The sequence below is a fragment of the Pseudomonas sp. UBA3149 genome (assembly GCF_002364655.1).
GTDB lineage: Bacteria > Pseudomonadota > Gammaproteobacteria > Pseudomonadales > Pseudomonadaceae > Chryseomonas > Chryseomonas luteola.
This window is the reverse complement of sequence record NZ_DEYV01000010.1, coordinates 631,697-687,942: the sequence shown is the minus strand read 5'-3', so window position 1 is coordinate 687,942 and position 56,246 is coordinate 631,697. Positions and strand designations below refer to the sequence as shown.

Annotated in this window: 62 protein-coding genes (1 of these 62 cut by a window edge); 38 read left to right on the top strand and 24 right to left on the bottom strand. The window is 51.9% G+C overall.

Features of this window, described 5'->3' with window-relative positions; genetic code table 11:
• Together B3729_RS09290 and B3729_RS09285 are read right to left on the bottom strand one after the other, a co-directional pair.
• On the bottom strand, positions 1–699 hold the 5' portion of the coding sequence (locus B3729_RS09290; protein ID WP_286787682.1) for a GGDEF domain-containing protein. It extends 255 nt beyond the left edge of the window; 699 of the gene's 954 nt are visible here — the first part of the coding sequence; it begins with the start codon at positions 697–699; the stop codon falls past the left edge of the window.
• 3 nt (positions 700–702) lie between these two features.
• Positions 703–1,665 (bottom strand): response regulator, encoded by a 963-nt coding sequence (locus B3729_RS09285; RefSeq protein WP_150347103.1) that lies wholly within the window; start codon positions 1,663–1,665, stop codon positions 703–705.
• 173 nt (positions 1,666–1,838) lie between these two features.
• Between B3729_RS09285 and metH the strand changes: the two genes are divergently transcribed.
• Both metH and B3729_RS09275 read left to right on the top strand, forming a co-directional pair.
• On the top strand, positions 1,839–5,549 hold the full coding sequence (gene metH, locus B3729_RS09280; RefSeq protein WP_286787681.1) for a methionine synthase: 3,711 nt from the start codon (positions 1,839–1,841) through the stop codon (positions 5,547–5,549).
• Positions 5,550–5,619: 70 nt separating this feature from the next.
• Positions 5,620–5,943 (top strand): DUF5629 family protein, encoded by a 324-nt coding sequence (locus B3729_RS09275; RefSeq protein ID WP_286787680.1) that lies wholly within the window; start codon positions 5,620–5,622, stop codon positions 5,941–5,943.
• Positions 5,944–5,952: 9 nt separating this feature from the next.
• Here B3729_RS09275 and B3729_RS24635 read toward each other — a convergent pair whose 3' ends face one another.
• Positions 5,953–6,447: a tyrosine-type recombinase/integrase gene (locus B3729_RS24635; protein ID WP_349677899.1), complete on the bottom strand. Its 495-nt coding sequence runs from the start codon at positions 6,445–6,447 to the stop codon at positions 5,953–5,955.
• A gap of 12 nt (positions 6,448–6,459) precedes the next feature.
• The gene (locus tag B3729_RS24630) at positions 6,460–6,813 is read right to left on the bottom strand and encodes a phage integrase N-terminal SAM-like domain-containing protein (protein ID WP_349677898.1); all 354 of its coding nucleotides are present in this window, start codon (positions 6,811–6,813) and stop codon (positions 6,460–6,462) included.
• 263 nt (positions 6,814–7,076) lie between these two features.
• On the opposite strand from B3729_RS24630, the gene B3729_RS09265 reads away from it, so the two are divergent.
• The 10 genes from B3729_RS09265 (at position 7,077) to B3729_RS09220 (ending at position 14,805) form a co-directional block, all read left to right on the top strand.
• Positions 7,077–7,742 (top strand): hypothetical protein, encoded by a 666-nt coding sequence (locus tag B3729_RS09265; protein WP_286787679.1) that lies wholly within the window; start codon positions 7,077–7,079, stop codon positions 7,740–7,742.
• Between the two features lie 22 nt (positions 7,743–7,764).
• Positions 7,765–8,232: a hypothetical protein gene (locus B3729_RS09260; RefSeq protein ID WP_286787678.1), complete on the top strand. Its 468-nt coding sequence runs from the start codon at positions 7,765–7,767 to the stop codon at positions 8,230–8,232.
• 438 nt (positions 8,233–8,670) lie between these two features.
• Positions 8,671–9,372 carry a BrnT family toxin gene (locus tag B3729_RS09255; RefSeq protein WP_286787677.1) on the top strand — a complete coding sequence of 234 codons (702 nt, stop codon included), beginning with the start codon at positions 8,671–8,673 and terminating at the stop codon, positions 9,370–9,372.
• Between the two features lie 90 nt (positions 9,373–9,462).
• Positions 9,463–10,122: a DUF4145 domain-containing protein gene (locus B3729_RS09250; protein ID WP_286787676.1), complete on the top strand. Its 660-nt coding sequence runs from the start codon at positions 9,463–9,465 to the stop codon at positions 10,120–10,122.
• 83 nt (positions 10,123–10,205) lie between these two features.
• Positions 10,206–10,631 carry a hypothetical protein gene (locus B3729_RS09245; RefSeq protein WP_286787675.1) on the top strand — a complete coding sequence of 142 codons (426 nt, stop codon included), beginning with the start codon at positions 10,206–10,208 and terminating at the stop codon, positions 10,629–10,631.
• The gene (locus B3729_RS09240) at positions 10,628–11,059 is read left to right on the top strand and encodes a hypothetical protein (RefSeq protein ID WP_286787674.1); all 432 of its coding nucleotides are present in this window, start codon (positions 10,628–10,630) and stop codon (positions 11,057–11,059) included. Before B3729_RS09245 ends, B3729_RS09240 begins: the two co-directional genes overlap by 4 nt.
• Before the next feature lie 110 nt (positions 11,060–11,169).
• Positions 11,170–11,808, top strand: coding sequence for a hypothetical protein (locus B3729_RS09235; protein ID WP_286787673.1), 639 nt, complete (start codon positions 11,170–11,172; stop codon positions 11,806–11,808).
• On the top strand, positions 11,798–12,505 hold the full coding sequence (locus tag B3729_RS09230; RefSeq protein ID WP_286787672.1) for a class I SAM-dependent methyltransferase: 708 nt from the start codon (positions 11,798–11,800) through the stop codon (positions 12,503–12,505). The genes B3729_RS09235 and B3729_RS09230 overlap by 11 nt, the downstream gene beginning before the upstream one ends.
• A 1,238-nt stretch (positions 12,506–13,743) precedes the next feature.
• Positions 13,744–14,280, top strand: a complete 537-nt coding sequence (locus B3729_RS09225) for a hypothetical protein (protein WP_286787671.1) — start codon at positions 13,744–13,746, stop codon at positions 14,278–14,280.
• Positions 14,281–14,352: 72 nt separating this feature from the next.
• Complete coding sequence (locus B3729_RS09220; protein WP_286787670.1) at positions 14,353–14,805, top strand: hypothetical protein; 453 nt, start codon at positions 14,353–14,355, stop codon at positions 14,803–14,805.
• A gap of 668 nt (positions 14,806–15,473) precedes the next feature.
• On the opposite strand, the gene B3729_RS09215 is transcribed toward B3729_RS09220, so the two are convergent.
• A complete protein-coding gene (locus tag B3729_RS09215) occupies positions 15,474–16,217 on the bottom strand; it encodes a class I SAM-dependent DNA methyltransferase (protein ID WP_286787706.1) in 744 nt (247 codons plus the stop codon).
• Positions 16,218–16,545: 328 nt separating this feature from the next.
• On the opposite strand from B3729_RS09215, the gene B3729_RS09210 reads away from it, so the two are divergent.
• The 11 genes from B3729_RS09210 to B3729_RS09160 all read left to right on the top strand — a co-directional run bounded on the left by B3729_RS09210 (position 16,546) and on the right by B3729_RS09160 (position 25,173).
• Positions 16,546–16,971, top strand: a complete 426-nt coding sequence (locus tag B3729_RS09210; RefSeq protein WP_074824014.1) for a hypothetical protein — start codon at positions 16,546–16,548, stop codon at positions 16,969–16,971.
• A 57-nt stretch (positions 16,972–17,028) separates the two neighbouring features.
• Positions 17,029–17,499: an NUDIX hydrolase gene (locus tag B3729_RS09205; protein ID WP_150347096.1), complete on the top strand. Its 471-nt coding sequence runs from the start codon at positions 17,029–17,031 to the stop codon at positions 17,497–17,499.
• Between the two features lie 216 nt (positions 17,500–17,715).
• Positions 17,716–19,134, top strand: coding sequence for a glycoside hydrolase family 28 protein (locus B3729_RS09200; RefSeq protein WP_244322602.1), 1,419 nt, complete (start codon positions 17,716–17,718; stop codon positions 19,132–19,134).
• A gap of 90 nt (positions 19,135–19,224) precedes the next feature.
• Positions 19,225–19,941 carry an rRNA pseudouridine synthase gene (locus B3729_RS09195; protein WP_286787669.1) on the top strand — a complete coding sequence of 239 codons (717 nt, stop codon included), beginning with the start codon at positions 19,225–19,227 and terminating at the stop codon, positions 19,939–19,941.
• A 46-nt stretch (positions 19,942–19,987) separates the two neighbouring features.
• Complete coding sequence (locus B3729_RS09190) at positions 19,988–20,449, top strand: DUF1456 family protein (protein WP_150347094.1); 462 nt, start codon at positions 19,988–19,990, stop codon at positions 20,447–20,449.
• A 48-nt stretch (positions 20,450–20,497) separates the two neighbouring features.
• Positions 20,498–21,538, top strand: coding sequence for an RNA methyltransferase (locus B3729_RS09185; RefSeq protein WP_286787668.1), 1,041 nt, complete (start codon positions 20,498–20,500; stop codon positions 21,536–21,538).
• Positions 21,539–21,641: 103 nt separating this feature from the next.
• Positions 21,642–21,866 carry a hypothetical protein gene (locus tag B3729_RS09180; RefSeq protein ID WP_010794847.1) on the top strand — a complete coding sequence of 75 codons (225 nt, stop codon included), beginning with the start codon at positions 21,642–21,644 and terminating at the stop codon, positions 21,864–21,866.
• Entirely contained in the window at positions 21,845–22,294 is a 450-nt protein-coding gene (locus B3729_RS09175) for a hypothetical protein (RefSeq protein ID WP_349677897.1), read from the top strand. The genes B3729_RS09180 and B3729_RS09175 overlap by 22 nt, the downstream gene beginning before the upstream one ends.
• Before the next feature lie 127 nt (positions 22,295–22,421).
• Entirely contained in the window at positions 22,422–22,826 is a 405-nt protein-coding gene (locus B3729_RS09170; protein ID WP_010794849.1) for a hypothetical protein, read from the top strand.
• Positions 22,827–23,030: 204 nt separating this feature from the next.
• A complete protein-coding gene (locus tag B3729_RS09165; RefSeq protein WP_286787667.1) occupies positions 23,031–24,689 on the top strand; it encodes a nitrite/sulfite reductase in 1,659 nt (552 codons plus the stop codon).
• A complete protein-coding gene (locus tag B3729_RS09160) occupies positions 24,673–25,173 on the top strand; it encodes a DUF934 domain-containing protein (protein ID WP_010794851.1) in 501 nt (166 codons plus the stop codon). Before B3729_RS09165 ends, B3729_RS09160 begins: the two co-directional genes overlap by 17 nt.
• Positions 25,174–25,219: 46 nt before the next feature.
• Here the strand turns inward: B3729_RS09160 and B3729_RS09155 are convergent, their stop codons facing one another.
• Together B3729_RS09155 and sohB are read right to left on the bottom strand one after the other, a co-directional pair.
• Positions 25,220–26,212 carry a YhdH/YhfP family quinone oxidoreductase gene (locus B3729_RS09155; RefSeq protein WP_197872229.1) on the bottom strand — a complete coding sequence of 331 codons (993 nt, stop codon included), beginning with the start codon at positions 26,210–26,212 and terminating at the stop codon, positions 25,220–25,222.
• Positions 26,213–26,250: 38 nt separating this feature from the next.
• A complete protein-coding gene (gene sohB / locus B3729_RS09150; RefSeq protein ID WP_286787666.1) occupies positions 26,251–27,276 on the bottom strand; it encodes a protease SohB in 1,026 nt (341 codons plus the stop codon).
• A 243-nt stretch (positions 27,277–27,519) separates the two neighbouring features.
• Between sohB and B3729_RS09145 the strand changes: the two genes are divergently transcribed.
• The 3 genes from B3729_RS09145 to B3729_RS09135 all read left to right on the top strand — a co-directional run bounded on the left by B3729_RS09145 (position 27,520) and on the right by B3729_RS09135 (position 29,508).
• A complete protein-coding gene (locus B3729_RS09145; RefSeq protein ID WP_074823987.1) occupies positions 27,520–27,831 on the top strand; it encodes an SCP2 sterol-binding domain-containing protein in 312 nt (103 codons plus the stop codon).
• A 50-nt stretch (positions 27,832–27,881) separates the two neighbouring features.
• Positions 27,882–28,646 (top strand): SDR family oxidoreductase, encoded by a 765-nt coding sequence (locus B3729_RS09140; RefSeq protein WP_286787665.1) that lies wholly within the window; start codon positions 27,882–27,884, stop codon positions 28,644–28,646.
• 82 nt (positions 28,647–28,728) lie between these two features.
• The gene (locus B3729_RS09135; RefSeq protein ID WP_010794856.1) at positions 28,729–29,508 is read left to right on the top strand and encodes a TSUP family transporter; all 780 of its coding nucleotides are present in this window, start codon (positions 28,729–28,731) and stop codon (positions 29,506–29,508) included.
• Here the strand turns inward: B3729_RS09135 and nudC are convergent.
• The 6 genes from nudC to B3729_RS09105 form a co-directional block, all read right to left on the bottom strand.
• Positions 29,476–30,306 (bottom strand): NAD(+) diphosphatase, encoded by an 831-nt coding sequence (gene nudC, locus B3729_RS09130; RefSeq protein ID WP_239382847.1) that lies wholly within the window; start codon positions 30,304–30,306, stop codon positions 29,476–29,478. The two genes, B3729_RS09135 and nudC, sit on opposite strands and share 33 nt — an antisense overlap.
• Complete coding sequence (locus B3729_RS09125) at positions 30,303–31,991, bottom strand: ferrous iron transporter B (RefSeq protein WP_286787664.1); 1,689 nt, start codon at positions 31,989–31,991, stop codon at positions 30,303–30,305. Before B3729_RS09125 ends, nudC begins: the two co-directional genes overlap by 4 nt.
• Positions 31,992–32,027: 36 nt before the next feature.
• Positions 32,028–32,840 (bottom strand): crotonase/enoyl-CoA hydratase family protein, encoded by an 813-nt coding sequence (locus B3729_RS09120; RefSeq protein ID WP_074824395.1) that lies wholly within the window; start codon positions 32,838–32,840, stop codon positions 32,028–32,030.
• 280 nt (positions 32,841–33,120) lie between these two features.
• Complete coding sequence (dnaQ, locus tag B3729_RS09115; protein WP_286787663.1) at positions 33,121–33,864, bottom strand: DNA polymerase III subunit epsilon; 744 nt, start codon at positions 33,862–33,864, stop codon at positions 33,121–33,123.
• 13 nt (positions 33,865–33,877) lie between these two features.
• The gene (gene rnhA / locus B3729_RS09110; protein ID WP_010794861.1) at positions 33,878–34,330 is read right to left on the bottom strand and encodes a ribonuclease HI; all 453 of its coding nucleotides are present in this window, start codon (positions 34,328–34,330) and stop codon (positions 33,878–33,880) included.
• On the bottom strand, positions 34,323–35,090 hold the full coding sequence (locus B3729_RS09105) for a methyltransferase domain-containing protein (RefSeq protein ID WP_010794862.1): 768 nt from the start codon (positions 35,088–35,090) through the stop codon (positions 34,323–34,325). The genes rnhA and B3729_RS09105 overlap by 8 nt, the downstream gene beginning before the upstream one ends.
• A gap of 270 nt (positions 35,091–35,360) precedes the next feature.
• Between B3729_RS09105 and gloB the strand changes: the two genes are divergently transcribed.
• From gloB to fabI, 7 genes are all read left to right on the top strand, one after another.
• A complete protein-coding gene (gloB, locus tag B3729_RS09100) occupies positions 35,361–36,137 on the top strand; it encodes a hydroxyacylglutathione hydrolase (protein ID WP_286787662.1) in 777 nt (258 codons plus the stop codon).
• 74 nt (positions 36,138–36,211) lie between these two features.
• On the top strand, positions 36,212–37,795 hold the full coding sequence (locus B3729_RS09095; RefSeq protein ID WP_150347080.1) for a LysM peptidoglycan-binding domain-containing protein: 1,584 nt from the start codon (positions 36,212–36,214) through the stop codon (positions 37,793–37,795).
• Positions 37,796–37,950: 155 nt separating this feature from the next.
• Positions 37,951–39,780, top strand: a complete 1,830-nt coding sequence (locus B3729_RS09090) for an extracellular solute-binding protein (RefSeq protein WP_286787661.1) — start codon at positions 37,951–37,953, stop codon at positions 39,778–39,780.
• Positions 39,780–40,862, top strand: coding sequence for a microcin C ABC transporter permease YejB (locus B3729_RS09085; protein ID WP_286787660.1), 1,083 nt, complete (start codon positions 39,780–39,782; stop codon positions 40,860–40,862). Before B3729_RS09090 ends, B3729_RS09085 begins: the two co-directional genes overlap by 1 nt.
• Positions 40,862–41,884 (top strand): ABC transporter permease, encoded by a 1,023-nt coding sequence (locus B3729_RS09080; RefSeq protein ID WP_010794867.1) that lies wholly within the window; start codon positions 40,862–40,864, stop codon positions 41,882–41,884. Before B3729_RS09085 ends, B3729_RS09080 begins: the two co-directional genes overlap by 1 nt.
• On the top strand, positions 41,862–43,511 hold the full coding sequence (locus tag B3729_RS09075; protein WP_286787658.1) for an ABC transporter ATP-binding protein: 1,650 nt from the start codon (positions 41,862–41,864) through the stop codon (positions 43,509–43,511). Before B3729_RS09080 ends, B3729_RS09075 begins: the two co-directional genes overlap by 23 nt.
• Positions 43,512–43,529: 18 nt before the next feature.
• A complete protein-coding gene (gene fabI / locus B3729_RS09070) occupies positions 43,530–44,324 on the top strand; it encodes an enoyl-ACP reductase FabI (RefSeq protein ID WP_010794869.1) in 795 nt (264 codons plus the stop codon).
• A 43-nt stretch (positions 44,325–44,367) separates the two neighbouring features.
• On the opposite strand, the gene B3729_RS09065 is transcribed toward fabI, so the two are convergent.
• From B3729_RS09065 to pcsA, 5 genes are all read right to left on the bottom strand, one after another.
• Positions 44,368–45,198, bottom strand: a complete 831-nt coding sequence (locus tag B3729_RS09065; RefSeq protein ID WP_286787657.1) for a formate/nitrite transporter family protein — start codon at positions 45,196–45,198, stop codon at positions 44,368–44,370.
• Positions 45,199–45,211: 13 nt separating this feature from the next.
• On the bottom strand, positions 45,212–45,457 hold the full coding sequence (locus B3729_RS09060; RefSeq protein ID WP_010794871.1) for a hypothetical protein: 246 nt from the start codon (positions 45,455–45,457) through the stop codon (positions 45,212–45,214).
• 191 nt (positions 45,458–45,648) lie between these two features.
• Positions 45,649–46,023: a response regulator gene (locus B3729_RS09055; protein ID WP_010794872.1), complete on the bottom strand. Its 375-nt coding sequence runs from the start codon at positions 46,021–46,023 to the stop codon at positions 45,649–45,651.
• Between the two features lie 92 nt (positions 46,024–46,115).
• A complete protein-coding gene (locus B3729_RS09050) occupies positions 46,116–46,322 on the bottom strand; it encodes a hypothetical protein (RefSeq protein ID WP_010794873.1) in 207 nt (68 codons plus the stop codon).
• A 191-nt stretch (positions 46,323–46,513) separates the two neighbouring features.
• The gene (pcsA, locus tag B3729_RS09045) at positions 46,514–47,221 is read right to left on the bottom strand and encodes a phosphatidylcholine synthase (RefSeq protein WP_010794874.1); all 708 of its coding nucleotides are present in this window, start codon (positions 47,219–47,221) and stop codon (positions 46,514–46,516) included.
• Between the two features lie 371 nt (positions 47,222–47,592).
• Between pcsA and dusA the strand changes: the two genes are divergently transcribed.
• Together dusA and tal are read left to right on the top strand one after the other, a co-directional pair.
• Positions 47,593–48,603, top strand: coding sequence for a tRNA dihydrouridine(20/20a) synthase DusA (gene dusA / locus B3729_RS09040; protein ID WP_074823949.1), 1,011 nt, complete (start codon positions 47,593–47,595; stop codon positions 48,601–48,603).
• A gap of 45 nt (positions 48,604–48,648) precedes the next feature.
• Positions 48,649–49,572: a transaldolase gene (gene tal / locus B3729_RS09035; RefSeq protein ID WP_010794876.1), complete on the top strand. Its 924-nt coding sequence runs from the start codon at positions 48,649–48,651 to the stop codon at positions 49,570–49,572.
• Positions 49,573–49,584: 12 nt separating this feature from the next.
• Here tal and rssC read toward each other — a convergent pair whose 3' ends face one another.
• Positions 49,585–50,067, bottom strand: coding sequence for an anti-sigma factor antagonist RssC (gene rssC, locus B3729_RS09030; RefSeq protein ID WP_074823947.1), 483 nt, complete (start codon positions 50,065–50,067; stop codon positions 49,585–49,587).
• A complete protein-coding gene (rssB, locus tag B3729_RS09025) occupies positions 50,064–51,248 on the bottom strand; it encodes a two-component system response regulator RssB (protein WP_010794878.1) in 1,185 nt (394 codons plus the stop codon). The genes rssC and rssB overlap by 4 nt, the downstream gene beginning before the upstream one ends.
• 224 nt (positions 51,249–51,472) lie before the next feature.
• Between rssB and B3729_RS09020 the strand changes: the two genes are divergently transcribed.
• A complete protein-coding gene (locus tag B3729_RS09020) occupies positions 51,473–51,772 on the top strand; it encodes a PilZ domain-containing protein (RefSeq protein ID WP_074823944.1) in 300 nt (99 codons plus the stop codon).
• Positions 51,773–51,828: 56 nt separating this feature from the next.
• Here B3729_RS09020 and B3729_RS09015 read toward each other — a convergent pair whose 3' ends face one another.
• Positions 51,829–52,476 carry an MlaA family lipoprotein gene (locus B3729_RS09015; protein ID WP_150348599.1) on the bottom strand — a complete coding sequence of 216 codons (648 nt, stop codon included), beginning with the start codon at positions 52,474–52,476 and terminating at the stop codon, positions 51,829–51,831.
• Positions 52,477–52,691: 215 nt separating this feature from the next.
• On the opposite strand from B3729_RS09015, the gene B3729_RS09010 reads away from it, so the two are divergent.
• Positions 52,692–52,958, top strand: coding sequence for a DUF4404 family protein (locus B3729_RS09010; protein WP_010794881.1), 267 nt, complete (start codon positions 52,692–52,694; stop codon positions 52,956–52,958).
• 2 nt (positions 52,959–52,960) lie between these two features.
• Here B3729_RS09010 and queF read toward each other — a convergent pair whose 3' ends face one another.
• From queF to B3729_RS08995, 3 genes are all read right to left on the bottom strand, one after another.
• A complete protein-coding gene (gene queF / locus B3729_RS09005) occupies positions 52,961–53,794 on the bottom strand; it encodes an NADPH-dependent 7-cyano-7-deazaguanine reductase QueF (protein ID WP_286787655.1) in 834 nt (277 codons plus the stop codon).
• A gap of 65 nt (positions 53,795–53,859) precedes the next feature.
• Positions 53,860–54,639, bottom strand: a complete 780-nt coding sequence (locus tag B3729_RS09000) for an ABC transporter permease (protein WP_286787654.1) — start codon at positions 54,637–54,639, stop codon at positions 53,860–53,862.
• On the bottom strand, positions 54,636–55,568 hold the full coding sequence (locus tag B3729_RS08995) for an ABC transporter ATP-binding protein (RefSeq protein WP_122042219.1): 933 nt from the start codon (positions 55,566–55,568) through the stop codon (positions 54,636–54,638). Before B3729_RS08995 ends, B3729_RS09000 begins: the two co-directional genes overlap by 4 nt.
• 163 nt (positions 55,569–55,731) lie before the next feature.
• On the opposite strand from B3729_RS08995, the gene B3729_RS08990 reads away from it, so the two are divergent.
• Positions 55,732–56,142 (top strand): PA2817 family protein, encoded by a 411-nt coding sequence (locus B3729_RS08990; protein WP_010794885.1) that lies wholly within the window; start codon positions 55,732–55,734, stop codon positions 56,140–56,142.
• Positions 56,143–56,246 lie beyond the last annotated feature (104 nt).

Here is a 56,246-nt window from a genome sequence, read left to right as displayed (position 1 = left end):
ACCGCCATAGCGCCCCGCCCTGTCGGTTGCCCGAATATGGCCGTTAATCAGATTAGCCAGAGCCTGGATAACCTTGTCGCCTCCCGGATGACCGTAGGTGTCGTTGATCTTCTTGAAATGATCGATATCAAGAATCACCAGCCCGACATTGCAGCGGTAGCGCAAATGACGCGCGAATTCATGCTTCAGGCATTCATCCCAGAAGCCACGATTGAACAGTCCGGTCAGCCGGTCGGTTCGTGACAACTGCTCCAGCTGACCATTGACCGACTGCAGCTGACGCGTGTTGGTCGCAACCCGTGTCACATCATAGATAATGATACCGATGTAACCCACTCCGCCTCGCGTGTCACGCAGCGGCAGAATAGTGACATTCTGGTACATGTAATCTTCCAGCCCTGTAATAGGCTGATAGTTCTTGAACTTGACCAGATAAGGCCGCTGCTCCCAGATGGTGAACATCGGCGTGCCCAGCATGGCCACACCTTCGACCTTGTAACGGAACCAGTCCTCGTCCATTTCAGGGAAAAGCGAGAATAGTAGCTTGCCCTGCGCATCACTCGGGACGATTCCCGAATGGTTTTCCATGAAACTGTTCCAGACTTCCACTTCATACTTGCGATTGATCACCAGCACACCAACATCGATGTGCTGCACGATATCCAGCATCCAGTGAAGATCGTCGAGTTCGATCGCCATGTATCAATCCATCATGTAATTGATTTTGTTAGTAAGCCGCTTGACCGAGTCTTCGGTAAACAGCAGCAGCAAATCAAAATGTATGTCATGCCCTTCGAGGCTATAGCTCACCTCGACAGCCAGGGTCTTCTTCCAGCGCTGGCGATTGACCTGAATCAGATTCTCAAGCGCCGTATGTTGCCCCAGAATCATCGGGTGCCCCTGCGAGAAGCGCACATCGATCTGCTCCGACAAACCGCTCAAGCACGCCCCAATCAGGATACTGGCCAAGTCGAGCAGCATCTCCATCTGATCATTGTTTTGCGTGCTGCCACTGCGGAGCAGCGTTACCATGTCCTTGACTTCCGAATCATGGAAAATCAACAAGGCCTCGCCCGCAATGCCGTTACCGATAAACCCCTGGCAGACCGCTGTGACACGGCTGCCACGCTGCACATCGGCCAGCGCCATATGCAGCTCGCCTACCTCAAGGATGTTGACGTTGGGAATCGGAAGCTGCACGAACACATTGAGCACCTTGGCCAGCAACGCTGCCGCGCGACCAATGGACACGTTGACCACTTCACGGAAGGCATCACGAAAGCTGACATCAGGATCAGGACGATCCTCCATGACGGCTTCTTTGTTGGGTGCAGATCCAAGCAAGCCATGCTGCAGCAGCAGTGCCTTGAGCTGCTCAGCATCGGCTGGCTTTTTCAGAAACGCCAGTGCACCCAACTCCAGCACGCGTCGTATGGCCTCTTCCTGAACGTCGCCAGAAACCACGATCACGTTGCACTTGATGTTTTCAGCCCGCATCGCTTCCAGCGTCTGATAACCGTCCATGACGGGCATGGTCAGGTCTAATAACATGACCTGGACCTTGCCCTGACGCAGCACGTTAAGCGCCTCACTCCCGTTGGTCGCCTGTGTTATGTCCACAGACCACTCGGGAGGTAAGGCACGAATCAGCTGCTTTCGTGCCATGGCAGAATCATCACAAACCAGTAGCGGGGTCGCAGTCACAATCGATACTCGTTAAAAATGGAAGCGTTGTTACTTGAAGATAGCTCATATATCAGATGACCAAAGCAGTCTTCGTGCCATCTGACAGCTTTGCTATCATCCCTTTTTTGTCGCTGTAATCTGGATACCTGCCCATGATCGATCGCGCCGCACGCTTCTCCGCCCTGCAAACCGCACTCAAGGAGCGCATCCTTATTCTGGACGGCGGTATGGGTACAATGATCCAGAGCTACAGACTGGAAGAGGCCGATTACCGGGGCGAACGCTTCGCTGACTGGCCTAGCGATGTCAAAGGCAACAACGACCTCCTGCTTCTGACTCGCCCTGATGTCATTCAGGCGATCGAAAAAGCCTATCTGGATGCAGGCGCCGATATCCTCGAGACCAATACATTCAACGCTACGCGCGTTTCCCAAGCCGACTACGGTATGGAAGCGCTGGTGTATGAGCTGAACGTGGAAGGTGCACGGCTGGCGCGTCAAGTTGCTGACACAAAGACAGCCGAAACGCCAGATAAACCACGGTTTGTTGCAGGCGTCCTTGGTCCAACCAGCCGCACCTGCTCCATCTCGCCAGACGTGAACAATCCCGGCTACCGGAATGTGACATTCGATGAGCTGGTGGAAAATTACACTGAGGCCACGCGCGGTCTGATCGAAGGTGGCGCGGATCTGATTCTGATCGAAACGATCTTCGACACCTTGAACGCCAAGGCAGCGATCTTTGCAGTACAGGCCGTATTCGAGGAAGTCGGCTTTGAATTGCCGATCATGATCTCCGGTACGATCACCGATGCCTCCGGTCGCACCTTGTCCGGCCAGACCACTGAGGCCTTCTGGAACTCGGTCCGCCATGCCAAGCCTATCTCGGTCGGCCTCAACTGCGCGCTAGGCGCGAAAGAACTCCGCCCCTATCTAGAAGAGCTGGCCGCCAAAGCTGAAACCCACGTTTCAGCCCACCCGAACGCTGGCTTGCCTAACGCCTTTGGCGAGTACGACGAAACGCCTGCACAAATGGCTGAGGTGGTTGAAGAGTTCGCGGCCAGTGGCTTTTTGAATATCGTAGGCGGTTGCTGCGGCACCACGCCCGGCCATATCCAGGCGATTGCCGAGGCGGTAGCCAAATACCCACCGCGCGCCCTACCAGAGATCCCGCGTGCTTGCCGCCTGTCCGGCCTTGAGCCATTCACCATTGATCGCACGTCCCTCTTCGTAAACGTAGGCGAGCGAACCAACATCACCGGGTCTGCCAAGTTTGCCCGTCTGATTCGCGAAGAGAACTATGCCGAGGCACTGGACGTAGCCCGCCAACAGGTAGAGGCCGGCGCCCAGGTCATCGATATCAACATGGACGAAGGCATGTTGGACTCGAAAGCGGCCATGGTCACTTTCCTGAACCTGATTGCTTCCGAGCCGGACATCTCCCGTGTGCCGATCATGATTGACTCCTCCAAGTGGGATGTCATCGAGGCCGGTCTTAAGTGCATCCAGGGCAAGGGCATCGTCAACTCCATCTCCATGAAGGAAGGGGTCGACGCATTCATCCACCACGCCAAGCTTTGCAAGCGCTACGGTGCGGCGGTGGTCGTCATGGCCTTCGATGAAGCGGGCCAGGCCGATACCGAAGCGCGCAAGAATGAAATCTGCGCCCGTTCCTATGACATTCTGGTCAATCAGGTAGGCTTCCCGCCGGAAGACATCATTTTCGACCCGAACATCTTTGCGGTCGCAACCGGCATCGAAGAGCACAACAACTACGCGGTGGATTTCATCAACGCGTGTGCCTTCATCCGGGACAACCTGCCCTACGCCCTCTCCTCCGGCGGCGTCTCCAACGTGTCTTTCTCGTTCCGCGGCAACAACCCGGTGCGTGAGGCCATCCACTCTGTCTTCCTGTATTACGCCATCAAGAACGGCCTGACGATGGGTATCGTCAACGCCGGTCAGCTGGAAATCTATGATGAGATTCCCAAGGAACTGCGTGATCGGGTCGAAGACGTTGTGCTTAACCGCACCCCCAATGGCACCGAAGCGCTAGTGGCCATTGCCGACAAGTACAAGGGTGACGGCTCCGTCAAGGAAGTCGAAACAGAAGAATGGCGCAGCTACCCAGTAGACAAGCGTCTTGAGCATGCACTGGTCAAAGGCATCACGACCTTTATCGTTGAAGATACTGAAGAAGCCCGCCAGCAATGTACCCGCCCTATCGAGGTTATCGAAGGCCCGTTGATGTCCGGCATGAACGTCGTTGGTGACCTGTTCGGCTCCGGCAAAATGTTCCTGCCTCAGGTAGTCAAGTCCGCTCGCGTGATGAAGCAGGCTGTGGCTCATTTGATCCCCTTCATCGAAGCGGAAAAAGGTGACAAGCCCGAGGCCAAGGGCAAGATCCTCATGGCGACAGTAAAAGGCGACGTTCACGACATTGGCAAGAACATCGTAGGTGTGGTGCTGGGCTGTAACGGCTACGACATTGTTGACCTGGGCGTGATGGTGCCGGCAGAAAAAATCTTGCAAACCGCCATCGAGCAGAAGTGCGACATCATTGGTCTCTCTGGCCTGATTACGCCATCGCTGGACGAGATGGTCCATGTCGCCAAAGAGATGCAGCGCCAGGGCTTCAAACTGCCACTCATGATTGGCGGTGCCACGACCTCCAAGGCGCACACGGCCGTCAAGATCGAGCCGCAGTACAGCAACGACGCGGTGATCTATGTAACCGACGCCTCCCGTGCCGTAGGTGTCGCCACCCAACTGCTCTCCAAGGAACTCAAGGCGGGCTTCGTCGAGAAAACCCGTACCGACTATGCTGAAGTCCGTGAGCGCACGGCCAACCGCAGCGCACGCATTGAGCGCCTGAGTTATGAGAAGGCCGTCGCCAACAAGCCACAGTTTAACTGGCTGGGCTATCAGGCACCCAAGCCCAGCTTTACCGGGGTCAAGGTGCTGGATGATATCGACCTGTCCGTACTGGCCGAGTACATCGACTGGACACCTTTCTTTATATCCTGGGACTTGGCAGGTAAATACCCCCGCATCCTGACCGACGAAGTAGTGGGCGAAGCCGCCACTGCCCTGTTCAACGACGCCCAGGCAATGCTGAAAAAGCTGATCGACGAAAAGCTCATCAAGGCGCGTGCCGTGTTCGGCTTCTGGCCGGCCAATCAGATACGTAATGATGACCTAGAGGTCTACAGCGACTCCGGTGAAACTCTGGCAACGCTGCATCACCTGCGCCAGCAGACCATCAAGCCGGACGGCAAGCCCAACTTCTCCCTAGCCGACTTCGTGGCGCCCAAGGAAAGCGGAGTAACCGACTACATGGGCGGTTTTATTACTACTGCCGGTATCGGTGCTGAGGAGCTGGCAAAGAGCTACGAAGCCAAGGGTGACGATTACAACGCCATCATGGTCAAGGCGCTGGCCGACCGTTTGGCCGAAGCCTGTGCCGAGTGGCTCCATGAGCGTGTGCGTAAGGAACATTGGGGTTACGCCAGTGACGAGCAACTCTCCAACGAGGAACTCATCAAGGAACGCTACAAAGGCATCCGCCCTGCTCCCGGCTACCCGGCTTGCCCGGACCACACCGAAAAAGCCACGCTCTTCGCCCTGCTCGACCCGGAGGCGCAGTTCAACCAGGCGGGCCGCAGCGGTGTATTCCTGACCGAACACTACGCCATGTTCCCCGCCGCAGCTGTGAGCGGCTGGTACTTCGCCCATCCGGAAGCGCAATACTTTGCCGTTGGCAAGATCGACAAGGATCAGGTGGAAAGCTACACGCAGCGTAAAGGCCAGGATCTCGCCGTCACCGAACGTTGGCTAGCCCCCAACCTGGGCTACGATAATTAACTAACCTGTAGGGTGGGTTACGCCGCTGGCTGGCCCACCTCTTCCCTCTCCAGATTCTACGTACCTGCCCATGACCACCGAAACGCCCTACCTGCTCGACCAACTCGAACTCGCCGACATGCTCGAAATCGACGGGCTCCATGCGGCCAACTTTACCCTGAACGATGATCTTCTCGACCAAGCCGATGCTGCCGCCGAAGCGGACGAGTCCTTTGAAAGCGAAGAGATCGTCCTGACCATCGAGGCACTGGACGGACGTGAACGCAAGCGCTGGCAGTTCAGCTACAACAGCGTAATGGAGGCCGAGCACGATGCGGCAACAAACAGCTGGCTGATCGAGGACCATCGTCTCGTCTGTTTTGAAGCCATTGGTGCCGACTCCGAAGACGAATAAAAAAGCCGCTTAAACCCGATCCAATGGACTCAAGACGGCCAGCCCACCGCGATTAAGCACGTGGGTATAAATCATGGTGGTTTTTACATCGGCGTGGCCCAGCAGCTCCTGCACTGTCCGAATATCCTGGCCACTCTCCAGCAGATGTGTGGCAAAGCTGTGGCGCAACGTATGGGGCGTAGCCAGCTTAACAATGCCTGCCACCTGAACAGCGCGTTTGAAGCCACGCTGAAGCCTCTGCTCATTGAAGTGATGACGCCTGACGGCACCACTGCGGGGATCAACCGATAAGCCAGAAGCTGGAAACACGTATTGCCAGCCCCACTCCCAGGGTGCTCTAGGGTATTTGCGCGTCAGGGCATCAGGCAGATACACATCACCGCGTCCTTGTGCCACCTCATGCTGATGAAGATGTTTCACATGAGAAAGTTGCGCCTTGAGCGGCTCAATCAAGCGCATGGGTAACACCGTAACCCTGTCCTTCTGGCCTTTTCCGTCACGAATATGGATTTCTCTTCAGCCAAAATCGATATCCTTAACGCGCAGCCTGACAGCCTCCATCAACCGCATCCCTGTGCCATACAGCAAGCTTGAGATAAGCCACGGCTCGTCCTTCAGATTCGCCAGAATCTTCTGCACTTCCTCTATGGATAACACCACAGGTAAACGACTTGGCTTTTTAGCGCGCACAACTTCACCCAGCCAGGGCAAGTCCTGCCGTAATACTTCTTTATAAAGAAACAGAAGCGCAGCCAGCGCCTGATTCTGGGTCGACGCAGCCACGTCTTTATTGACAGCCAGATGAGATAAAAACAACTCGACCTCCGGTGCTCCCATTTCGACCGGATGTCGATAATCATGAAAACGAATGGATCACTTGACCCACTCGCAATAGACGCGCTCCGTTCGGATCGATTAATGTTTGAGCCTGATTTGCTCTCGCACTTGATCCAGCAGTCGTGGCTTCCTTTCCATAACGTATAACTCCTTTATACCGTCAGTGCTCCTCGGAAACGCCCACCCTAGACAGGAAGAATGAAGATGACAAGGAAGGTTATCCGTCAAACGCCTCCAGCGTGTTATCTGTCACATGACGTCTAATAATAGTTATGCGGCGTGTCAGCAGAGGACGTATGCCACTAACACCGGTTCAAGTTAATGATCTAAGCGCCGCAATTGGTGCCTATGCTTTCCCATCTACATACTACGATTTTGTGGCGGGCTCTCCTGTTCACGCGGCAAACATGGCTGCAGTAGAAGCGGCAATCCAAACCATGCTGCTGTCGGAAAATCCTACAATCGCCAAGCAAGGTCTGGCGAACGTGCTCTATTGGGGTTACGCCCAGATTGGATTTGGTTCAACACGAGTTAACCGATTTTTGAATAACGTTACTCTGGCCCAAATTGCCCAATATCAAGCGCTGGTTGCAGCGCATGGCCTGCCAAGCCTTAGGCAACTAAAGGCAGTCGGAATGCCGGAGTACTCAGGAATTTCATTTCTTTCCAAAGTTCTTATGTTTCTAGATCCCACAAACTACTGCGTTCTAGATTTGCAGTTGGCTGGAATGCGGAACGCCCTAGGTGCTCGCTCACTTCATGGTCTTGTTGTACATGGAACAACAATCGGTGCAACGCACCACAATCAGTCGATTTACGACGCATGGCGTGCGGAGTGTGCGGCAATAAGCAATGTGTACTTTGGTGGTGTCTACCGAACGGTAGACGTCGAGCGCGGCTTCTTTCAGCTTGTCCAGGCAGGTAATCTGCCTGCTGCCCAGGCAATTTATGCCGCCGCATAATAATAGTTAGAGAGCCCTGCCAATGAAGAGTCGCCTGACAACCGAAGCTCTTATAATTTTCTTGTTCGGAGGAACACCTCTGATAGCAAGCTACTTGCTAGGCGGAGCTAAAAGCCTCGAAGCAATGATAAAGGCTTTGATAACCAATAATAATTTCCTCATGTATTACTTAATATCTTTGTTCGTGGCTTTTCTTCTTGTTGGCAGTCTGAACTGGCTAACTTGGAAACCAACTGATTCGGCCAGAGAAGCATGGAAAATCATCACAGCAGTTCTCCACGAAGCAGGCTCTGGGGTGCTAAGCATCATAAGAATTGCAGCCGGCGTACTTCTTACCTTCCCCTTAATCTGGCTAATCGCCGAGCCTGAATATTTTAAAATAGAGAAAGTCGCACACCTCATACTTTACGGAATAATTGCATACGTTGAATGCGTAATAATTTCTGGCTGGCATAAAGACATGCAGCGCAGAGCAAGGGTAAATCTCTAACAACGCGCTCAAATCGCTCACTTCGTTCGCTGGGACGGGCTAAAGCCCGCCCCTTAACCAAACGTTATATGCTGGAGCCACATGGACGTATTATTCAGCCTTATACTCCGCTTCCTAGGCTACATAGTAAGCGAGCTACTACTCGGAACCTTCTTCTACGCTATAGGCTGGCCTTTTGTAAAAGCCGCCACACTTGGGAAATACCCCAAACACGAGTGGATGAGCGGATCAAAGAATGAGGCTTATGTATGCTGCGTAGGAATTCTGATTTTCTCTATTTCGCTAATGTCCGCCTTAGGCCAGTTCAAGGTATAACAATGCGCTCAACTGTCGCTCATTTCGTTCGCTGGACTCGCAAAAGCTACGCTTTTGCTCGCCCGTTAGCTTAATCGTTAGGCAAGGCGCGTAGTACACGAAAATCACAAGGAGGGCACTGATTTGAACGAATACAGAGTCTCATCAGAAATAGAGCATATTTTTAAAAATATGCCCGAAACCGAGCTAAGCCTAAAACTGAAAGTTCTAAATCTACCCCAAGAACGGGAAGGAATTCTTAAAGAAATATTAATCGGGAAGAAAAGGCTAGATATAGCCGACGAGATTGACATAAAAATCTATGCTTTAAAAGCGTTATTTCCCGACTCACAAGACTCACTTAAGCTTAAGGAGACAATCTTTTCGAATTCCGGACTTTGCCAATATGACCCCGCAAAGAATGGCCAAAACATAATAAAACATGGAGTTTCCTTTCGGGAAATCGTGAGCTATTCAACCCAATTCGGAACGCTAATGGTTCCGTGCCCAGAAACAAACAATGAGCGTAGAATCATAATATTTTCTGACCTTTCTATAGATAACAGAAAATATCATTTAAGTCTTCCTCTGGAGACATCAGAAACACGATCTAAATTTTACACATTAACAGTCGCCCAACAAATTCCTGCCGGTTTCAGATTCATCTCATCAAGAATCATTAGCAGGAAAAGGTTTGCGAAAACCATGAAAAACGCCTTTAAAAATATATACATTGACAACCCTGAACAAAGACAGGACTTTATTAATCATTGCATTGAAATATTAAGGCACCATTTGTTCGAAAAAACCACAACCAGAAATAAGAGTGACTTTCAAAAAGCCTAACAATTGGTCCAAACCGTTCGCTTCGCTGACTGGGACGGGCTAAAGCCCGCCCCTTAACCAAACGTTAGGCTCGCAAAGGGAAATTGAAGAATGACGAAGCTTTTTGAAAAAAGGTTCTCCGAGCTAGAGTCGCAAGTCATTTCAATTGAGGCAACAAAGCAGCGTAGGCATAGCGAATACTCTGGAAGTTACGACCATATTGACGACAATCTGATTTTGAACTGGCAGGTTAAAGTAAAAAATCTGTTATCGAATCTCTGTGGAGAAGACTCCCAGCACTTCACCGCCTTTATAGAGGCAGGAAAAGCCAGTTCCTTCACTAGCAACTTCACCATATTGCAGCAAATGAAAGCTGTTTTTATGGCCGCCAAAGAAGACTTTGAAGGCGGCTACTTAAACTCAGTGAGAAATCTGGTTCAGGCAGAGGTATTTGATAATGAGCTAGACCAAGCAAAAGAACTTTTAAGTTCGGGGTATGCGGCGGCAGCTGCAGTTATTGCTGGAGTAGTTCTAGAGACATCACTCAGAAATTTATGTAGCGACAACGGAATACCTTTCGGCAAGCTCGACAAAATGAACGCAGACCTTACAAAACAAGGCATATACAACAGCCTTATTCAAAAACGAATAACTGCCTTAGCAGGTATTCGCAATAGTGCAGCACACGGAAAAACAGATGAATTCAACAAGGACGATGTGAACTCAATGATCAATGAAATTGAAAGATTTGTTGGATCAACATTAGCGTGAGCAAGCCTAACAACTGGTTCAAGCCGTTCGTTTCGCTCACTGGGACGGGCTAAAGCCCGCCCCTTAACCTAACGTTAGCATTTATGACACATATATCGAAATACCATGGAACATCCAAGCAGACTGCAAGTGAGTTACAAAATGGAATGATTGACCATACGAAAGGCGGTGGCGAGCTTGGGCAAGGTTTTTATCTCGGTGATCAACTATGGGTCGCAAAGTCTTGGGCGCACAATCGCCATGCAATGAACTCAGCAGTCCTCAGGGTTGATATTCCAGATCCAAAATTTAACGCTCTTTCCCTAGAGTTGCTCTCTCGTACGGAGGCACTGGCACTCCGAAAGGAGATAAAGCAGATGAATGCGACAAAAACGTATTTACATGGATTTGACGTTGTTTGGTCGCCAATCGTTGGTACGACAAGGGTTGAAGCAGATCAGTACAAGTACGAATCAAAGAATGGGGAAGATCTACTGAATAGCGCCTGTTGCACTAAGGTCCTTGTATGAAAGTTCATTACCTGTGCCGTCCCTTGCACGACTCGTTAAACTTCGTTTACGCAACCGAACTTCCACCCGATTACTATGCTCCTGGCACATTCTGCGTCGAAGCATCAAGTGCCAGCGGGAAGCTTTCTGAATCATTCAAATTCCCAGCACGAATGAAAGAACGAATTATTGAAACAAAGCTTACCAAAGTAAATTCCCGTACCTATGCTGTCGCGCTTGAAGAGCTGAGTATAAAATTCTTTTTTAAAATTATTAGCCTTGATAAAACTGCAAGATATGTAGGGGGCGAACCTAACCGATTTGAAGGTTTTCGACTATTTCGGGTTCAGCCAGCGAACACGCATCGATTAGAGCAAGCATGCCTCAATCATGATTTTTACTTTATCGGGTTCGGCTCTAGTCTCGAATCGCAGCAGAGTTATGGCTAACAAATGGTTCAACCGTTCGCTGCGCTCACTTGGGACGGGTTAAAGCCCGCCCCTTAACCAAACGTTAGAGCTCACGTCGTCTTGGGCATTAGCTTCATTAAAGGAATGAAATGCAAAACCTCGTAAAACATACGCTTTATCTTTTTCTATGGATTACTGGTCTAACCGCTGCTATGACGCTAGCAGGAATTGGCTATGCTTGGTTTTTCTCGGAAGCAAAAGAACTGCCCCACTTAGAATGGCTAATAGGCTCTGTGATTATAGAGGTGGTTGCAGTGATCATTATGCTTGCTAAAAAAGGATTGAAATATCTTCCGGATACACAAACCGATAAAGAGCCAAAAGACACCCTTAAGTTTATGGAGAGTTTTATTTCTACGGGCACTAGTGCAACTGTTGTGAGCAACAGGGTGTCATGGTTGGTAGGTGACGATAAACTTATATCAATCCTTCAATCAAAAATTGAAAAAGGCACCCGCATTGAAATTATCACGCCAAATGAAGTCCCAGAGTCACTTAGAGAAAAGCTGAATGGCGCATCTTTTATTATCACAAAAGAAAGTGTTTCACCTGAAGCTAGATTTACACTAGTGAATGGAGACCGTAGTGGCGCTGAAAAACTCGCCATTGCTCGTGGCGTTCACCCTGATCACGAGATTACAATTTTTGATAACAATTCAGGCCCCCAAATAATTGCAATGGCAAAAGACATAATTAGAAAATCCAAGGAGTTGTCTAATGCCGCATAGGTGGTGTAACTCGGCACAAATACGTCGGGAGCAAATCGAGTCAGGAGCAGACTTAACATTCAACGAAGTGTTTAAGCCGCTTTTAATTAGTCGAATAAAGAGTCTTTCACCTAGCAATGTTCTGGAGGTGGGCGCTGGCACTGGCCATCTTTCAAAAGAATTATTTGAATTAGGGTTTTCTGTTACAGCAATTGAGCCTTCCGCCGGGATGTATGGGGTTGCAGAAGACGTTTTGTCTTTAACCGATGTGAAATTGTTGAACTGCACTTCATTTGAGCTAGAGAAAAATGAGCTTTTTGAGGTTGCTTTCTCTCATCTTGTCACACACGTTGTTGATGACCTTGACGCGTTTTTTGAATCGGTCGGGCAACACCTGAAAGCTGGCAGTCATTTTATTTTTTCAATCCCTCACCCCTGTTTTTATAATGAATACAAGGGTTTTTTCGGAGACGAATATAATTATATGACCCCAATGACCAAGAACGTGTCATTTACCATTACTAAAGATTCACAGAATATAATAAGTGGAGTGCCATACCATCACAGACCGCTATCGGAATACTTCAATAAGCTGGTTGTATCTGGTTTCGCTATTGATGGCTTTGACGAAACGTATCCAGAAGATGATATACAACTAAAATATGGCGCCAAATGGAAGTCCCCGAGATACTGTGTGTTTACGTGCAGAAAGCTCTAACAAACGCATGTTGTCGGACTGGTTTTCCGCAGCGCTCCAAACCAGCCGCAAATGCGGGCGTTAGGCTATCGAATGCCATTAAAACCGCTGAATATACCGCTACATAAAAGAAGCCATACCGGCTTATGGCATATGCTCGCGTGCATACCGCTAGCCATAATCACCGTAAGGCCGAGTGCCATCGAAAACTGGCTCACCTCAACACTTTTAGTGTTCCCAGTGCTTTGGTTTGTATTCGTTGGTCCTAAATTCCTAGACTGCTGGATAAGGCATAGCCGATATAGCTTCCTTTCTTGGATTATCTTGGCATTGAAGTTGGTATTGTTTTTCTGGGTAATTAAAATTGCCGAGCCGTACACCGCTTCGCTCCTGAGCGAGTGGCTAAAAGCCTAACAACTGGTTCAAACCGTTCGCTTCGCTCACTGGGACGGGCTAAAGCCCGCCCCTTAACCAAACGATGTAGTCAAAAGCATTACGTCGGAGTCTCCATGGAAGGACCAATGACCGCCTCAGCTACTACTCTTTTCCTACCTTCACTATCCTCTCTACAACGCCACTTTGGGCCGTACGAATCAGCTCAGTCAGTGAATTGCCCCGGCCATCAGCTACGTACTTGTCGGCATTAAAGAGCTTCGTCATCGTAGAGCTAACACGCGCGGCGTTTGGGTTAGTACCGCAGCCTAACCCATCATCCAATGGTATGACCCGCCCCGTTAATCAAAGCGTTAACAGTCAGTATGGATACCTCGACATGGAAAACCAGGGAAAGATGCATGGCTGCCGTTTGGCTCCTATACGCATTTACATTAGTAACAACAATTTATCTAAAGCAGCAAGTCCCTCCCTGCAAAGCTTCAACCCTCTTACACGTCCAATTAGTTAATCTCAAACCTTAAACCTCTTATTGCAACTACTTAAATAATTCATTAAGAATTTTATACAAGCTCACCAGCACCTCTTAGCAACTTAATTATTTAACGCAGCGTTATTAATCATAGCAGCATATGACTTAGCGGTTTTCTAAGATACAAACCAGATCACTTATTGCTTTCGCAGGAAGATACTAAAGCATGCCTTTCGAACTAGAAATAAAACAAAACATGAAAAGAGTCATCGCGCCTTTTGCGCATAGCTTTTTAGGCTAAAAATAGACAACCGAACAACCAACCACCCCACGCTGGATTTTATTTATGCGACATTTGTTAGCGCTAATATTGGCAACCCTAACTGGGTGCTCAATGATTCCTTATGAAACACCAGAAGCTCGCACAAAAATAGAGCACGACTTAGAAATCTCGCCACAGGAAATTATCGGCATTACTGAAACGAATTGGTGTGCATATAATTATGGCGACCCAGCTCAATGCCGGGCGACCCAAGGTCTAGGAGTACTAACAACAAAAGGCTTAATCCTCAGCCTTTATAAAAGCAAAACCTACCATCATGCTTTTACATTAAAAGCTGAAAATATCCGCTGCACGTACACTTTTACCAGCAAAGACACCCCTGAAATATTTTACGCCTTTACTGACAGTCAAACCTTCATGCTGGCTCCAATAACCCCCGGCGGCCAAATGAATTTACCAATGAAAATAAAAATGTATGACTACTTAAACAAAAAAGGTGCAAGCAAGCTAGTCGGGAAGAATATTTCCTTTACTAAAAATACAGGCGAGCGCGAGTATAGTGGTTCAATCATGATGGTGGGTAACACACCTGTACCATATGCCACGTCTGACTCAATCCATAGAGTAGTCAATCCTTGTTCAACATAACAAATACTTCAAGTCACCCACTTAGCTCTTTATAACCGCCCTTTATACTATTTAACCTATATAAGTGGAATTATGAATCACAAAACTATCACTCTAATTAAATGGTTATTCCTTGTAATTGGTATTGGTCTGTTGATCGGTGCGGTAACCGTGCAATCAAACGATGCCCTTCCGCTACTCCTTCTTGGCCTTAGCTTTGCAGCCATAGGCGGCGGCATCATTGGCTATGGCTGGTGGAGTACAAGAAAGGAAGCCTTTCTCCGTCAACATGGCCACCTAATTCAAGCTGATTTTCAGCGAGTCGAGTTAAACCAAGCTTTGGAAGTCAATGGATCTAACCCTTTCCGCATCATCGCCCAATGGCACGACGCTGAGAATAACCAGTTATTCGTCTTTAAGAGCGTTAATCTGTGGTTTGATCCGAGCAACTTTGTTCAGGACCGGAAGATTCCCGTCTACGTAGATCTGAGCAATCCATCTAGATACCACGTTGACACTTCATTTCTTCCGAAGGTTCGAGGCTAGACCTTAATCCTTTCACGAGCGGACAAACAACGGCAAGCTGCTATTTGTCCGCTCATGACAAACATTAATATGCATCATGCTAATCAACGCATATGGTTTAACCATAAGCTTTCCAGTTAACTATTGCCCCTTACAGCAACTCCGTCGAGTCAATTAATAAATTTTTAGAAGAGAAAATAAATCGGAGCAACTAAGAGCGGGGACAATTTTTATTTAACTAACGCAACACATAGAGTAAGCAACAGAACCTTTTAAAAACACCAACTCATAAGAAGAGCGCATAGCCCTTTTATGAAATATTGCCAACCACCGCTCGAAGGAAGCGCTCAGGCGTGCTGGCAGAGATTCATTTAAGAGACTAATCACATTGAACTCCCTGTCAGACATTAACAAGGTCAACGACTTTAGGTATTTTCTAGCCCTACCACCATGACATCTTTTAGAAAGATGCATTTACCAACAGGGTACAGTGCAAGAGCGCTTGAAGGCTTGAGACTGCTCGTTTAGAAAAAACCTCAGAGTCTACTAAAGCCGGGGGTTCTCGATCTGTTAATACTAGAAAAAGAAGCGTAGGTATAAGCTGCTGCGCTATTCTCAGAGCAGTCACTGCAACTCTACTGTGCTACAAGACAAAAATGATGTCACAGATGATTGCCCTTTCACTCTCATCAAATCTTTACACAAACAAAAATCGCATTCCCAGAGGCCCTATCCCAAGGGATGATCTTCTCATAATCATGTTCCAGAACATGAACCTCAAAGTACGGCTGCAATAGCGCCTGTAATTCATCAAAACTTACAGCCACCATAGGGTGTTCGTCGTGCCATACCTGTCGTTCATTCTCTGTCGTTTTTTCGATGCGAAGTTTTAGTGATTGTCGCTCGCCCTCTCCCCTGTAATTCCAGCATGAGCTGAAGTTAAATAAGCCGTCAGGGTGATTTGCGGCATGAGATACAAATGAGTTGTTGTCGATAGTGTTCTTGTCGACTGCGTTGAAGCAGAAGATGCCATGATCGGCCAATGCGCCATATACGCTGGCGATACAGGCCTTCAGCCTTTCAACACTTGCGCTGTAATGAATGGAATACAAAAAGCAGGTAATGAGGTCGACCGGCTCTTCTACCGTGAACCTGCACATGTCCTGCAAGGAAAACTGAGCTTCCGGGCAGCGAATGGATGCTCTATCCAGCATAGGCTGATTGATGTCGAGCCCAGCGCTTTGATAGCCAGCATCAATAAAATGCCGAACATGCGGCCCTGTTCCGCAGGCCAGATCGAGATGCCTGCTTCCGCCATTTCCGAATAACTGATGCAACCGATGAACACAGTGGCTTTGCGCCTGATAGTTGATATCGGCGCACATGAGATCGTAGTAACCCGACAGATCGGTATAAAGGGCGTTGCCGGGCATGATGACCTGATTTGAGTACAGCGTTAAGGGGCGCGCATCATATCCGAAGCGGGTCATCGTAAGAATGGGCGCTGTGGAAGTAAATCGGCCTCTACGGGCCTATTGTGCGCGATAGCGAGCTTGACTCGCATCGCTTGGAGCGCTCAGAGCAGCATGCTAGATGCTTTGCTGGCTTAACGTTTAAAGAATCTGTCATCCACGCCCTATACCGTAACCTTGGTAAGCAGCGCGTCTCCAGATCGTGTTCAGGCAAGAAGTGTTGAAGCCCTCTCCTTCACTCAAGCTTTATATCACCTAGGAAACGCTCCGCCTCAACAGGAGAGCCAAGATGACAAGGAGCGCTGATGCCCCTTCGAAAGATCAGCTTATTCGTGACCTTACCAAGGCCCGTACCGGCCTGATCCACACCTATGTAATGCATGTTGTGTGGTTTGTGGTCATGTGTGTGTTCTTCACGTTGCAGTGGGAAAAGCACGGTATGCAGGCGTCAGTTCTGCTTACACTCGTCACGCTTCCACCTGTGCTGTTCTACACCGTGCGGGTTCACAGGCTCTGCCGCAGCATTGATCCCAAGGCGCGTACGGTCGGGCTGATGACCGCGTTGATCACAACGTTTGTGTTGAGCCCTTTTGAATCAGGACTGGTTCTTCCAGCCAAGAACCTGATGGCTGCAAACAAGATTCTCAAGGCTCATCAGCAGGTGACGACTTTGGCTCCTGTCGCCAAAACAGCCAAACAGCTGGGGCAAGCCTGAGCGGTCTACCTTTACCAGATACCATGCCCGGCTCTTACCCGACAAAGGCAATGACTCATGATCTCTGTCGATATTGACGGCTACCGCTTCCATGTACGCGCAGCGGCCGTTGTGGAACACGACAACCATATTCTGCTACACCGAGGCGTGAATGACTCATTTTGGGCATTACCTGGAGGCCGGGTTGAGCCAGGTGAAAACGCCCAGGCCACACTTGTTCGCGAAATGATGGAGGAGCTTGACGAGCCTATCGTTTGTGGCGAGCTACTATATTTGGTTGAAAACTTCTTTGATTACCTAAACCAGCCAAATCATGAAATCGGCTTGTACTTTCGCGCTCAGCTTCATAGCCACTCTGCCCTTCTCGATAAGTCGCGTACCCATAACGGCACTGAGGCTGGAACATCATTAGAGTTTCGATGGTTTCCCAGGGCATCCCTTCGTGATGTAGACCTGCGCCCTGCCTTTTTGCGTGAGTCGCTTTCCTTACCGACGCTTAACTTTCAGCATGTTGTGCAGCGAGGTTAAAACCTGCTTGGCTATACCCTTTCTTCCCTGAGTAACGTGTACGATTGGTCTTGCACTCACTTGGCTTGCCCGGTAAACCGTGCCACCCCACCATTTCACTACCTACCTTAGTAGCCTTATAGGCTCGCGCCGCTTCGATTGCGTCTATAGTGGAAGAGCCGTGTATCGCGGCATCACCTGAAGCAAACAACTCGAATAAGGAATTGCTGAGTGAGCATGTTTAGTCGACGTCGTATTCTGGCGTCCATGGCAGGAGGGGCTGCTGGCCTCGCGCTAATCAATCTTCAAGGGTGCTCGTCGTTCGGGTCAGGCGGTTCTGGCCAGACCAACGATTGGGCCATGGCCGATGCGATCCGCCGCAAGACCACCGTCCCCCGCTTTCCAAACGTAGACTTCGATATCCGCCGCTATGGCGCGGTAGGCGATGGTCGTACCGATAACTCCAAGGCTTTTGCCGCCGCTATTCAGGCCTGTTCCGCTGCTGGCGGTGGTCGGGTACTGGTAACCGGTGGCGATTACCTGACCGGCCCCATCCACCTCAAGTCCAACATCAACCTGCATATCGAAGAAGGCGCAAAGATTCGCTTCATTACCGATCCCAAGGCTTATCTGCCTGTGGTGTTCACTCGCTGGGAAGGCATGGAGCTGATGGGTTATTCGCCGCTGATCTACGCGTACCGCCAAAAGAACATTGCCATTACCGGCAAGGGCGAACTGGACGGCCAGGCTGACCGCACTACGTGGTGGCCCTGGAAAGGCAACAAGGAGTGGGGTGTGGAGGGCTATCCTTCTCAGGATGCCGGTCGCGAAGCGTTGATGAAGGACGTGGAGGCTGGCGTACCACCAGAGCAACGGCTGTATGCCGAAGGCTACTATTTCCGTCCACCTTTCGTGCAGCCTTACCTATGCGAGAACGTGCTGATCGAGGATGTGCGCATCGTACGGGCACCCTTCTGGCTCTTGAACCCAGTGTTGTGCGAAAACGTGACTGTGCGCGGCGTGCACCTGGAAAGCCTGGGCCCGAACTCGGACGGCTGCGACCCTGAGTCCTGCCGCAACGTAGTGATCGAGAATTGCTTCTTCAATACCGGTGACGACTGCATTGCCATCAAGTCCGGACGTAATGCGGATGGACGCCGGATCAATCGACCTGCCGAGAATATTGTCATCGCCAACTGCAAGATGGAGGCAGGCCATGGCGGTGTCGTAATTGGCAGCGAGATCTCGGGCGGCGCACGAAACATCTTTGTCGAACATTGCAGCATGAGCAGCCCTGATCTGGAGCGCGGTATCCGCTTCAAGACCAACTCCATACGCGGCGGCGTAATCGAGCATATTCGCTATCGGGATATCACCATTGGTGAGGTCCAGAATGCGATCGTCATAGACTTCCACTACGAGGAAGGCGATGCCGGGAAGTTCGACCCAACGGTGCGCGATATCGAGATTCGCAACCTCGTCTGCCAGCGTGCCGATCAGGTATTTCAGGTTCGCGGCTTCGAACGGGCACCCATAAAAGACCTACGACTGGTGGATGTTCATTTCCAGAAGGCAGGTGGCATTGGTGTGCTTGAGCACGTGGAGGGTCTGACTGCACAGAACGTCACCATCAACGGGCAACCGTTTACCAGATAGCGGCATAAGATCAGGGCGGGTCGGATAAGTCCCGCCCTTTTCGTGCATCCCAGGTAAACTAGTCTTCTTTTCTGACGTTTGCCTCTCCTCATGACTGACTCCATTCGCCTTTCTAAACGCCTCATTGAACTGCTGGGCTGCTCGCGCCGTGAGGCTGAGCTGTATATCGAAGGGGGTTGGGTAACGGTCGATGGCAACGTTATCGACGAGCCGCAATTTCAAATTCACGCCGAAACGGTGGCATTGCTACCAGGCGCTTCAGCTACCCCGCTGGAGCCTGTAACGTTTCTGGTGTACCAGCCCGCTGGTATTACCTCACTGCCAGACGCTGACAAGCATCTGCTTAGCCGTGAAACGCACTGGGCGGAAGACCCAAGCGAGCGACCGGTGCTCAAGGGGCATTTTGCTCGCTTAAAGCCAGGGCTGGCATTACAACCCGGCGCGGAAGGGTTGGCGGTTTATAGCCAGGACTGGCGGACGCTGCGCAAACTGACTGAAGATGCCGCCAAGCTTGAGCAGGAATATGTCGTTGAAGTCAGCGGTGAGATGGCGCAGAACGGGCTGGAACGCCTCAAACGCGGTCATACCCATAAAGGCCAGACACTTCCCGCCTGCAAGGTCAGCTGGCAGAACGAGACACGCTTGCGTTTCGCCATGAAGAATCCCGCACCTGGAATCATTCAGCGCCTTTGTGAAAGCGTTGGGCTAAAGGTAGTCAGCATGAAGCGTCTGAGAATAGGCGGCGTTTCGATGGGCAAGCTCCCCTTGGGGCAGTGGCGCTACCTTTCACTTCAGGAGCGCTTCTAACCGCGCTGCCCTTTACGTCTTTCACGCTTATCCAAGGATCACCCGCATGCTCAATAACGATGTATTACGCAGCGTTCGCTACATGTTGGATATCAATGACCGGAAGGTTGCCGATATCTTTAAACTGGCTGGCAAAACGGTCAACTCAGATGACATTACCGCCTTTCTCAAGCGAGATGATGAGGCAGGGTTCGAGCTGTGCCCGGACGAGTTGATGGCCAGCTTTCTGGATGGTCTGGTCTTCCACCTACGCGGCAAGGATGAGAGCCGCCCTGCCCCTCCGCTTGAGCTGCCGGTTACGAACAACCTGGTGATGAAAAAGCTACGCGTAGCTTTCGAACTCCGGGAAGAAGACATTTTGCAGATTTTGCAGTCCGTAGACTTCACTATTACCAAGCCAGAGCTCAACGCTGTGTTTCGCAAGTTTGGACACAGCAACTACCGCACCTGTGGCGATCAGTTATTACGAAATTTCCTGAAGGGCCTGACGTTACGCGTGCGAGGCTGACCTACCCGTAGCAACCGTATTCCGCCTTATGAATCAGTAGTCTATTTCATGCGCATCCACGAAGTTCAAAACCGCCTTGCCGACCTCGGCGCCAAACCCATGCACATCGGACGCGTCAGTCGCGCCTGGCTGAAAGGCCTGCCACTCGACACCGGGACACGGCATCAGCAAACGGAAAACTTTCTGCCGCTGACCGTTCGTGAAGGGCTGCCTGAGCTTGCCCGCACACTTGACGGGCTTGCTCGATTGAAATCAGAGCACCCTGCTGCCGATGGCTCGGCGCGCCTGCTCGTAGAGCTGGCCGATGGGCAGATGGTGGAAAGCGTACTGTTGCCTCGGGATGGTCTGTGCGTCTCTACACAAGTGGGATGTGCAGTAGGCTGTGTATTCTGCATGACGGGCAAGAGTGGTTTGCTGCGCCAAGTGGGTAGCGCTGAAATCGTGGCCCAGGTTGCGCTGGCTCGTCGTTTCCGGTCGGTCAAGAAAGTGGTCTTCATGGGGATGGGCGAGCCGGCCCATAATCTGGACAACGTACTGGAAGCGATCGATCTGCTCGGCACAGAGGGCGGCATCGGCCACAAGAACCTGGTGTTTTCAACCGTGGGGGACATGCGCGTATTTGAGCGTCTGCCTCAGCAAACCGTCCGTCCAGCCCTGGCGCTCTCGCTTCACACGACCCGTGCCGACCTGAGACAACAGCTGCTGCCCAAGGCCCCCCGGATAGATCCGGAAGAACTGGTCGAACTTGGCGAAGCCTATGCTCGTCAGACGGGTTATCCCATCCAGTATCAGTGGACGCTCCTGGCCGATATCAATGATAGCCAGGACGAACTGGACGGTATCCTGCGCCTACTCAAGGGCAAGTATGCCGTTATGAATATGATTCCCTACAACAGCCTGGAAAGTGATGATTACCAGCGGCCACGCAGTGAGCGTATCGTTGAGATCGTTCGCTATCTCCACAGCCGTGGTGTACTGACCAAAGTCCGTAATTCAGCCGGTCAGGATATCGAGGGCGGTTGCGGGCAACTTCGAGCGCGCGCCGTGCAGAACGTTGACAGCAAGCGGCTGATCAAGCGGGTCCGCTAAGCGCCACCCCGCCCTGGCGGCACTACCGTACCGCTTTACACATGGACACCCTTTTGCCTGAGGCCTGCTCACTGCGGACAGGCTCGCAGCAATAAGGATGTCCATGAAACTCTCGCCATACGATCATTGCCCCTTCTGCGTCCGTGCCGATATGGTTGCTAATTACAAGCAGGTCGAGCGCGAGAAGATCTACCTTTCCAATGATGACGAAGCTACCTGCTTCGAGCTGATCGGCGCAAAAAGGTGCCTATTCTCCAGCTCAACGATGGCAGCCGCATGGGTGAGCGTCTTGATAATGCCTGAAAGCTGGATGAGCTGGGCAACCTAGAGCGTGTCATACGCACCGGAGTCGATATCAGCACCACTCTTGAATGCATCGACAGCATACTTCTCGCCATTAATGGCCTGCTGTTTCCGCGTAGTGTTGCGATTAGCCCGCCGGAATTCGTAACCCAATCGGGGCGCGATTATTTTCAGCTGCGCAAGGAAGCGATGATTGAGCGCTCATTTGAGCAGGTCCTTGAGGAAATACCCCTCCACAAGCAAAGCGCAGAAAAAATGCTTGTAGGGCTAAAGGTTTTGCCCATACCGGCAGATAACGGTAACACCCTTAGCTGGGACGACGTACTGATCTATCCAACGCTGCGCAACCTGACGATGGTCAAGGGCCTGGCTATGCCACCCCATGTAAGCCACTACGTTGAGTCCGTAGCCGCACTTACCGGCACGTACACCTACTACGACAGCGCCTTGTAAGCAGTCGTTTAAGGCAAAGTTTTTCATCTGCCGGTGCGAAGAGATAGGCCTGTACACGTCCTGTGCAGGAAGGAAACCTGTTAGCTCAAAGGCCTCTGCCCTGGCAGACGCAAAAAGGATCTGTACGATGCCGGATATCGATATCCATCAAGACCCCTTCGTTCAAGGCCTGAAGGAGCGCTTGCCCAGCGACCTGAAAGAGTCGTTCACCGAGGAGCAACTCCAGGCGCTCAAGGTTGCGTTTGGCGCCCGCCAATGGGGAAAGCATGCGATTGACCTTCGCGCCACGTTCAAACTGTGGCGCTGGCGGTACTACTGTGTGTTCCTGGTTGGCCGCAACCGCCGTGATCTGTCCCGGCGCCAGCATGAGCTGTCCCAGATGGCTAAGGCGCTCGTGATTGCTGTTTTCCTGCTGTTTAGTGTCGCGGTTGGCTTGGTAATTCTCTATCTGATCAAATCGGCCCTGAACATCGATATCTTCCCCAACTTCTCGTTTGGTGTGTGGGACTGGTTCAAGAGCCAATTCAACTAGTCCACCTCTGGTAAGACAGCGCTTCCCTTAACCCTAGGACAAGCGCTGCCTTGCCATGCCTGCTTGAAACACCCCTTATCGCCCAAATCGATTTTTATATAAAAAAACATCACTTTTAAGCATATACGGGTGCTGTTATCGTGGGCATATCTGATAAGAACGCGCAGTCGTGCGCGCACAGCCTTAGCCTGAGCAGGATTTTTAATGTACGTATACGACGAATACGACCAGAGGATCGTCGAGGAACGCGTCAAGCAGTTCCGCGATCAGACCCGCCGTTATCTGGCTGGTGAGCTTTCAGGCGAAGAGTATCGCCCACTCCGCCTGCAAAACGGCCTGTATATCCAGCGCTACGCCCCCATGCTGCGTATCGCGGTACCGTATGGCCTGCTCAACACCAAGCAAGTACGCAAACTGGCGCAGATCGCTCGCGACTACGACAAAGGGTATGCCCATGTCAGTACGCGCCAGAACTTTCAGTTCAACTGGCCTGAGCTTGAAGAGATTCCGGATATTCTGGCCGAGCTGGCTACTGTGCAGATGCATGCCATCCAGACCAGTGGCAACTGTATTCGTAACACAACAACCGACCAGTTCGCCGGTGTAGCGGCGGACGAGCTAGTCGACCCACGTCCCTGGTGTGAGATCATCCGCCAGTGGTCGACCTTCCATCCCGAATTCGCCCACCTGCCACGCAAGTTCAAGATTGCCGTGAACGGCGCCAAGATGGACCGTGCCGCCATCGAGGTTCATGACATTGGTCTTGAGGCAGTCAAGAACGAAGCGGGCGAGCTTGGCTTCCGCGTGTTGGTAGGTGGCGGACAAGGCCGTACGCCTTACGTAGGTGCGTTCACCAAGGACTTCCTGCCCTGGCAGCATCTACTGACCTATCTGGAAGCGATCCTGCGCGTCTATAACCGTTATGGTCGTCGGGATAACAAGTTCAAGGCACGCATCAAGATCCTGGTGAAGGCGCTGGGTGAAGAAGCTTTTGCCGAGAAGGTCGAAGCGGAATGGGCGCATCTTAAAGACGGCCCTAGCACCCTGATCGAAGCAGAAGTCGAGCGCGTGTCCAAGTTCTTTGTTGATCCGGCTTATGAAGCGCTCGAAAACCAAAGCGAGGCCTTGACTAAGCTGGACGCCGAGAATCCGGGCTTTGCCCGCTGGAGAAGCCGCAACACCTTCCCGCACAAGAAGCCGGGCTACGTAGCGGTAACGCTATCTCTCAAGCCCACCGGCACAGCGCCTGGCGATATCACTGACAAGCAGCTCGATACCGCTGCCGAACTGGCGGACCGCTACAGCTTTGGCGAGCTTCGTACGTCCCATACGCAAAACATCATCCTGGCTGATGTCCGTCAGGATCAGTTGTTCACGCTGTGGAACGAACTGCGCGAGAATGGTTTTGCGACACCAAATGTGGGCCTTTTAACGGATATGATCTGCTGCCCAGGCGGCGATTTCTGTTCGCTGGCGAATGCCAAGTCCATTCCGGTGGCCGAGTCGATCCAGCGCCGCTTCGATGATCTGGACTATCTGTTCGATATCGGTGATATCGACCTGAACATCTCCGGCTGCATGAACGCCTGCGGGCATCACCATGTAGGCCATATCGGTATTCTGGGCGTAGACAAGAAAGGCGAAGAGTTCTACCAGGTGTCGCTCGGCGGCTATGCCGGTCGTGATGCCAGTCTGGCAAAGATCCTGGGCCCCTCCTTTGCTCAGGACGAAATGCCGGATGTGATCGAGAAGATCATCAATGTTTACGTCGATCAGCGCACCGAAGATGAGCGTTTCATCGATACCTACCGCCGTATTGGCATCGACCCCTTCAAGGAGCGCGTCTATGCAAAGAATCATTAAGGGACGTGAGGTCGTTACCGATAACTGGCACCTGCTGCCAAAGGAAACCACCTTCGAGGAAATTCCCAACAGCGATAACGTCATCATTCCCGCTGCGCTCTGGCTTGAGCATGGTCATGCCTTGACGACACGCGACGGCGGGCTGGGCGTTTGGCTGGATAGCGATGAAGAGCCGGAAAGCATTGCTGATTCCCTGGAGCATTTTCAGGTAATCGCCATTAATTTTCCGGCCTTTACTGACGGTCGCGGCTTCAGCTACGCGCGTCTGCTGCGGGAGCGTTTTGGTTACAAGGGAGAGCTTCGCGCCATTGGCGATGTGCTCCAGGACCAGCTCTTTTTCATGCAGCGTTGTGGCTTTGATGCCTATGTGATCCGTGCAGATCGTGATCCAGAAGCAGCCCTGGCAGGCCTGGACGATTTCACGGTTGCCTACCAGAGCGGTGTAGATCAGCCCCAACCGCTTTTCCGGCGACGCTTGGCCTGATGAAAAAAGCCCCATATTAGCGGGGCTTTTTTTATAGGCTATGTATTCATTGAAGATTGACGAGTGCCCGTCCGATCATTTTACCTGCCAACATCTGATTGATAGTGCCTGGCAGATCATCAAGCGGTACTTCTCGTGTGATTTCATCCAGCCCCTCCAGCCTCCACTCTGCCGAAAGCTTTTCCCACATGGCTGCTTTTACAGATAGGGGCAACTCTACCGAGTCTACCCCCAGTAGATTGACACCACGCAGAATGAACGGAAAGACCGATGCCTTGAAACCACTGCCAGCCGTCAGGCCGCAGCTGGCAACGCTTGCGCCATAGCTCAGGGACTTCACGATATTGAACAGGATGTCACCGCCCACGGTGTCTACCGCGCCGGCCCATTGCTCTTTTAAAAGCGGCTTTTCAATACCATCTAATACCGTGGCACGATCCAGGATCTGTTGTGCGCCAAGGTGATGGAGAAACTCGGCCTGCTCCAGCTTGCCTGTGGAAGCCGCTACTCGATAGCCCAGCTTGCTCAACAACTTGATGGCAAGGCTTCCAACACCACCACAAGCACCCGTTACCAGAACAGTACCCGCTTCCGGTACCAGGCCTGCATGCTCAAGCTTGTCGATACACAACCCAGCCGTCAGGCCTGCTGTACCCAGCGTCATGGCCTCACGTAGCGACAAAGCCTCAGGCCGCTTGATCACCCAGGCAGCAGGAACACGAATGTATTGCCCGAAGCCTCCCGGCGTATCCATGCCAAGGTCATACCCCGTCACGATGACCTCGTCGCCTTCTTTAAACTCATCCGACTGAGATTCGACCACGATACCGGCCGCATCGATACCAGGGGTATGAGGATAACGCCGTGTAACACCGCGATTACCAATCGCCGACAGGGCATCCTTGTAATTGAGCGAGGAATAACAGACCTTGATCAGCACCTCGCCAGCGGGCAGTTCATCGATACGGCGCTGGATGACCTCTTGCTGGAATGCCCCATGAGGGCCTTCCGTAATCCAGAGCGCCTTGAAAGTATCCATCTACCTTCTCCTAATCGTGATGCCTGAAAACCTGGGCATTACTGCCAGGGGCGATGCTGAGTGAATCTACCCCACCATGTCGTAACCAGTCGGTCGACAGTGGCGCTGGCAAACAGACCTACGCGCTCAGGCAATGTCTTTCTTTCAATAAAGCGAACCTGGAAAAGCTCTGCCACTTTGGCTCGCTCGCACAGGTACTCGTCACTGGTCTTGAGTTCATCAACCAGACGCTTACCCAATGCCGATTCACCGAGCCATACCTCTCCTGTGGCCACCTCATCCATGATCAGTTGCGGGCGATACCGATTCACGAAGCTCTTGAAGAGTTCATGGGTTTTCTCTAGGTCTTCCTGGAATTTCTCGCGCCCTTTTTCCGTATTTTCACCGAATACCGTCAAGGTGCGCTTGTATTCGCCAGCCGTAAGAACCTCATAATCGACATCGTGCTTTTTCAGCAGCTTGTGCACGTTGGGTAGCTGGGCAACAACACCGATCGAGCCCAGAATGGCGAATGGCGCACTCAGGATGCGGTCACCGATACAGGCCATCATGTATCCGCCACTGGCAGCAACTTTGTCGACACAGATCGTCAACGGAACACCTGCCTGACGGATGCGTGCCAGTTGCGAGGCTGCCAGCCCATAGCCATGCACCATGCCTCCACCGCTCTCCAGACGAACAACCACTTCATCCTTGGAAGTTGCCATCGTTAATACGGCCGTCACCTCATGGCGCAGTTGCTCAGTGGCAGACGCCTTGATGTCGCCATCGAAATTCAGCACATAGACGTGGCTCTTGGCAGCCCCTTTCTTGCGATTGGCCTTTTCTGCTTTCGCCTCCTCCTTGCGCATCGTCTTGAAGCGTTCCTTGTCAAGGACGCTCTGCTGCAAGCGGAGCCTTAGCGATTTGTAGAAATCATTCAGTTTCTGGACTTCAAGGTGTCCTCCCGTGGCACGCTTGCCTTTACTGCGTAGGGCAGCGATAAAAATCAGCACCGCCATGATGGCAATGACAACCGTAACGGTCTTAATTAGAAAACTGGCGTAATCCGCAAAAAAATCCACATGCTCTCCTTACTGTCGACAAGCCTTCCGCTCATCCACGACTCTTGATCCACTAAGCATACTCATGGCTACGCTTGCCAGCCAGCGGGACACCCAGGCAACTATAGCGTATTCAAACAACCGTATGATTTTCCATTGACAGCGAACACTAGCCACCCTACTCTCGATTCATTGCCGCTGATGAGCGGCTGGGCTAACCGCGGACGCGTCCGCATTCACGTACGACCCCTAAGGATTCCGCATATGAGCAGTGCTGACATCATCGAAAACCTGAAAAGCAAGTTCAATCCTGATGCGGCCGCCGGCCTGGATCTCACTTATCAGTTTGACATCGAAGATGGTGAGAATTATCACCTGGTTGTGAAAGATCAGACTTGCGACGTCAAGGCAGGCAATGCTGACGAGCCGGATTGCACGCTCATCATGACTACCGACACGCTCAAAGGCATCGTTTCTGGCGAAACGGATGGCATGCAGGCCTTCATGGCTGGCAAGGTTCGCGCCGAAGGCAACATGATGCTGGCCATGAAGCTCAGCGAATTGTTCCCTAACTAAGCACGTGAAAGCCGGAGCATGCTCCGGCTTTTTTATAGCGGAGAAATGACATGAGCGCAGCGTTCGATCTTACCGGCAAGACAGCATTTGTCTCTGGCGCAAGCCGCGGCATAGGTGCTGCTATCGCCCATTTGCTCGCTGCGCAGGGTGCTCATGTCATCGTATCCAGCCGCAAGGCCGACGGCTGCCAATCGGTTGCAGACGCGATTAACCAAGCTGGCGGTCAGGCAACCGTCATACCCTGCCATATCGGGGACCTTGATCAAATCAGGCAGACGTTTATCCACATCGGTGAGCGCTTTGGCTCTTTAGATATCCTGGTTAACAATGCCGCTATCAATCCGCAGTTCGGGCATATTCTCGACACGGACGCCGAGGCATTTCAAAAGACGGTTGATGTCAATATCCGCGGATATCTGTTCATGTCCATCGAGGCGGGCAAATTGATGCGCCAAGCCGGCACGGGCGGAAGCATTATTAACATAGCCTCGGTCAACGGCGTTTCGCCGGGCCTCATGCAGGGTGTTTACTCCATCACAAAGGCGGCGGTTATCAACCTCACCAAAGTCTTTGCCAAGGAATGCGCCAGTTTTGGCATCCGCTGCAACGCCTTGCTTCCCGGCCTTACCGATACACGCTTTGCATCAGCATTGGTCAATAACCCCTCCATCCTCAATCTGGCGCTTCAGCAGATTCCGCTCAAGCGTGTCGCACAACCGGACGAGATGGCTGGCGCAGCGCTATACCTTGCCAGTGATGCGTCAAGCTATACCACCGGTACGATCCTAAACGTCGACGGTGGCCTCTTGGCATAACCGCCTGGGCTTTCTAACCCCTCCATTATTAGGCACTATACGGCCCGCCCCGCCGGGATAGCGGTCTTGTCGAGCTGTAGTTATGCCTTATGATTTTGCGCTTGAACCCATCACACTTATTATCCTCGCGGCCGTTGCCTTTCTTGCAGGCTTCATCGATGCCATTGCTGGCGGAGGCGGCCTGCTAACGGTTCCCGCCCTGCTCCTTGCTGGCGTGCCTCCTCACTTGGTACTGGGTACGAACAAGCTGAGTTCGACCTTTGGCAGCGCAACGGCAGCCTATACGTTCTATCGCAAGAAACTGTTTACGCCTCTCAAATGGAAAAATGCCCTGAGCGCTACCGCACTGGGCGCAGCCGTCGGTGCAATTGGCGCACATTATCTTCCTGCACATTGGCTGGACCGGCTACTTCCGCTCGCCGTATTCGGATGCGGTATCTACCTGCTGTTTGGTCGGCTGCCTGAGGCTCCGCTGGATGCTGATGCTCAGATCCCTCGGAAGCGGCAATGGCCACAAGGGTTGGGACTGGGGTTTTACGATGGTTTGATCGGACCAGGCACGGGCGCTTTCTGGACGATCAGCACACTCATTCTCTACCGGATCGATCTCGTCAGGGCCAGCGGCGTAGCGCGCACGATGAATTTCGTCAGCAATGGCGTAGCCCTGGCGGTGTTTATCTGCCTTGGCCAAGTGGTCTGGATGCTTGGACTGACCATGGGTATTTCGCTGATGTTTGGCGCCTACCTGGGCGCCCATACAGCCATAGCCGGAGGCGCAAAATTCATACGCCCCCTGTTTATTCTGGTCGTACTGGCACTGACGGCGCGTTTAGTCTGGCAACACTGGTTCGGGCATGCCTAGCCTGCGTGCGATATAAAGCTCTATGAGGAAACGGGCAATGGACTGTTTGGCTGGCAGCTGGGGCAGATTATCCAGCTTGAACCATTGGGCATCTTCGATTTCCTCCGGCTGGCAAACAATATCTCCGCCAGCATACTCGGCATGGAAGCCCAGCATTAATGAGTGAGGAAAGGGCCAGCTCTGACTTCCCAGGTAGTGCAGGTTCTTGACGTCGACGGCTACCTCTTCCTTGACCTCACGCGCCACGCACGCCTCGATGGTCTCACCTGGCTCTACAAACCCCGCCAAGGTACTGTAAACGCCCGGTGCAAAGCGTGGAGAACGTGCCAGTAAGACTTCATCACCCCGAGTAATCAGCACAATGATACTGGGCGACAAGCGCGGATACTGGGTCAGCCCGCAGGCAGGACAATTAAGCCCGCGCTGCCCCTTGATGATCACAGTAGGCGTAGCGCAGCGGCCACAGTAACGATGGTCATTGGCCCAGGTGCCAATCTGTGCGGCATAACCCAACATCTTGAAGACGGCATGCTCGGCCTTGAGCATCAACGGGCGAAGAGGCTGCCACTCATGACCCTCAAGCTCGGGAGCAGACACGACTTCATACAGGGCAACAGCCTGGCCATCGAAATAGCCCAAGCCGTAGATACCGGATGTTGTCAGCTCTTTTAAAAACGGAGAACTCTGAGAAAACAGAACATTGTCTTCTCGGGTCAGAAAACCCATCGGACTATGGACAATGATCAAACTATCAACACTGCCTGACAGGTCCAGGCAACCCGGCTCCCAATGACTCATGCTGCGGCAACAGGCCTCCACCCTAGGGCACTTACACTCTCTGTAGCCAGCTCGAGGATATCGGGCTGCCCAGAACGGGACGCCATTGCACCGCTTTCAAGGAAGAACTCGATGCTGCTCAATGCATCCGCCAGTACTTCGAGTAGCGAAGCAGTCGGCATGTTCAAATTATTCACCATATGCGCCTGAATATACTGGGCGCAGATACCAGTCAGCTCCGCCGCACGGGCATGCTCCAGAAACAACAGAGCACCTCTCACGTTATGCAGCGTTGCAGGGACATTGGCCAAGTGTATGGCTTCACCCCTAGCGTCCAGATACGCCGAAATGGATTGTTTGGCATTGGAAAGCCCCGTCTTGGCTTCAGCCAGCAGCAGCATCTGGGCCTCGTTCAACAGGTGGTTGCCAAACGACTCGCCCTCCTGCCCTGGCGACGCGGGTACTGGGCAGGTTTCCTTGTCGGTTTCGTGCTCAAAACAGGAAACCAAGCTTTCCACATAAAGGATGGCATCGGCAAGATTGTCGAGCTGTACCTGCTCTACCGCTCCGGCTTTGGCCCACTGATTCAGCACGGGCAAATGTGCTTGCAGGGCTTGACCCGCAGAAGGCTGTCCTACCATGATCAATGTCTTCGCCAGAATACCCAGCTGGATATAGAGTCGGGCATATGCATCAGGCTCAGCCACACGCCGCTCCACAAGATCCAGCAGTTCCTTAACGGTTGCCAACTCTTCATGAATCGCTTGCGAAAGCGATTGCATAACCGCCTGGCTTGGTCCTGTCAGCCTGCGATATTCTCTGTCGAGCATCGCGTCGGTATAAGGCAGCGTATCGATGGAGAACGCTTCTCGCAGCTCTTCAGCGCGGGCACCCGAGCTTTCTGACAAGGCGATAAGGTACAGGAGATCCTTCAGGATACTACGAGGCGGTTCGTACTCCGGTACCGTCAACAGCTGACGGAGCTCACGGTCAAGACGTGAAAACAGCTGCTTCCGGGTCCGGTGAAGTAGCAGGTCGCCCTCTCGAAAAGCTTCAATGGCAGCCGCACCGACCCAACACAGCCTTGCTCCCGCTTGATCACATAAAAGATGGTCGAGGCGCGTCAGTGCACGCTCCATCAAGTTGAGGCTCGCCTTGGGGTTCTGCTCCTTAAGCAGGCCCAGCAAGCCAATCTGATACATTTGCCGCATGCGACGCGTCAGACCGCGCTGCTCGTTGAGAGACAAGTCATCAGTACGTGAGACAGGGTTACGCGGCAGATCCAGCCGGACCGTGAAAAAATAGCATTCAGGTAACGCGGGTTGCCCCGTCACGCGACGCAACTCGTTAATAGCAGGCAGTAACAGCTCCGGCATTTCTTCATAACGGCTGCGGAACTGCTCAAGGTAACGACGCAATACATGCAGGGCGTGACAGAGCGCCATCAAATGGTCGTCACGTTCTGCGCCAGCACCTGCCGGAATGTCAGTCACCAGCTCAAATGTTTCGTGGGCGAGCAGCTCGGCTCCAGCCAGCTCAATAAGGGACAGGGCGCCGCGAATCTGATGAATGCACTCGACGGCACGCTGGAGCAGACTACTGCAGTGCCGCTCCATAATGAAACGCTCTAAATTCTGTTCAGCCTGATCGATGGTCGCGAACAATTCGTCGCGCACCAGACTCAGTGCTCTCGCTCCGGTAACCATACCGTCAAACGCCTCCTGCGCTACATCCGCTTGCCATCAGTCCGGAAACTCCGGAGTTTGCCTGCTCATTTGCGCCGCCAATGCGATACGCAAATCGGTTGATTGCAGCATTGCCGCATTCCATGTGGCGATGTAATCCAACCCCTCATCTACCCGATGATCACGCATATAACCAATCATCGTCTTAGTACCGCGTATAGCCAGCGGTGATTTGGCAGCGATGGTATGCGCCAATGAAAATACGTCTTCCATCATCTGCTCAGCCGTTGCATAGATACGGTTGACCAGCCCCATGGAATACGCTTCCTCACCACTGAAAGATCGCCCTGTGTAAGCCAGCTCTCGCAGCATGCCTTCACCGATCAGATGAGGCAGGCGTTGCAATGAGCCCAGGTCAGCCACCATGCCTAGATCAATTTCCTTCAAGGCAAATTGAGCTCCGGCTGTGGCATAACGCATGTCGCATGCGGCTATCAGGTCAACAGCGCCACCCAGGCAATATCCCTGGATAGCAGCCAGAACCGGCTTGCGACACTGATCGACTGCGTTGAAAGACGATTGAAGTTCAAGAATCTTGGAGCGTAATAACTCCGAATTGCGGCCTACGTCACGTCCTAGCTGACCGGCGGTCTCGCCAAGTAACGAAAGGTCTATACCGGAAGAAAAATGAGGACCTGCACCTGACAGCACAACGGCCCGTACTGAACGCTCCTGATCGGCCCAATGAAAGAGACTGCGTATCTCCTGCCAGAACTCAGCGTTCATGGCATTGATCTTTTCGGGTCGATTGATAATCACATGAGCGACCTTGTCGACACGCTCAAGACGGAACGCGCTGAATTCTTCCATCTGCTCCTCTTCCAAGCTGGAACGATTCTCGAAAACGGGGTAGCGGACAATCAAAAGCCGCCTTGCCTTGATAGCGATATGCCGCTACTCATACTGCGACTTTAGTCACATCATAAAGCAATACGGTTCAGTTGATAATTCGAAATATTTGCACTGATGTGCCAAACAGGCGTTTCCGAGCGTCTGCGTGACATTTTGACAGGAACTGTTCAGCTGGAAAGGCATAGCGATAGGGAAACAACCTTGGCAGTTCGCCTAAACTGCCAAGGTGTAAAAGAGGTTAATGCTGGGTAGTTTGCTCTTCCATCTGAGCCCATAACGCTGGGGCGCCTGCAGACTTCTCAATGGCAGCCAGACGCGCAGCGTGATCGGCCAAATCAGCCGCACTTGCCGTGATGACTCGTGTCCTGGCACGGTCCGCTGGCAGACGGCGAATCGGGCTGATACCGCTGTCATTTCCATCACCTTCCTGCCCCTGCCCAGCAAGGGACAGGGAGGTTTGCCCGCCGGTCATGGCCAGATAAACATCGGCCAGGATCTCAGAGTCCAACAAGGCGCCGTGCAGCTCGCGGTTCGAGTTATCCACTCCATAACGCTTGCACAGCGCATCCAGGCTATTGCGCTGACCTGGATGACGCCCACGCGCCATCATGAGGGTATCGAGTACCGTGCAATGATCTGTAATCTCTGCCCACTCAGGTCGATCACCTAGCAGACGAAACTCGTTATTAATAAAGCCGATGTCGAACGCGGCGTTATGAATGATCAGCTCAGCGCCTTTGATAAACTCAAAGAATTCTTCTGCAATGTCACGAAAGCGCGGTTTGTCCGCCAGGAACTCACTGGTGATACCGTGAACGGCGATAGCACCTTCGTCAATCTCGCGATCAGGATTGAGGTAGACATGAAAATGCCGGCCCGTCAGTCGACGACCAATAACCTCAACACCACCAATCTCGATGATTCGGTGCCCGTCGGTAACGGGCATACCGGTTGTTTCCGTATCGAGTACTACGCTACGCATCTAAAGTCACCTATCACACTGTCCGCAGGGCACGGATTTCATCAACACCACGATTAGCCAGCTGGTCAGCCCGCTCGTTACCGTGATGCCCGGTATGTCCTCTTACCCACTCCCACTCGACTTCATGTCGAGCCACCTGGGCATCGAGGGCTTGCCACAAATCGGCATTCTTGACCGGCTGTTTGGCAGCGGTTTTCCAGCCGCGAGCCTTCCAGCCACGCAACCACTCTGTGATACCACGCATCACGTATTCGGAATCTGTCACGATTCGTACGTGACATGAACGTTTGAGCGCTTCAAGCGCGCGGATGGCGGCCATCAGCTCCATTCGATTGTTGGTCGTAACGGCCTCCCCGCCCCACAATTCCCGCTCGTTGCCCTTGTAGACCAGCAAGGCACCCCAACCGCCAGGGCCAGGATTTCCTTTGCAGGCACCGTCCGTGTAGATCTCTACGATGTCACTCATTCGTTCCGCTCGTTTCGCGACGGCTCACCTTGGCAACCGGCATGGGAATCAGCTTTCCACGGGGTTCACGGCGGGTCTGTGGCAAGGGACGAAGCCCGACCATCAGCTTGCGAGCCGACAATAAATAGAAGCCTGCACCTGGCGAGGGCTCGCCTTCCCGATTGCGCTCCAACCAAGACAAACGATTCTGCCAAACCGGCGAAGAAAGCGGCGGACGATAACACCCGAACCGACGTTTCTCCAACGCGAATCCCAGCAATGCCAACCAATCAGCTACACGGCTGGCACCAATACAACGGGCCTTGCGAAACGCGTCGCGGGCAAAATAATGCCTGACTCCCCAGGTACTCCAAGGGTTGATACCAAGAATCAGCAGATGCCCACCGGGCCTTACGCTAAGGGCAGCCTCTCTCAACAAGCGATGGGGTGAAAGACAGAAATCCAGACCGTGCTGGAGCAACACCACATCTGCTGCATTTTCACCCAGCGGCCAGGCACCTTCTTCGCAGGCGATATCGACACCTGGCAACGGCGGCCCAAGACGCACACCATGACGTAACTGGTCTGCGCCTGGCGGGATCTTCAAGGAGGGGCCATAGTGGACTAAATAACCTCCAAAGTGGCGCTTCAGCTCCTCGGAAAGCAGGCGCTCCTCTTCCTCAATCATTAACTGGCCCAACGGACCATCAAGCCACTGGCGAGCCGAGCGCATCAGCGTCAACCAACGCTCATCAGCCTGGGCGAATGCGTCATTTACCATATGCTTTTCCTCCAGAGGTGCTATAGAGCACCTGGATTTAGAGACGCTTGAGCACCAAGGCGGCACCCTCGATACCAAACAGCAAGTGTCCCCGACGATGGACAGCAATCTACAGACTTTAACCAGTTCTACACATGAAGACTGTATCTTTTCATAATTGCTTGCAGACTTCCGACAAGCGATAAACGCACGACACTGCTTTAGTGCTCGCTTCTGAAACTCATAAACGCCTAATATGCAATTTTGCACATCTAACGGTAGTTACCGCACATGATTCAGATAGACGCCCTTCCCGCCTTTTCCGACAACTACATCTGGTTGTTGCAGGATCCGTCTTCCAAACGTTGTGCCGTGGTAGATCCAGGCGATGCTGCCCCTGTCCTTGAATGGCTGGAACGGCATCCCGGATGGACGCTTACAGACATTCTTCTCACTCATCACCATCACGATCACGTAGGCGGTGTGCAGGCGCTCAAAGGAGCGACAGCGGCCCACGTCTACGGTCCGGCACTGGAAGGCGTACCCTGTCTGGACACCGCACTTAATGAAGGCGACAGCCTTGAAGTTTTTGAGCGCCCCTTTCACGTCCTGCATGTTCCTGGACATACCTTGGGCCATATTGCCTATGTTCGTACCGGCGCTCAGCCTTTGCTGTTCTGCGGCGATACTCTATTTGCAGGCGGCTGCGGCCGATTGTTTGAAGGGACACCTGCACAAATGCATGACTCGTTGCGTAAGTTTGCTCAGCTTGCGCCCACGACCAAAGTGTACTGTGCACATGAATATACGCTGAACAACTTGCGTTTTGCTCATGCCGTAGAACCGACTAATAACGAGCTGACCAAACGATACAGGCAGGTAGAGGCCATGCGCGAGCGAGGCGAAATGACGCTCCCCTCTACCCTAGAGCTAGAGCTTGCTACGAACCCGTTCATGCGCTGTTCAACCCCTTCTGTCAAACGCGCTACGGACGAAAGAAATGGCTTTCCAACCCGCTCGGAAGTAGAGGTTTTCACTACCTTACGCGCATGGAAAGATCATTTCTGAGGACTAGTCAATCTTGACCCTGCGGAGCGGCATTCCTAGAATCGCGCAAATTTTTCCGGGGATGCACTCAGCTAATGCCGCCACAGCCGCCACATAATGCCGACGTAGACGGACTGGCTCGCACCGCGAAACTTTCTGCTCTTTTCCTTGCTGTTTTCCTGGCGGGCTGCCAGGGAATGGCGCCTAAAGACCAGGAACGCTATCTCCCAGAAGACAGCCTGAGCAGCAATATCAATATGCATCGGGAGCCCGAGTGGATAAAGCTCGGCACCCAGAACAAGGCACCCAAGGATATCTGGGATCGCATGCGCAGTGGCTTTCAGCTGCAAAGCGAAATCGGCGTAAATCCCCGTATCGAGCAGCAGCGGCTCTGGTATGTCAGCAACCCGGCCAATATCGAAAAATCGGCTAACCGGGGCGGACTGTACCTGCACTATATTGTCGAAAGGCTTGAAGAGCGGAATATGCCCCTTGAGCTTGCCCTGCTTCCGATTGTAGAAAGCTCCTTCAACCCCTTTGCGCTTTCACGCAGCGAGGCGGCCGGGATCTGGCAATTCATTCCCACTACCGGGCGCTATTTCAACCTGCAACAGACTCGCTGGTACGATGGACGACTGGATATCACAGCGTCTACCAACGCAGCGCTCGATTATCTTTCCAAGCTCCACGATATGTTCAATGGCGACTGGCTACTGGCACTGGCAGCCTATAACGCCGGCGAGGGTACTGTAGGTCGCGCCATTGAACGCAACCAAAAGCTTGGATTGCCTACTGACTACTGGAACCTGTCTTCGCTTCCACAGGAAACACAGGACTACGTACCCAAGCTGCTGGCCGTTTCCCAGCTGATCATGAACCCGGAATCATACGGCATCCAACTGGACTCGATTGCCAACGAGCCCTATTTCGAAGTCGTCAAGATCAAGCAGCATCTAGATCTTGCTAAAGTTGCCAAGCTGGCTGATCTCGATGAGGACGAACTATATCGCCTGAACCCGGCGTATACCCGTCGGGTTACCATGGACGGACCCAAACAGCTCTTGATTCCGGCAGAAAAAGCCGAGTTATTACTCGAAAACCTGGCGAACGAATCCTCTGAAGCGATCGTAAAATGGCAGGAATACACGGTGCGCCGTGGTGATAGCCTGGGCGCTATCGCCAATCGCTATAGCGTAAGCACTCAACAGATCCTGTCACTCAACAAGCTGAAGTCCAGCCGACTGGCTGCAGGCCAGAGACTGATGATTCCTCGCGTATCAGGTAGTATTTCACCAGTCACTAGCCAGAAAGACGTTGCCGCCCTTGTTGAGGAGCCGGTGACTCGTACCTACCGGGTCAGAAGTGGCGATAATCTCTGGACCATCGCTCGCGACAACAAGGTCGAGCTGGGCGACCTGAAACGCTGGAACAATTTGGGCAAGCAGGGCCTTAGGGCAGGCCAGGTACTCAAGCTCTATGGCGCACCGGTGAAAGCAAGCAAGCTAGCCAACAGCAGCAAATCGCGCCAGAACGTGACGTATTATAGAGTCAAGCCGGGCGACTCCTTGTACATGATTGCTAAACATTTCAATGTACAACTGCAATCTATCCAGCAGTGGAATCCCAAGAGTGGAAAAAACCTCACGCCTGGCCAAACCTTGACCTTGTATCTCGATTGATGGGTCTTGGTGCGTCACAGGTAGTCATATACGTCTCTTTTTCCTGCTGAAACGAACTGGTACCGTTACTGCTCAACGCCTTACAGAAAGAGTTCTGCCTGGCCGTACAGCTTATGATCAAGCCAGCCTCTCCGACACATACAATGAGCGCTAAGATGGCCCTTCGTTTTTCTGCCTGGATTCATGGCGCTCTTTTCGCCGCCGCGCTAGGGCTGGTGTATGGTAACGCCCATGCTGCCCCTCAGCATGCAGTTACCTTGTATGATGAGGCCCCCAAGTATCCAGCAAACTTTAGTCATTTTGATTACACCAATCCAAATGCTCCTAAAGGCGGCACCCTACGCCTGTCCGGCTTCGGTGGCTTCGATACGCTCAATCCCTTCAACAACAAGGGAACGCCCCCTGCCCAGATCAGCCTGATTTATGAAACGCTGACATTTCATGCTCAGGATGAGCCTTTCACCGAATACGGGTTGCTGGCCGAAAAGATCGAAAAAGCCTCTGACAACAGCTACGTTCGCTTTTACCTGCGTCCCCAGGCTCGATTCAATGATGGAACACCAGTCACGGCTGATGACGTAGTGTTCACCTTCAACGCGTTGGTCAATCAGGGCGATCCGCTCTACCGCAGCTATTACGCGGATGTAAAAGAAGTCAAAGCTGAGAGCCGGCTGGTGGTCCGTTTTGACTTCAAGACAACCCAAAATCGTGAGCTGCCTCTTATTCTGGGGCAGCTACCGGTTCTGCCAAAGGCATGGTGGGCCAGCCGGGACTTTGGGAAGTCTTCTCTGGAACCACCTCTTGGTAGCGGTCCTTACCGAATCGCCAGCCTGCAGGCCGGGCGCTCGCTTAGGCTTGAGCGTGTAAAAGACTGGTGGGGTAAGGATCTTGCCGTTAACAAGGGCTTCTACAACTTCGACACTATCACGGTTGACTACTACCGTGACCAGAACGTAGGGCTGGAGGCGTTCAAGGCGAATCAGTTCGATATAAACCAGGAGATGTCCGCCAAGAATTGGGCAACTGCTTACGAAACGCCGGCCTTGAGAGAAGGACGCATCGTCAAGGCAGAAATACCTAATCATGAGCCTCAAGGCATGCAGGCTTTTATTTACAACCTGCGCCGTCCCATGTTTCAGGACAAGCGGGTACGCCAGGCTATTGCGCTCCTGTTCGACTTTGAATGGAGCAATCGTCAGCTGTTTTACGGCGCCTATACACGTAACAACAGTTACTTCGAAAACTCCGAACTGGCTGCCAGAGGACTACCCGGCCCAGAAGAGCTGAAGGTTCTGGAACCTCTACACGATCAACTGCCTCCACAAGTCTTTAGCCAATCGCTGGAGCCTTCCCGTACCGACGGAAGCGGAATTATCCGACCGCAACAACGAGAGGCGTACCGGCTCTTGCTGGAAGCGGGCTATCACATCGAAAACGATCGCATGGTGGATACACAAGGAAATCCATTGCGCTTTGAGTTCATGTTGGCCCAACCCGCCTTTGAAAGAGTGCTGCTGCCCTACAAACGCAACCTCGCGGAAGTTGGTATCACCCTGGATATTCGGCGGGTAGATGTATCCCAGTTCGTCAATCGTGTACGCTCCCGCGACTTCGATATGACAATTTTCAGCTGGCCACAGTCCAGCTCGCCCGGTAATGAACAGCGTGACTTCTGGCACTCAACCAGTGCAGATGACCCTGGAAGTCGTAATCTGCTCGGACTGAAGGACCCTGCCATCGATCGTCTCGTGGAGATGCTAATCGGCGCCGATACTCGTGCTTCACTAATTACCCATGCCAAAGCGCTAGATCGCGCCTTGCTTTGGGGGTATTACGTCGTTCCCAACTGGTATACCGACCGCTGGCGAGTTGCCTACTGGAACCGCTTCGGACGCCCCGCTAAGCAACCCGACTCCGATTTCGGCCTTATGACTTGGTGGCAAGTCAGCGATACGGCACGCAAAACGTCGCAGGTGAATCCCTGATGCTGTCCTATGCCCTGCGGCGATTGCTGCTGATTATTCCTACGCTGTTCGGCATTTTGCTCATCAACTTCATTATTATTCAGGCCTCTCCTGGCGGTCCTGTTGACCAGGCCATGGCTCGCCTGCAAGGTTTGGGCGCGGGTGGCGCAACAAGCCGCATTACGGGCAGCGGGAGCGAGTCGGCAGAGCATGGCAATACACATTATCGCGGTGCCCAGGGCCTGGATGAGGATCTGATCAAGCAGCTCGAAAAGCAATACGGTTTTGATAAACCTGCAACGCAGCGCTTCTGGCTGATGATAAAAAGCTATGCCCAACTGGATTTTGGCCAGAGCTTTTTCAGGGACGCCAAAGTAACTGACCTTATCCTGGAAAAGTTGCCGGTCTCAATTTCCCTTGGCCTGTGGAGTACACTGATTCTGTATCTGGTCAGCATTCCACTGGGCATTACCAAGGCTATCCGCCACGGCAGTACGTTCGATGTATGGACCAGCTCCGCCATCGTCATTGGCTATGCGATCCCAGCCTTTCTGTTCGGTATCCTGCTGATCGTACTGTTTGCAGGCGGCAGTTACCTGCAGTGGTTTCCACTGCGTGGCCTGACATCACCCAACTTCGACGAACTGACGCTAGGTAGCAAGATCGTCGACTACTTCTGGCACTTGGCGCTCCCGGTAACTACCCTTGTGATCGGCGGCTTTGCAACGCTTACGTTATTGACCAAGAACAGTTTTCTGGACGAAATCAATAAGCAGTATGTCATCACCGCACGGGCCAAAGGCCTGACAGAGCGCCGCGTCCTCTATGGGCATGTTTTTCGAAACGCCATGCTTTTGGTCATATCAGGTGTCCCTGCGGCATTACTGGGCGTATTTTTCACCGGCTCATTATTGATTGAAGTGATCTTTTCCCTGGATGGCCTCGGGCTGCTTAGCTTCGAGTCAGTCATGAGCCGGGATTACCCAGTCGTATTCGGAACACTGTTTTTATTCACTCTGTTCGGGTTGGTGACCAAATTAATCAGCGACCTGACTTATATGCTGATCGATCCTCGCATTGACTTTGAAAGCCGAGACTACTGATGCCGCGTCTTTCCCCCCTCAATCAACGCCGCTGGAGTCGCTTCAAGGCTCATAAACGAGGCTGGTATTCGCTCTGGCTGTTTATCGTCCTGTTTGTTCTTTGTCTCTGCGCAGAGCTTATTGCCAATGACAAACCCTTGGTCATTCATGTCGATGATCAGTGGTATTTCCCTGCGTTGGTGCATTACAACGAAACCGACTTTGGCGGTGAGTTTCCTCTGGAGCCCAATTACAAAGGCCCCTACTTCGAAAAGCTGATGACTGAAAAAGCAGCCTCTATGGTATGGCCGCTCATTCCGTTCAGCTACGACAGCATCAATTACGACCTCAATATCCCAGCCCCCGCCCCACCCTCGGCACAAAATTGGCTAGGGACGGATGATCAGGCAAGAGACGTTCTGGCCCGTATCATCTATGGCTTTCGCATATCGGTCCTATTCGCCTTGATTCTAACCATCGGCAGCAGCCTGATTGGCGTGCTTGTAGGCGCGCTACAAGGTTATTTCGGCGGTTGGGTAGATCTTCTAGGGCAGCGCTTTCTGGAGATCTGGTCAGGTCTGCCCGTGCTGTTCCTACTGATCATCCTGTCCAGTTTTGTACAGCCTAACTTCTGGTGGCTGCTGGGCATCATGCTGCTGTTTTCATGGACGTCTCTGGTAGATGTTGTGCGCGCTGAATTCTTGCGTGGCCGTAACCTTGAATATGTACGTGCGGCACGCGCGCTCGGCATGAAAGATCCTGCGATCATGTTTCATCATATTTTGCCAAACGCCATGATCGCTACCATGACCTTTCTTCCCTTCCTGCTCACGGCAGCGATTGGAACCTTAACGTCCCTGGATTTTCTAGGGTTTGGGCTTCCGGCTGGTGCACCCTCCCTGGGCGAGCTGATCGCTCAGGGTAAAGAAAATCTGCAGGCGCCCTGGCTGGGCATCTCGGCCTTTGTGACATTGGCCTTGATGTTAAGCCTTCTAGTATTCATTGGCGAGGCGGCACGCGATGCATTCGACCCCCGAAAATAACGTGGCGTCTTCTGCCCAGCAGACCACCCGACTGCTTGAAGTGCATGATCTGTGCGTCGAATTTCGCAACGGACAAGAGGTAGTTCGTGCAGTCGAGCAGGTATCGTTCGATATTTACCCTGGCGAGACCTTGGCTCTTGTCGGTGAAAGCGGCTCGGGCAAGTCTGTAACAGCTCATTCGTTGCTGCGTTTATTACCAGCGTCCACCGCCCACTATCCTGCCGGCCGTATCCTGTACGGTGGCCAAGATCTGCTGAAGTTGCCTGAAAGGAAACTGTACGGAATACGCGGGAATCGCATCGCCATGATCTTTCAGGAGCCGATGACGTCCCTCAACCCACTGCATACACTCGATAAGCAGCTAGGCGAAGTCTTGGCGCTGCATAAAGGCATGAAAGGTCCTGCCGCACGCAAGCGTATGGTCGAACTTCTCGATCTGGTAGGCATTCCCGATCCAGCCAGCCGCCTTTCAGCTTACCCACATGAGCTTTCGGGCGGTCAGCGTCAGCGCGTCATGATTGCCATGGCGCTGGCATGCGAGCCGGATCTGCTCATTGCTGACGAGCCCACTACTGCACTGGATGTTACCGTTCAGCAAAAGGTTCTACACCTTTTGAAAGATCTGCAGAAGCGATTAGGCATGTCGATCCTGCTTATCAGCCATGATCTGAACCTGGTACGTCAGATTGCCGATCGAATATGTGTCATGCAACGTGGTCGCATCGTCGAACAGGAAACGTGCAAGACGCTGTTTCAACATCCACAGCATCCTTACACACAGTTACTGCTGGCAGCGGAGCCGAGTGGCGACCCGATTCCCAGCCATCCTGCACCTGTAGAACTGGCTACTGAACATTTGAGCGTCTGGTTTCCGATTCGTAAAGGGCTGTTTCGTCGAACGGTTGATCACGTAAAAGCCGTTGACGACGTCTCACTAGCGGTTCCACGAGGTCAAACCTTGGGCATTGTGGGTGAGAGCGGCTCTGGTAAAACCACATTGGGCCTGGCCATTCTTCGTCTATTGGAAAGCCGCGGCCGCATACGCTTCGGCAATCAGGCGCTTGATCAGTTATCCTCTGCCCAAATTCGACCGTTGCGGCGACAGATGCAAGTGGTCTTTCAGGACCCTTACGGTAGCCTGAGTCCACGCATGTCCGTTAGCGACATCGTGGGAGAAGGACTGAGAATCCATCGCATAGGAACACCAGAAGAACAGGAGACAGCAATAATCGGGGCATTACGGGAGGTAGGACTCGATCCAGAGGTCCGCCATCGTTATCCTCACGAGTTTTCAGGTGGGCAACGGCAACGCATCGCCATTGCCCGGGCTCTGATAGTGAAACCTTCGTTGATCTTGCTGGATGAGCCTACCTCAGCGCTCGACAGGACAGTTCAGCGGCAGGTCGTGGACCTGCTTCGCGATCTGCAGGCCAAACACAATCTGACTTATCTGTTCATCAGCCATGACCTGGCTGTTGTAAGAGCGCTGAGTCACCAACTGCTGGTGATGAAAGCGGGCCAGGTTGTAGAACAAGGGAGTGCTGAAGATGTCTTTCAACGACCTCAGCACCCGTATACACGGCAGCTATTGGATGCGGCACTTGCATCGTCCGCCCCTGCCTATTAACCAAGAGGAAGAAAACACATGGGATTTCTCGCCGGTAAGCGCGTCCTGATCGTAGGCGTCGCCAGCAAATTGTCCATTGCCTCCGGTATCGCTGCTGCGATGCACCGTGAAGGTGCCGAACTGGCCTTTACCTATCAGAACGACAAGCTCAAGTCCCGCGTTGAAGAGTTCGCGGCTGGCTGGGGTTCCAATGCCGATTTGTGCTTCCCTTGCGATGTTGCCAAAGACGAAGAAATCGAAGCGGTGTTTACAGAGCTCTCCAAGAAGTGGGACGGCCTGGACATCATCGTTCATTCTGTTGGCTTTGCACCCGGCGATCAGCTGGACGGCGACTTTACTGAAGTGACAACCCGTGAAGGCTTCCGTATCGCTCACGACATCAGTGCCTACAGCTTTGTTGCGCTGGCCAAGGCGGGACGCGAAATGATGAAGGGCCGCAACGGCAGCTTGTTGACCCTGTCCTATCTGGGTGCCGAGCGCACCATGCCCAACTACAATGTCATGGGCATGGCCAAGGCCAGCCTTGAGGCAGGTGTCCGCTATCTGGCAGGCAGCCTTGGCCCGGAAGGCACTCGCGTCAATGCTATCTCGGCTGGCCCCATTCGCACCCTAGCGGCCTCGGGCATCAAGAGCTTCCGCAAGATGCTTGCAGCTAACGAGCGCCAAACCCCTCTGCGTCGTAACGTGACCATTGAAGAGGTCGGCAACGCCGGTGCCTTCCTATGCTCGGACTTGGCGTCAGGCATCAGCGGCGAAATTCTTTATGTCGATGGCGGCTTCAACACTACCGCCATGGGTCAGATAGAAGAGTAACGTAAAAGCACTATGAATAAAAAAGGCCCCTCAAGGGCCTTTTTTATGGTGTATCGCTTCGTATCTGTGCATGGCTGAGAAGAGTAAAAATAAACGTTCCGCCTACAATATTACCCGCCAAGGTAGGCCCAACGAAGACAAGCCCGAACTCTGTCCATGAAAGCTCGCCGGAAAACACCAGATAAGAGACTTCAGCCGACCCCACAATAATATGGGTGAAGTCACCCAAAGCCATCAGGTAGGTGATCGCAATGATTATCCAAATCTTGGCATGCTCTGCTGACGATATCATCCAGACCATGGTTGCGATCATCCATCCAGAAATGATTCCCTTTGAAAACATTTCTGGTACGCCATTTTCCATTACTTTCCGGCCTATCTCCAGAAAGGCCGCATCGACTCTGGGTTCGAACAGAGGAAGGTAAAGCACGACATAGGAAATGAGCGATGTGCCGATCAAGTTACCTATAAGAACGATGCCCCATAACCGCAGCAATTGCCTGAACATATGCAATGACGGCTGCGTCATTACAGGAAGCACCGCCGTAATGGTGTTTTCGGTAAAGAGTTGCTGTCGAGCCAGAATTACGGCCAGAAAACCCACCGAATAACCAAAGCTCGAAATAAGCTTGCTTGTCTCTCCCTCAGGGAGATGAGAATTCAAAAGCCCCATCGCTATCAGCGAAAGGCCCATGGTTAGTCCTGCGCCCAGAGCAGACCAGAAAAGCGCACTGCTACTTCTCTCAAGCTCCTGCTCGCCTTGCTTTCTGATAGTTTCATGGAGAACCGCCGCGCGAGGCGGCTGGTTCTCACTGACATCCTGCTCTTCCTCAGCGGTAAGACCAGGCGTTTTTCCCTTATCGACCGAATCCATAGAGCTTCCTCGCTCAGCGGGTACTTTCTTCCCAGATAAGACTGCCATCCTCAGCGACTTCAACTACCCGGCTAAGCGCTGCGTCAGCAGCTTCTTCAGCCTCGGATGCCAAGTCGAAATGTCGCTCAGTGGCTACTCGATGAAAATGAGGCTGACTTCCTTCCTCTCGGGCCTTAACGCCAATCACGGCTTCAAAGCCATCTTGCGCAGGTACGGCGGATGAAATCGCTTCGAAATGTTCGAAATGCTTGATTGCCATAGATACAGTCCTCTCCACGTTAACGTTGGCGTCCACAAGCCAACCGGATACTTAGTAGACTGATAAGGCTAGGAAACGATCTGCCCGAGGTATAAAAGAATAAGTATCTGTTAGTACAACACAACAGATCGCCATACCATGGCAGGGCATCGACTATTGTCGGCAGAAAGTTGGATCAACTAAAAGCGGCGTTAAGCCAGGAGCCGCTGGATGTAGTCCTGCAGCTTGTCCAAAGCAAAAGGCTTGGCCAATACTGGAGCTGTGCCAATCAGCGGACTGCCTGTATCCATAATTTCAGCCGGATAGCCACTGATAAACATTACTTTGAGGTCAGGACGTAGCTTAAGTGCCGGCTCGGCAATCATTACGCCCGACACGCCATCAGGCAATCTGTAGTCAGTGATCAGAAGATCGAGGTCAGGCTTTGTAGCCAGAATAAGAAAGGCTTCGGTCGATGAAGGCGCCTGAAGCACCTTGTAACCAAGCTCAGTAAGGTAATCAACGAGTATTAACAAGACCTGAGGTTCATCCTCTACGATTAATACTACTTTATCTGTAGAACTCATGAACCGTCTCACTCGATTAAACACGCAGCTTTGACCACGAAACAGGCTCAAGTTCCCCGTATTGGAAACTTGAGCTTTTAAATCTATATACCTTACTTATCGCTTTTATCGCCCTGCTCTTCTTTTGGTGAAGGCGTGACGTCACCCCCCACGTCAGCGCCGGCGCCTTTACCTGTGGATGATCCGTCAGGCGTCCCCATGCCGGCAGAGTTAGGGCTTGTCTTATCGTCAGCCAATGCCATGCCAGTCACAGACATCAGTCCCGTCAACGCCAATACAGCTAGTGCTTTGGTTTTCATAGCGGCCCCCATCTTAGATTAGTGGTCTTCTTTTCACTTCGAAGCATTGCCTCGTCAAAGATAGACCTGATCACTCGACGGGTGTTCAAGACCAATCTCTATCGACCGACACTTTCATTACCAAAACTCATGGGCAATAAATAAAAAGCCCCGCGTGAGCGAGGCTTTTGAGCAAAGACGATTTTTTGCGTTTAAGCGCGCAAGTGACCAAACCACTCAATGGCCGAACGCCAAATGCAGATTCCAATGAAGTATCCAGACATGGCAAACCAGATTGCCAACAAAGTTGGACTATGGTCAGGATGATTAAGAATCAGCAACATACTGCACAGCAGCCAGACGAACGTTACTGCAATATTGATAGGCATGAACTTGCGCACTCGGAAAGGGTGCAAGAATTTCATGCGCGTCAAAGTCAGCATCGCCAGCACAATAACGCCCAATAGCGTCAGCCACGGTGCTGGCGACAGGATATACAAATAAAGCGCCACCACATTCCAGGCTGCTGGAAAGCCTACAAAGTAGTTATCGCTGCTCTTCATGTTCACGTTACAGAAACAGAACAAGGAAGACACCAGAATCACTGAAACGGTAAAGAGCGCGGTGTAGCTTGGTAAAGGTATGTACTTGTAAATGAACAACGCCGGAATGAAGACATACGTAAGGTAGTCAATCGCCAGATCAAGTACTGAACCGTCGAAATGGGGCAGAACAGATTTGGTATTGAGCTTGCGCGCCAGGGTTCCGTCCAGACCATCTACAATCAGGGCAGCACCGAGCCACAGCAGGCATTCTTTGGGCTGATTATCAAACAGGGCAAGTGTTGCAAGCAACGCCAGGACAACACCCGTGGCGGTGACGCCATGGGCGCCCCAGGCTTTGAGCTTGTCTGAGGGCATGGTCAATATCACAGCGAATCTCTTCGTGGCATGAAATAAGGCTTATACAGTCGGCGCAAAGAAAAACAAACCGGCCATATGGTTAATAAATCAGATCTAGAATACAGGAGTTTGGAAAGGATACCGATACGAACATTCATGATGCTACCGACAAGACAAAGCGTACCCCTATAGAGTTCGCTGGAATATGAGGTATTTCGTCTTTTTGGCGTCTTCCAAATTAAAAAGCACGCGTAGCCAAGGATACGATACCGATCTTCGATTAGACGGGGGCTTTCCTGATAAGCTAGCGCTCAAGCTCGCCGAAGTTACTGACCTCTATTTCCGATGTCGTATTGGAATAGGCTGTAACGTAGTAACTGGAACACCCCATGACCGCCTCGAACACTCACCCAGCCTTGAACAAGCCTTCTACACTGTCACGCCGCTTCTCCGTTGCGCCAATGATGGACTGGACGGACAAACATTGCCGCTTTTTCATGCGCCTGCTTTCGAAGCGAACACTGCTTTACACCGAGATGGTAACAACAGGCGCCTTGCTTCGAGGCGATCCGGCACGCTTTTTAGCGTACGACCAAAGTGAGCATCCTATCGCGCTGCAGCTAGGCGGCAGTACTCCGCATGAGCTGGCAGCCTGTGCCCGCCTAGCCGAAGCAGCAGGTTACGATGAGGTCAACCTGAACGTTGGCTGCCCAAGCGATAGGGTACAGAATAACATGATTGGCGCCTGCCTGATGGCTCACCCTCAACTGGTGGCTGATTGCGTAAAGGCAATGCGCGACGCGGTAAGTATTCCCGTTACGGTAAAACACCGTATTGGGATCAATGGCCGAGACAGCTATGATCAGCTGCAGGAGTTCATTACCACCGTCAACGAAGCGGGCTGCAATAGTTTTACCGTACACGCACGCATTGCCATTCTGGAAGGATTGTCTCCCAAGCAGAATCGTGAAGTCCCGCCGCTGCGTTATGACGTAGCCGCACAACTGATGAATGATTTTCCAGATCTTGAATTCATTCTGAATGGCGGCATTAAGACCTTGGAAGAAGCACAGACTCACCTGAAGACTTTCAATGGCGTCATGCTTGGCCGTGAGGCTTATCACAACCCGTATCTTCTGGCGTCTGTGGATCAATTAGTGTTCGGTGATGACCGTGCCATTACGACTCGGCACCAGGTGTTACAGTCGCTTCGTCCGTATATAGACAAGCATCTGGCGTCAGGCGGCGCCATGCATCACATAACCCGGCACATTCTGGGCCTTTCGCAGGGAATTAAGGGAGGGCGCCGCTTCAGGCAGCTACTCTCAGTAGATGTGCATAAAAGCTCAGAACCGCTACGTATATTTGACCAAGCCACTGAACTCTTGGAAGGTCATTGAATCTGGTCAAACACTCTAATCACTACGTGAGGATCGATAGCAAGCATGAACAAGCTAGAGCAACTCAAGCAATACACTACAGTAGTAGCCGATACAGGTGATCTGGACGCTATCACACGTCTGAAGCCTGTCGATGCTACGACCAACCCTTCCCTTCTGCTGAAAGCGGCAGCATTGCCCCGCTACGCTCAACTGCTAGGCGACGCTCTCAACGATACGGGTGACGACATTGGCCTGGCTTGCGACAAGTTTGCGGTTGCTGTTGGCAAGGAAATTCTTAATGTCATTCCGGGCCGCATTTCGACTGAAGTCGATGCCAGGCTTTCGTTTGATACAAATGCAACCCTGAGCCGTGCAGAGCGCTTGATTGACCTGTACGAGAAAGCCGGAATCAGCAAAGACCGAGTACTCATCAAAATTGCCTCCACATGGGAAGGCATTCGCGCTGCTGAAAAGCTCGAAAAAGATGGTATTCAAACTAATCTGACTTTGCTCTTTTCCTTTGCCCAGGCGGCAGCTTGCGCTGATGCTGGCGTTTTCCTGATCTCTCCATTCGTTGGTCGTATCTACGACTGGTACAAGAAAGCCGAAGGCCGTGACTTTACTGGAAAGGAAGACCCAGGCGTACAGTCAGTTTCCCGTATTTATCAGTACTACAAAGCCAACAAGTTCGAAACCGTGGTGATGGGTGCAAGCTTCCGTAACCTCAACCAAATCGAACAACTGGCAGGATGTGATCGCTTGACGATCAGCCCAGAGCTACTGCAGAGCCTGTCTGAAGATGAAGGCACGCTTGAGCGTAACCTGGTAGCAGGCGGCACAGCCGAGCCGTTGCATTCCCTTAACGAAAGTGCTTTCCGCTGGTCTTTGAATGAAGACGCCATGGCCACCGAGAAACTGGCGGAAGGCATCCGCCAATTCGCTCGTGATCAGGAAAAACTGGAAGGCCTGATTAGCGCCAAGAAGTAATGCCAGACCTGGTCAATGCTTTTCTAAAGCATTGACCAGGTCCTTGAATGCTTCACGATTGGATTCATTCAAACTCATCAGTATACGATGAGCCTCTAGCACCTTATCCCTGACGACTTCCTCAGACTCATCCTGCGGGGGGAGGTCATGCAGACAGTCCGAACATGGCACGGGCTGATTCACGATATTGAATACCTGATCAAAACCCATCGAATCCAACAGTCGTGTGATATCTGGATTGGTGGTGACCAATGTTGGCAAGAGGCCAATCTTTTGACGTGAAAGAATAGAGAGCTTTGCCAATAAGCCTAGCGTTGTACTATCGATACTTTTAGTGTCGATCAGATCGATTACGATTGATGAAAAATTCAATGCAGAAAAGATCTGTTCAATAGTGGCATCCAGCGCCGAGCATAATGTCAAGCGCACCTCGCCGATGAATTTGAGAACAAAGGTGCCATTCATTTCAGCGAACTGGATTTTACCGGTACTCATGCAAGGTTCCTGCTTAACACCAGCATGGCGATATCATCCGGCATCTCGCCCAAGTTGGCCAGTCCAAGCTGTTTCGAAATCCCACCTAGCGTCCCATTGGCCAGGCGGACCTGTTCAGGTAAAGAAGCCTCTTTCGCTTTCAAGTTCTCTCCAGGCAATAAATCAAAAATCCCATCGGAAAACAGCGCAAGGCTGAAACTGGCGGGTAACTCCAAAGTATGGTCTGAATAGCTGGCCTCTTCAAAAAGGCCAACCGGAAACCCCTTCCCCTGCAAAAAGCGTGTCTCTTCTGCAGTGTGCAACACAGGAAGCGGCAAGTGCCCACCAATACTGTAAGTAAGTACACCACTGTCTTCATCGATCACGCCACCCAACATGGTAACGTGTTTGCCCAGCTTACAGTTCAGCAAGCCACGATTGATATGCCCCAGCACATCGGAAGGCCTGAACTCAGGCAGAGTGCCATTACGACGAGATTCATACAACAGCCGCGTCGTCATAAACTTGAGCAACACCGTTACAAACGCTGACGACGCTCCATGTCCGGAAACATCTGCCAGATAAAAAGCGATACGGTGCTCATCAACGCGAAAATAATCGACAAAATCACCAGACAGATACAAAGATGGAATGATCTGGTGAGCGAAATTCAAACCATTGGTTTCCCAGGGTGTTACCGGCAGCATATTCATTTGCACTTGCCGGCCGGCATTCTGGTCCTCCTGTAAAAGACTCAGGCTCGCCTGAAGCTCTCGATTGGCATTTTCCAGTTTGATGCGATAACGATCATTTTCAAGGCGAAGCCTTGCACGGTCGAGCGCCCGAATAACCGAATGTTCTAGAACAGCCAGATCCTCAAGAGGCTTGATGAGATAGTCGGCCGCGCCCAATCTCAGCGCCTCGACAACATCACTCATTACCCCTGCGCCCGAGAGGACTATGACAGGCGTATCGAGCGACATTTCCGAAATGCGCCGTAACAAGGAAAGCCCATCCAGCTGAGGCATTCTAAGGTCGCAGATAATGAGATCCGGCTGCTCACGCTCGAAGACCTGCAAACCCTGCATGCCGTTCGAAGCCTGTAAGACCGTAAAGCCGCTATCTTCGAGATAGTCCGCCAGACTCAGGCGTACAACCTCATCATCATCGATAATCAAAAGTGTGGCGCTGGGATTAGGCATAAACTATCCAGGCATGCGTATCCCTATGAGGTGGTCTTTTGGATCAGGCCAGGGTGCACGCAATAGGTACTATTTTTAATACGGCGCAGACACTACTCCCATCAGCCGAGCCGTTCAAGCGCCCCTTCTATCCAAACGGCTGAGGCTAGCTTTACAAGGCCTTGAGGCTAAGGCTATATGGTTTCGTTTACTTGCGAAGTACCTTTATTGAGAGACTTGTTCCAATGAGCTTAAGCGATCGTTCGTACAGCGAAAAGCGCGACTTTATTAGAATGCAGATTGATTCCAAGGCTATTCTTCGGACAAATGGCGAAGAAATAGACGCAATTTGCCGTGATTTGTCGAGCACAGGGCTTCAGATCGAAGCTAAGAGTCACGTCAAGGAAGGAGACAAAGTGATCGTAGTGATCCCCTCTGAACACCCGGAGCTACAAGGGCTAGAAGCCGAAGCCGAAGTGATTCGCGTCACATCTTTGGAACAAGGCAGTCAACTGCTAGGACTCAGCATCCTTTCCATGAATTAGATCACAGATCAGCATCACGTCAAGCAGAGACCTGCTGCCTGACGTGATGAGTCCTCTTAAAAGTCGTCTACCACGTTACCGTCTTTAATCTTGTATTCGCGACTTTGTAAGTAAGCGTTACGGATAAAGATGTACTTGTCGCCTGTAATCATTTTCTCGGCATCAAGCAGGTTAGCGCGTGTATCTACTACACTCAGCGCAAATGCCGAATTCCTCGCCGCTACATCACCCATATAGGGGTATGGCGAGGCATAGGAATCAGGAATTCGGCCTAGTCCATCACGTACTGTGCTGGGACCCAGGAAAGGCAAGACGACATACGGGCCGCTACCAACGCCCCAATGACCTAATGTCTGACCGAAGTCTTCGTCATTTCTCGTCAGTCCTGCATGAGTCGCCACATCAAATATACCCAATACACCCAGCGTGGTGTTCATGAGCAAACGTGCGGTATCTACACCGGCGGCATACGGTTTTGCCTGCAAAACGTCATTAGCTAAATTGCCAACATCACCAATGTTACGAAAAACATTACTGACTCCCGTTTGCACGATGTCAGGTGTGATCTTGTTATAACCCTGTGCAATAGGCTTCAGCGCATAGGTATCAAGCGTGTCATTAAAACGGAAAATACCTCGGTTGACCCCTTCCCATGGATCATCTTCCGAGGCAGCCAACACAGCGGTACTCGCGACAGTCAACATTGCGCCAAAGGCAATGCCGCCGATACGGGTACTCCATGCTCCTTTGTTAAACGGCATCATATTCTCCTGATGAGTTTGTCCAGTCTTACTGGCAGAGTGGCAAAATTATAACCGCGATGTCTTTGCAATTGGTTACGGATGAAACAACTTGCCTTATTGACCTTTGATCACTCAATTAGGTCTACAGGTGGGTACGCTTCAAAAGGAGAAAACGTATGCCCGCCTCTCGCCTGCAACAGGAGCTGATCGAACTACAGCACCAGCTCAAGACAAGCCCTCCTGAAAGCGAGGAAGATCGCGCCTCGCTAGAACTGTTAATTAGGGATATAGAACTGCAGCTTGCTCACGAAGACTCGACCAAGCCGGATTCCAATCTCGTCGATGGCGTAAATCTGGCAGTCGAGCGGTTTGAAGTCAGCCACCCCAGAGTAGCGAACACCCTCCGCTCGATCATGCAGAGCCTTGCGAGCATGGGTATCTGACGTCACTGACGGGCCAAGCGCCCTGCTACCGGCAGATGTGCGGCATGAGTGCTTCGATAAGGATTGATATCAAGCCCTCCCCGCCGCACATACCGCGCATAAACAGTAAGCGACTCCGGCTCCAGCACGCTACGCAAATCAAGAAACATGCGCTCGACGCACTGCTCATGAAAATCTGCATGGCGCCTGAAAGAGATGATGTAAGCGAGCAATGACGCCCGATCAAGCACTGCTCTGCCCTCATACTCAATCACGACGCTTCCCCAGTCCGGCTGCCCCGTAACCGGGCAATTGGAGCGAAGCAGATGACTATAAAGCGACTCCTTCACAAGCTGACCAGGTAAGGCTTTTAATAAATCTGGTCTAGGCACATCGTAGTGCTGTACCTCAATATCCAGCTCATCAATACAGCTCCCGGGGGGCGTAACAAACCCTTCCCTGGCTACTAAATCTATTGGCTTTACCAAAACCCCAACGAGGTCTCCTGCTGCCTGAGACAAATCCCTTGTCAAAACCTCAGTGAGCGCCTCAGGACCTTCGAATGTTGTCTGATTGAGTGAGTTCAGATACAGCTTGAATGATTTGGATTCGATGATATTTGGCGAGTTGGCCGGTATGGAGAACTCGGCAATAGCAGCGACAGGCTTACCTTTTGAGTTCAGCCAGGACAACTCATAACACGTCCATATATCCATACCGCAGTAAGGTAACGTTTCTCTTGTAAGCCCCAATTCGGTCCATTTAGGGCTACGCGGTATGGGATACAGCAACGAAGGCGTATAGATATCCACGTACTCGCTCGTTTTACCGAGCGGAGAATGATCGACAGTTTGCATAGAATTTCTCAAGAATCCGAGGCGCGCTATGTCAGATGTACTCTCGCCATAGCGTCCTCAATATATCAATGACGCATGCCGCGCCCGCTCGTCAGCAGACGAATGCAGCATATATAGAGAACAACGGCAGCAATCAGCATAAGACCAATCGCGACACCAATTTGGATGTCTGAAACGCCCAATATCCCATAGCGGAATGCATTGACCATATGCAGGATGGGATTAGCCATCGACATGCCCTGCCAGAACGGCGGTAGCAGATCGATCGAATAGAACACCCCACCAAGATAAGTCAATGGCGTCAGGATGAACGTGGGCACTATAGAGATATCGTCAAAGTTACGGGCATAGACCGCGTTTATGAAACCACCCAAGGAAAAAACGGCAGCAGTCAGGATGATCACAAGCAACGTGATTCCTAAATGATGCACCTGCACATGGGTAAAAAATAAAGAAAGAACCGTAACGATAGCCGCTACTGCCAGCCCTCTCAGGATACCGCCACACGCATAACCAATAAGAATGACATGAGGTGATACAGGCGAGACCAGCAACTCTTCAACAGAGCGTTGAAATTTACTACTGAAAAAGCTTGATACGACATTGCTATAGGAATTAGTAATAACGGACATCATGATCAAGCCCGGCACAATGTATTCCATATAGGAAAACCCACCCATGCCTCCTATTCGGCTACCGATCAGATTGCCAAAGATAACGAAGTAAAGGGCCATAGTGATCGCAGGAGGCAACAAGGTCTGCGGCCAAATACGCGTAAAGCGTCGCACCTCCCGATGGACAATCGTTTGCAAGGCAATAAGGTTGGCTTTTATTTCAGTTTTCATCTCGCCACCTTTGCCAAGTTCTTTTCTACCAACGACACGAACAGCTCCTCAAGCCTGTTAGCCTTGTTGCGCATACTGATGACGTCTATGCCTTGAGCATTCAACTGAGTGAACAGGCCATTGATTCCAACACTCTTGTCGACTTGCACTTCAAGCGAGTGACTGGTGATAAGCCTGACCGGATAATCTTGAAGAGAGGGCGCAACTGATAGCGCCTGCTTTACATCAAGAACGAATGTCTCGACATGTAGTTTCTGAAGAAGCTCACGCATGCTGGTGTTTTCCACAATGGTGCCATGGTCAATAATGGCAATGTTGCGGCACAGCTGTTCTGCTTCCTCCAGATAGTGCGTCGTCAGAATGATGCTGACACCCTGCTGATTGAGAGTGGTCAAAAAGCTCCACATCGAACGGCGCAATTCAATATCCACACCAGCAGTAGGCTCGTCCAGTATGAGCAACCTTGGCTTGTGAATGAGCGCCCTGGCGATCATCAAACGCCGTTTCATCCCCCCAGACAACATACGGGACGGGGTATCTCGTTTGTCCCAGAGCCCTAGCTGAGTCAGGTATTCCTCGGCACGCTCCTTGGCCTGCCTGGCAGGTATTCCGTAATAGCCTGCCTGCGTAACCAGAATGTCGAATGCCTTTTCAAACTGATTGAAGTTGAACTCTTGGGGCACAACCCCAAGACAGCGCTTGAGTCCTGCCGGATCACGATCCAGATCGTGCCCGAAGACCGAAACCTGACCACTGCTTTTATTCACCAGCGTGGACAGAATGCCTATCGTGGTAGATTTTCCTGCACCATTAGGTCCGAGAAGCGCAAAAAAATCGCCTTCGTTGACATCAAGGTCCAACCCCTTGAGCGCCTGGAAACCATTTCCGTAGGTTTTAGTGAGTTGCCGTATGGACAGAGCTTCGTTCATCTCGCTCACAAATTTCAGAAAATTAGAGGGGCTAAATGAGGGTGCAATACCCGATTTACAACCTTTGACGAATGTAAACCCACCTCATTCCAAATCGGGTGAGAAAAGACAGTCTGACCATCCGCCTTTATACTGCTCCACTGTATATGAATGGGACATACACATGGCCACTGACTATTTGGAACACAACATGGCGCTTTTGGCGCACCTGCGGACCATATTGGCCGCATTGGGTGAGTCAGAGCAGATTCCTGAAGATAACCACGGGCTATTCCTGGACCGCTTCGACGAGCTTTTGACTGAGCTGCCCAAACATCCGGAAGAAAACCATTATCTAGGGCAGGACCTGATCAGCCAGATTTTCCATCGCTATCCCCAGGTTGCCCATCTGGTACCCAGGGACCTACTGTGGTTCTTTGGGGGAGATTGTCTTCACTTCATGCCTGACGAGGAAATCGCCCGCTACCAGGCACTGGATGAGCGCCGCTTCGAAGCAGAGGCTGCTGGAGAGCCCTTTGACTGGAATCAAGAGAAGCAATTGATGCTGCTTCCAGACAACGGACAAACTCATTAGATAAAGCGATGAGGGTCACAAAGGCCCTCATCAAAAACAAGATGCACAAACAAAAACACCGCCAAGAAGGCGGTGTTTTTAATTTGGAGCGGGAAACGAGACTC

Coding starts and splice junctions, on each gene's coding strand:
- B3729_RS09285 (WP_150347103.1), bottom strand. CDS start 1,665: ATGGCACGAAAGCAGCTGATTCGTGCCTTACCTCCCGAGTGGTCTGTG.
- metH (WP_286787681.1), top strand. CDS start 1,839: ATGATCGATCGCGCCGCACGCTTCTCCGCCCTGCAAACCGCACTCAAG.
- B3729_RS09275 (WP_286787680.1), top strand. CDS start 5,620: ATGACCACCGAAACGCCCTACCTGCTCGACCAACTCGAACTCGCCGAC.
- B3729_RS09265 (WP_286787679.1), top strand. CDS start 7,077: ATGCCACTAACACCGGTTCAAGTTAATGATCTAAGCGCCGCAATTGGT.
- B3729_RS09260 (WP_286787678.1), top strand. CDS start 7,765: ATGAAGAGTCGCCTGACAACCGAAGCTCTTATAATTTTCTTGTTCGGA.
- B3729_RS09250 (WP_286787676.1), top strand. CDS start 9,463: ATGACGAAGCTTTTTGAAAAAAGGTTCTCCGAGCTAGAGTCGCAAGTC.
- B3729_RS09245 (WP_286787675.1), top strand. CDS start 10,206: ATGACACATATATCGAAATACCATGGAACATCCAAGCAGACTGCAAGT.
- B3729_RS09240 (WP_286787674.1), top strand. CDS start 10,628: ATGAAAGTTCATTACCTGTGCCGTCCCTTGCACGACTCGTTAAACTTC.
- B3729_RS09235 (WP_286787673.1), top strand. CDS start 11,170: ATGCAAAACCTCGTAAAACATACGCTTTATCTTTTTCTATGGATTACT.
- B3729_RS09230 (WP_286787672.1), top strand. CDS start 11,798: ATGCCGCATAGGTGGTGTAACTCGGCACAAATACGTCGGGAGCAAATC.
- B3729_RS09225 (WP_286787671.1), top strand. CDS start 13,744: ATGATTCCTTATGAAACACCAGAAGCTCGCACAAAAATAGAGCACGAC.
- B3729_RS09220 (WP_286787670.1), top strand. CDS start 14,353: ATGAATCACAAAACTATCACTCTAATTAAATGGTTATTCCTTGTAATT.
- B3729_RS09215 (WP_286787706.1), bottom strand. CDS start 16,217: ATGCCCGGCAACGCCCTTTATACCGATCTGTCGGGTTACTACGATCTC.
- B3729_RS09210 (WP_074824014.1), top strand. CDS start 16,546: ATGACAAGGAGCGCTGATGCCCCTTCGAAAGATCAGCTTATTCGTGAC.
- B3729_RS09205 (WP_150347096.1), top strand. CDS start 17,029: ATGATCTCTGTCGATATTGACGGCTACCGCTTCCATGTACGCGCAGCG.
- B3729_RS09200 (WP_244322602.1), top strand. CDS start 17,716: ATGTTTAGTCGACGTCGTATTCTGGCGTCCATGGCAGGAGGGGCTGCT.
- B3729_RS09195 (WP_286787669.1), top strand. CDS start 19,225: ATGACTGACTCCATTCGCCTTTCTAAACGCCTCATTGAACTGCTGGGC.
- B3729_RS09190 (WP_150347094.1), top strand. CDS start 19,988: ATGCTCAATAACGATGTATTACGCAGCGTTCGCTACATGTTGGATATC.
- B3729_RS09185 (WP_286787668.1), top strand. CDS start 20,498: ATGCGCATCCACGAAGTTCAAAACCGCCTTGCCGACCTCGGCGCCAAA.
- B3729_RS09180 (WP_010794847.1), top strand. CDS start 21,642: ATGAAACTCTCGCCATACGATCATTGCCCCTTCTGCGTCCGTGCCGAT.
- B3729_RS09170 (WP_010794849.1), top strand. CDS start 22,422: ATGCCGGATATCGATATCCATCAAGACCCCTTCGTTCAAGGCCTGAAG.
- B3729_RS09165 (WP_286787667.1), top strand. CDS start 23,031: ATGTACGTATACGACGAATACGACCAGAGGATCGTCGAGGAACGCGTC.
- B3729_RS09160 (WP_010794851.1), top strand. CDS start 24,673: ATGCAAAGAATCATTAAGGGACGTGAGGTCGTTACCGATAACTGGCAC.
- B3729_RS09155 (WP_197872229.1), bottom strand. CDS start 26,212: ATGGATACTTTCAAGGCGCTCTGGATTACGGAAGGCCCTCATGGGGCA.
- B3729_RS09145 (WP_074823987.1), top strand. CDS start 27,520: ATGAGCAGTGCTGACATCATCGAAAACCTGAAAAGCAAGTTCAATCCT.
- B3729_RS09140 (WP_286787665.1), top strand. CDS start 27,882: ATGAGCGCAGCGTTCGATCTTACCGGCAAGACAGCATTTGTCTCTGGC.
- B3729_RS09135 (WP_010794856.1), top strand. CDS start 28,729: ATGCCTTATGATTTTGCGCTTGAACCCATCACACTTATTATCCTCGCG.
- nudC (WP_239382847.1), bottom strand. CDS start 30,306: ATGAGTCATTGGGAGCCGGGTTGCCTGGACCTGTCAGGCAGTGTTGAT.
- B3729_RS09125 (WP_286787664.1), bottom strand. CDS start 31,991: ATGGTTACCGGAGCGAGAGCACTGAGTCTGGTGCGCGACGAATTGTTC.
- B3729_RS09120 (WP_074824395.1), bottom strand. CDS start 32,840: ATGGAAGAATTCAGCGCGTTCCGTCTTGAGCGTGTCGACAAGGTCGCT.
- dnaQ (WP_286787663.1), bottom strand. CDS start 33,864: ATGCGTAGCGTAGTACTCGATACGGAAACAACCGGTATGCCCGTTACC.
- rnhA (WP_010794861.1), bottom strand. CDS start 34,330: ATGAGTGACATCGTAGAGATCTACACGGACGGTGCCTGCAAAGGAAAT.
- B3729_RS09105 (WP_010794862.1), bottom strand. CDS start 35,090: ATGGTAAATGACGCATTCGCCCAGGCTGATGAGCGTTGGTTGACGCTG.
- gloB (WP_286787662.1), top strand. CDS start 35,361: ATGATTCAGATAGACGCCCTTCCCGCCTTTTCCGACAACTACATCTGG.
- B3729_RS09095 (WP_150347080.1), top strand. CDS start 36,212: ATGCCGCCACAGCCGCCACATAATGCCGACGTAGACGGACTGGCTCGC.
- B3729_RS09090 (WP_286787661.1), top strand. CDS start 37,951: ATGGCCCTTCGTTTTTCTGCCTGGATTCATGGCGCTCTTTTCGCCGCC.
- B3729_RS09085 (WP_286787660.1), top strand. CDS start 39,780: ATGCTGTCCTATGCCCTGCGGCGATTGCTGCTGATTATTCCTACGCTG.
- B3729_RS09080 (WP_010794867.1), top strand. CDS start 40,862: ATGCCGCGTCTTTCCCCCCTCAATCAACGCCGCTGGAGTCGCTTCAAG.
- B3729_RS09075 (WP_286787658.1), top strand. CDS start 41,862: ATGCATTCGACCCCCGAAAATAACGTGGCGTCTTCTGCCCAGCAGACC.
- fabI (WP_010794869.1), top strand. CDS start 43,530: ATGGGATTTCTCGCCGGTAAGCGCGTCCTGATCGTAGGCGTCGCCAGC.
- B3729_RS09065 (WP_286787657.1), bottom strand. CDS start 45,198: ATGGATTCGGTCGATAAGGGAAAAACGCCTGGTCTTACCGCTGAGGAA.
- B3729_RS09060 (WP_010794871.1), bottom strand. CDS start 45,457: ATGGCAATCAAGCATTTCGAACATTTCGAAGCGATTTCATCCGCCGTA.
- B3729_RS09055 (WP_010794872.1), bottom strand. CDS start 46,023: ATGAGTTCTACAGATAAAGTAGTATTAATCGTAGAGGATGAACCTCAG.
- B3729_RS09050 (WP_010794873.1), bottom strand. CDS start 46,322: ATGAAAACCAAAGCACTAGCTGTATTGGCGTTGACGGGACTGATGTCT.
- pcsA (WP_010794874.1), bottom strand. CDS start 47,221: ATGCCCTCAGACAAGCTCAAAGCCTGGGGCGCCCATGGCGTCACCGCC.
- dusA (WP_074823949.1), top strand. CDS start 47,593: ATGACCGCCTCGAACACTCACCCAGCCTTGAACAAGCCTTCTACACTG.
- tal (WP_010794876.1), top strand. CDS start 48,649: ATGAACAAGCTAGAGCAACTCAAGCAATACACTACAGTAGTAGCCGAT.
- rssC (WP_074823947.1), bottom strand. CDS start 50,067: ATGAGTACCGGTAAAATCCAGTTCGCTGAAATGAATGGCACCTTTGTT.
- rssB (WP_010794878.1), bottom strand. CDS start 51,248: ATGCCTAATCCCAGCGCCACACTTTTGATTATCGATGATGATGAGGTT.
- B3729_RS09020 (WP_074823944.1), top strand. CDS start 51,473: ATGAGCTTAAGCGATCGTTCGTACAGCGAAAAGCGCGACTTTATTAGA.
- B3729_RS09015 (WP_150348599.1), bottom strand. CDS start 52,476: ATGTTGACTGTCGCGAGTACCGCTGTGTTGGCTGCCTCGGAAGATGAT.
- B3729_RS09010 (WP_010794881.1), top strand. CDS start 52,692: ATGCCCGCCTCTCGCCTGCAACAGGAGCTGATCGAACTACAGCACCAG.
- queF (WP_286787655.1), bottom strand. CDS start 53,794: ATGCAAACTGTCGATCATTCTCCGCTCGGTAAAACGAGCGAGTACGTG.
- B3729_RS09000 (WP_286787654.1), bottom strand. CDS start 54,639: ATGAAAACTGAAATAAAAGCCAACCTTATTGCCTTGCAAACGATTGTC.
- B3729_RS08995 (WP_122042219.1), bottom strand. CDS start 55,568: ATGAACGAAGCTCTGTCCATACGGCAACTCACTAAAACCTACGGAAAT.
- B3729_RS08990 (WP_010794885.1), top strand. CDS start 55,732: ATGGCCACTGACTATTTGGAACACAACATGGCGCTTTTGGCGCACCTG.